At 64.7% G+C, this 50,261-nt stretch carries 53 protein-coding genes, 2 tRNA genes and 1 other RNA gene; 29 read left to right on the forward strand and 27 right to left on the reverse strand.

The annotated features are described in order from the left end of the window. Positions 1 to 186: 186 nt before the first annotated feature. The 8 genes from VNN77_00495 to VNN77_00530 all read left to right on the forward strand — a co-directional run bounded on the left by VNN77_00495 (position 187) and on the right by VNN77_00530 (position 6,749). On the forward strand, positions 187 to 780 hold the full coding sequence (locus tag VNN77_00495) for a hypothetical protein (protein ID HXG49870.1): 594 nt from the start codon (positions 187 to 189) through the stop codon (positions 778 to 780). A 213-nt stretch (positions 781 to 993) separates the two neighbouring features. Continuing rightward, positions 994 to 1,344: a tyrosine-type recombinase/integrase gene (locus VNN77_00500; GenBank protein HXG49871.1), complete on the forward strand. Its 351-nt coding sequence runs from the start codon at positions 994 to 996 to the stop codon at positions 1,342 to 1,344. A 687-nt stretch (positions 1,345 to 2,031) separates the two neighbouring features. Continuing rightward, on the forward strand, positions 2,032 to 2,172 hold the full coding sequence (locus VNN77_00505; protein ID HXG49872.1) for a hypothetical protein: 141 nt from the start codon (positions 2,032 to 2,034) through the stop codon (positions 2,170 to 2,172). Positions 2,173 to 2,299: 127 nt separating this feature from the next. Continuing rightward, positions 2,300 to 2,938, forward strand: a complete 639-nt coding sequence (locus VNN77_00510; protein ID HXG49873.1) for a hypothetical protein — start codon at positions 2,300 to 2,302, stop codon at positions 2,936 to 2,938. Next, positions 2,854 to 3,255, forward strand: coding sequence for a hypothetical protein (locus VNN77_00515; GenBank protein HXG49874.1), 402 nt, complete (start codon positions 2,854 to 2,856; stop codon positions 3,253 to 3,255). The genes VNN77_00510 and VNN77_00515 overlap by 85 nt, the downstream gene beginning before the upstream one ends. A 108-nt stretch (positions 3,256 to 3,363) precedes the next feature. Next, complete coding sequence (locus VNN77_00520; GenBank protein HXG49875.1) at positions 3,364 to 4,536, forward strand: amidohydrolase family protein; 1,173 nt, start codon at positions 3,364 to 3,366, stop codon at positions 4,534 to 4,536. Then, positions 4,533 to 5,657 (forward strand): amidohydrolase family protein, encoded by a 1,125-nt coding sequence (locus VNN77_00525; protein ID HXG49876.1) that lies wholly within the window; start codon positions 4,533 to 4,535, stop codon positions 5,655 to 5,657. Before VNN77_00520 ends, VNN77_00525 begins: the two co-directional genes overlap by 4 nt. Positions 5,658 to 5,693: 36 nt before the next feature. Beyond that, positions 5,694 to 6,749 carry a hypothetical protein gene (locus VNN77_00530; GenBank protein ID HXG49877.1) on the forward strand — a complete coding sequence of 352 codons (1,056 nt, stop codon included), beginning with the start codon at positions 5,694 to 5,696 and terminating at the stop codon, positions 6,747 to 6,749. Between the two features lie 162 nt (positions 6,750 to 6,911). Here VNN77_00530 and VNN77_00535 read toward each other — a convergent pair whose 3' ends face one another. The 3 genes from VNN77_00535 to VNN77_00545 form a co-directional block, all read right to left on the reverse strand. Then, entirely contained in the window at positions 6,912 to 7,541 is a 630-nt protein-coding gene (locus VNN77_00535) for a thiamine pyrophosphate-dependent enzyme (protein ID HXG49878.1), read from the reverse strand. Then, entirely contained in the window at positions 7,535 to 8,032 is a 498-nt protein-coding gene (locus tag VNN77_00540; GenBank protein ID HXG49879.1) for a thiamine pyrophosphate-binding protein, read from the reverse strand. The genes VNN77_00535 and VNN77_00540 overlap by 7 nt, the downstream gene beginning before the upstream one ends. A 115-nt stretch (positions 8,033 to 8,147) precedes the next feature. Next, complete coding sequence (locus VNN77_00545; GenBank protein HXG49880.1) at positions 8,148 to 8,429, reverse strand: hypothetical protein; 282 nt, start codon at positions 8,427 to 8,429, stop codon at positions 8,148 to 8,150. Positions 8,430 to 8,773: 344 nt separating this feature from the next. On the opposite strand from VNN77_00545, the gene VNN77_00550 reads away from it, so the two are divergent. The 6 genes from VNN77_00550 (at position 8,774) to bamE (ending at position 12,109) form a co-directional block, all read left to right on the forward strand. Further along, positions 8,774 to 8,866, forward strand: a tRNA-Ser gene (locus tag VNN77_00550). Positions 8,867 to 8,975: 109 nt separating this feature from the next. Further along, positions 8,976 to 9,074: signal recognition particle sRNA small type (ffs, locus tag VNN77_00555), an RNA gene on the forward strand. Between the two features lie 96 nt (positions 9,075 to 9,170). Further along, a complete protein-coding gene (gene dnaX, locus VNN77_00560; GenBank protein HXG49881.1) occupies positions 9,171 to 10,838 on the forward strand; it encodes a DNA polymerase III subunit gamma/tau in 1,668 nt (555 codons plus the stop codon). 26 nt (positions 10,839 to 10,864) lie between these two features. Continuing rightward, the gene (locus VNN77_00565; GenBank protein ID HXG49882.1) at positions 10,865 to 11,191 is read left to right on the forward strand and encodes a YbaB/EbfC family nucleoid-associated protein; all 327 of its coding nucleotides are present in this window, start codon (positions 10,865 to 10,867) and stop codon (positions 11,189 to 11,191) included. Further along, a complete protein-coding gene (gene recR / locus VNN77_00570) occupies positions 11,188 to 11,808 on the forward strand; it encodes a recombination mediator RecR (GenBank protein HXG49883.1) in 621 nt (206 codons plus the stop codon). The genes VNN77_00565 and recR overlap by 4 nt, the downstream gene beginning before the upstream one ends. Position 11,809: 1 nt before the next feature. Beyond that, positions 11,810 to 12,109 carry an outer membrane protein assembly factor BamE gene (gene bamE / locus VNN77_00575; GenBank protein ID HXG49884.1) on the forward strand — a complete coding sequence of 100 codons (300 nt, stop codon included), beginning with the start codon at positions 11,810 to 11,812 and terminating at the stop codon, positions 12,107 to 12,109. A 24-nt stretch (positions 12,110 to 12,133) separates the two neighbouring features. On the opposite strand, the gene VNN77_00580 is transcribed toward bamE, so the two are convergent. The 15 genes from VNN77_00580 to VNN77_00650 all read right to left on the reverse strand — a co-directional run bounded on the left by VNN77_00580 (position 12,134) and on the right by VNN77_00650 (position 26,323). Then, positions 12,134 to 13,126 carry an inorganic phosphate transporter gene (locus VNN77_00580; GenBank protein ID HXG49885.1) on the reverse strand — a complete coding sequence of 331 codons (993 nt, stop codon included), beginning with the start codon at positions 13,124 to 13,126 and terminating at the stop codon, positions 12,134 to 12,136. A gap of 13 nt (positions 13,127 to 13,139) precedes the next feature. After that, a complete protein-coding gene (locus VNN77_00585; protein ID HXG49886.1) occupies positions 13,140 to 13,754 on the reverse strand; it encodes a DUF47 family protein in 615 nt (204 codons plus the stop codon). A 59-nt stretch (positions 13,755 to 13,813) separates the two neighbouring features. Beyond that, on the reverse strand, positions 13,814 to 16,024 hold the full coding sequence (locus tag VNN77_00590; protein HXG49887.1) for an ATP-binding protein: 2,211 nt from the start codon (positions 16,022 to 16,024) through the stop codon (positions 13,814 to 13,816). Continuing rightward, the gene (locus VNN77_00595; GenBank protein HXG49888.1) at positions 16,002 to 16,721 is read right to left on the reverse strand and encodes a response regulator transcription factor; all 720 of its coding nucleotides are present in this window, start codon (positions 16,719 to 16,721) and stop codon (positions 16,002 to 16,004) included. Before VNN77_00595 ends, VNN77_00590 begins: the two co-directional genes overlap by 23 nt. 8 nt (positions 16,722 to 16,729) lie before the next feature. Further along, positions 16,730 to 17,416, reverse strand: a complete 687-nt coding sequence (gene phoU, locus VNN77_00600; GenBank protein ID HXG49889.1) for a phosphate signaling complex protein PhoU — start codon at positions 17,414 to 17,416, stop codon at positions 16,730 to 16,732. 13 nt (positions 17,417 to 17,429) lie between these two features. Further along, positions 17,430 to 18,275, reverse strand: a complete 846-nt coding sequence (gene pstB / locus VNN77_00605) for a phosphate ABC transporter ATP-binding protein PstB (GenBank protein ID HXG49890.1) — start codon at positions 18,273 to 18,275, stop codon at positions 17,430 to 17,432. 25 nt (positions 18,276 to 18,300) lie between these two features. Then, positions 18,301 to 19,209 (reverse strand): phosphate ABC transporter permease PstA, encoded by a 909-nt coding sequence (gene pstA, locus VNN77_00610; protein HXG49891.1) that lies wholly within the window; start codon positions 19,207 to 19,209, stop codon positions 18,301 to 18,303. Between the two features lie 2 nt (positions 19,210 to 19,211). After that, positions 19,212 to 20,102: a phosphate ABC transporter permease subunit PstC gene (pstC, locus tag VNN77_00615; protein ID HXG49892.1), complete on the reverse strand. Its 891-nt coding sequence runs from the start codon at positions 20,100 to 20,102 to the stop codon at positions 19,212 to 19,214. A gap of 131 nt (positions 20,103 to 20,233) precedes the next feature. Beyond that, positions 20,234 to 21,223, reverse strand: a complete 990-nt coding sequence (locus VNN77_00620) for a PstS family phosphate ABC transporter substrate-binding protein (GenBank protein HXG49893.1) — start codon at positions 21,221 to 21,223, stop codon at positions 20,234 to 20,236. A gap of 424 nt (positions 21,224 to 21,647) precedes the next feature. Continuing rightward, positions 21,648 to 22,082, reverse strand: a complete 435-nt coding sequence (locus VNN77_00625; protein ID HXG49894.1) for a low molecular weight phosphatase family protein — start codon at positions 22,080 to 22,082, stop codon at positions 21,648 to 21,650. Positions 22,083 to 22,268: 186 nt separating this feature from the next. Further along, on the reverse strand, positions 22,269 to 22,802 hold the full coding sequence (locus VNN77_00630; protein HXG49895.1) for a phosphate-starvation-inducible PsiE family protein: 534 nt from the start codon (positions 22,800 to 22,802) through the stop codon (positions 22,269 to 22,271). 11 nt (positions 22,803 to 22,813) lie between these two features. Next, positions 22,814 to 23,350 (reverse strand): universal stress protein, encoded by a 537-nt coding sequence (locus tag VNN77_00635; GenBank protein HXG49896.1) that lies wholly within the window; start codon positions 23,348 to 23,350, stop codon positions 22,814 to 22,816. Positions 23,351 to 23,374: 24 nt separating this feature from the next. After that, the gene (locus tag VNN77_00640; protein HXG49897.1) at positions 23,375 to 23,905 is read right to left on the reverse strand and encodes a universal stress protein; all 531 of its coding nucleotides are present in this window, start codon (positions 23,903 to 23,905) and stop codon (positions 23,375 to 23,377) included. Positions 23,906 to 23,999: 94 nt separating this feature from the next. After that, entirely contained in the window at positions 24,000 to 24,530 is a 531-nt protein-coding gene (locus tag VNN77_00645) for a hypothetical protein (protein ID HXG49898.1), read from the reverse strand. Between the two features lie 230 nt (positions 24,531 to 24,760). Next, positions 24,761 to 26,323 carry an alkaline phosphatase PhoX gene (locus VNN77_00650; GenBank protein HXG49899.1) on the reverse strand — a complete coding sequence of 521 codons (1,563 nt, stop codon included), beginning with the start codon at positions 26,321 to 26,323 and terminating at the stop codon, positions 24,761 to 24,763. A gap of 131 nt (positions 26,324 to 26,454) precedes the next feature. On the opposite strand from VNN77_00650, the gene VNN77_00655 reads away from it, so the two are divergent. Beyond that, entirely contained in the window at positions 26,455 to 27,762 is a 1,308-nt protein-coding gene (locus VNN77_00655) for an MFS transporter (GenBank protein ID HXG49900.1), read from the forward strand. On the opposite strand, the gene senB is transcribed toward VNN77_00655, so the two are convergent. The 4 genes from senB to VNN77_00675 form a co-directional block, all read right to left on the reverse strand. Then, on the reverse strand, positions 27,746 to 28,699 hold the full coding sequence (gene senB / locus VNN77_00660; GenBank protein ID HXG49901.1) for a selenoneine biosynthesis selenosugar synthase SenB: 954 nt from the start codon (positions 28,697 to 28,699) through the stop codon (positions 27,746 to 27,748). The two genes, VNN77_00655 and senB, sit on opposite strands and share 17 nt — an antisense overlap. Before the next feature lie 9 nt (positions 28,700 to 28,708). Beyond that, positions 28,709 to 30,112, reverse strand: a complete 1,404-nt coding sequence (senA, locus tag VNN77_00665) for a selenoneine synthase SenA (protein HXG49902.1) — start codon at positions 30,110 to 30,112, stop codon at positions 28,709 to 28,711. A 29-nt stretch (positions 30,113 to 30,141) separates the two neighbouring features. Then, positions 30,142 to 30,972, reverse strand: a complete 831-nt coding sequence (locus VNN77_00670) for an alpha/beta hydrolase (GenBank protein HXG49903.1) — start codon at positions 30,970 to 30,972, stop codon at positions 30,142 to 30,144. Positions 30,973 to 31,044: 72 nt separating this feature from the next. Beyond that, complete coding sequence (locus VNN77_00675) at positions 31,045 to 32,172, reverse strand: beta-N-acetylglucosaminidase domain-containing protein (protein HXG49904.1); 1,128 nt, start codon at positions 32,170 to 32,172, stop codon at positions 31,045 to 31,047. A gap of 476 nt (positions 32,173 to 32,648) precedes the next feature. Between VNN77_00675 and VNN77_00680 the strand changes: the two genes are divergently transcribed. The 3 genes from VNN77_00680 to VNN77_00690 are packed head-to-tail and all read left to right on the forward strand — an operon-like array spanning position 32,649 to position 35,041. Continuing rightward, a complete protein-coding gene (locus VNN77_00680; GenBank protein HXG49905.1) occupies positions 32,649 to 33,446 on the forward strand; it encodes an SUMF1/EgtB/PvdO family nonheme iron enzyme in 798 nt (265 codons plus the stop codon). Between the two features lie 3 nt (positions 33,447 to 33,449). Further along, the gene (locus tag VNN77_00685; protein HXG49906.1) at positions 33,450 to 34,091 is read left to right on the forward strand and encodes a LysE family transporter; all 642 of its coding nucleotides are present in this window, start codon (positions 33,450 to 33,452) and stop codon (positions 34,089 to 34,091) included. Then, complete coding sequence (locus VNN77_00690) at positions 34,061 to 35,041, forward strand: fatty acid desaturase (protein ID HXG49907.1); 981 nt, start codon at positions 34,061 to 34,063, stop codon at positions 35,039 to 35,041. Before VNN77_00685 ends, VNN77_00690 begins: the two co-directional genes overlap by 31 nt. Here the strand turns inward: VNN77_00690 and VNN77_00695 are convergent. Beyond that, complete coding sequence (locus tag VNN77_00695; GenBank protein ID HXG49908.1) at positions 35,025 to 36,056, reverse strand: L-histidine N(alpha)-methyltransferase; 1,032 nt, start codon at positions 36,054 to 36,056, stop codon at positions 35,025 to 35,027. The two genes, VNN77_00690 and VNN77_00695, sit on opposite strands and share 17 nt — an antisense overlap. 263 nt (positions 36,057 to 36,319) lie before the next feature. Here VNN77_00695 and VNN77_00700 point away from each other — a divergent pair, with 263 nt between their 5' ends. After that, positions 36,320 to 37,084, forward strand: a complete 765-nt coding sequence (locus VNN77_00700; protein HXG49909.1) for an ATP-binding cassette domain-containing protein — start codon at positions 36,320 to 36,322, stop codon at positions 37,082 to 37,084. Continuing rightward, complete coding sequence (locus VNN77_00705; GenBank protein ID HXG49910.1) at positions 37,081 to 38,655, forward strand: glycine betaine ABC transporter substrate-binding protein; 1,575 nt, start codon at positions 37,081 to 37,083, stop codon at positions 38,653 to 38,655. Before VNN77_00700 ends, VNN77_00705 begins: the two co-directional genes overlap by 4 nt. A 13-nt stretch (positions 38,656 to 38,668) precedes the next feature. Here VNN77_00705 and VNN77_00710 read toward each other — a convergent pair whose 3' ends face one another. The 3 genes from VNN77_00710 to VNN77_00720 all read right to left on the reverse strand — a co-directional run bounded on the left by VNN77_00710 (position 38,669) and on the right by VNN77_00720 (position 41,170). Next, a complete protein-coding gene (locus VNN77_00710; protein ID HXG49911.1) occupies positions 38,669 to 40,123 on the reverse strand; it encodes a M20/M25/M40 family metallo-hydrolase in 1,455 nt (484 codons plus the stop codon). 42 nt (positions 40,124 to 40,165) lie between these two features. After that, positions 40,166 to 40,564 carry a hypothetical protein gene (locus VNN77_00715; protein HXG49912.1) on the reverse strand — a complete coding sequence of 133 codons (399 nt, stop codon included), beginning with the start codon at positions 40,562 to 40,564 and terminating at the stop codon, positions 40,166 to 40,168. Positions 40,565 to 40,750: 186 nt separating this feature from the next. After that, entirely contained in the window at positions 40,751 to 41,170 is a 420-nt protein-coding gene (locus tag VNN77_00720; GenBank protein ID HXG49913.1) for a hypothetical protein, read from the reverse strand. Positions 41,171 to 41,566: 396 nt separating this feature from the next. On the opposite strand from VNN77_00720, the gene VNN77_00725 reads away from it, so the two are divergent. Beyond that, the gene (locus VNN77_00725; GenBank protein ID HXG49914.1) at positions 41,567 to 42,880 is read left to right on the forward strand and encodes a hemolysin family protein; all 1,314 of its coding nucleotides are present in this window, start codon (positions 41,567 to 41,569) and stop codon (positions 42,878 to 42,880) included. 351 nt (positions 42,881 to 43,231) lie between these two features. On the opposite strand, the gene VNN77_00730 is transcribed toward VNN77_00725, so the two are convergent. Continuing rightward, positions 43,232 to 43,534, reverse strand: a complete 303-nt coding sequence (locus VNN77_00730; protein HXG49915.1) for a hypothetical protein — start codon at positions 43,532 to 43,534, stop codon at positions 43,232 to 43,234. A 69-nt stretch (positions 43,535 to 43,603) separates the two neighbouring features. Here VNN77_00730 and VNN77_00735 point away from each other — a divergent pair, with 69 nt between their 5' ends. The 8 genes from VNN77_00735 to VNN77_00770 form a co-directional block, all read left to right on the forward strand. Next, the gene (locus VNN77_00735; protein ID HXG49916.1) at positions 43,604 to 43,996 is read left to right on the forward strand and encodes a (deoxy)nucleoside triphosphate pyrophosphohydrolase; all 393 of its coding nucleotides are present in this window, start codon (positions 43,604 to 43,606) and stop codon (positions 43,994 to 43,996) included. A 107-nt stretch (positions 43,997 to 44,103) separates the two neighbouring features. Continuing rightward, positions 44,104 to 44,730 (forward strand): transglycosylase SLT domain-containing protein, encoded by a 627-nt coding sequence (locus tag VNN77_00740; protein ID HXG49917.1) that lies wholly within the window; start codon positions 44,104 to 44,106, stop codon positions 44,728 to 44,730. Between the two features lie 166 nt (positions 44,731 to 44,896). After that, positions 44,897 to 45,475 (forward strand): CDP-diacylglycerol--glycerol-3-phosphate 3-phosphatidyltransferase, encoded by a 579-nt coding sequence (pgsA, locus tag VNN77_00745; GenBank protein ID HXG49918.1) that lies wholly within the window; start codon positions 44,897 to 44,899, stop codon positions 45,473 to 45,475. Between the two features lie 40 nt (positions 45,476 to 45,515). Further along, a tRNA-Gly gene (locus tag VNN77_00750) sits at positions 45,516 to 45,592 on the forward strand. A 616-nt stretch (positions 45,593 to 46,208) separates the two neighbouring features. Next, a complete protein-coding gene (locus VNN77_00755; GenBank protein ID HXG49919.1) occupies positions 46,209 to 47,558 on the forward strand; it encodes a hypothetical protein in 1,350 nt (449 codons plus the stop codon). A gap of 179 nt (positions 47,559 to 47,737) precedes the next feature. Continuing rightward, the gene (gene dctP / locus VNN77_00760) at positions 47,738 to 48,973 is read left to right on the forward strand and encodes a TRAP transporter substrate-binding protein DctP (GenBank protein HXG49920.1); all 1,236 of its coding nucleotides are present in this window, start codon (positions 47,738 to 47,740) and stop codon (positions 48,971 to 48,973) included. Positions 48,974 to 49,034: 61 nt separating this feature from the next. Continuing rightward, complete coding sequence (gene dctP / locus VNN77_00765) at positions 49,035 to 49,925, forward strand: TRAP transporter substrate-binding protein DctP (protein ID HXG49921.1); 891 nt, start codon at positions 49,035 to 49,037, stop codon at positions 49,923 to 49,925. A 94-nt stretch (positions 49,926 to 50,019) separates the two neighbouring features. Continuing rightward, positions 50,020 to 50,261, forward strand: a 242-nt coding sequence (locus VNN77_00770; GenBank protein ID HXG49922.1) for a transposase, incomplete at its 3' end; no start/stop codon positions are given.

Consider the following 50,261-nt stretch of genomic DNA (forward strand, 5'->3'; position numbering starts at 1 on the left):
GCCTCTCCCAAATCGGCAGGTATAACGGCAATACACGGACCAGTGTATGAACGGCGTAGAGCCATGGAAATTTCCTTGACAGGCCCATGAGGTTACAGGAAAATCTCCGCGGCCGACGATCACCGATGAACCGGAATATACAGAACAGTTGACTCAATAGTTAGCGAGCCTGTCAAAGTTGGTCCTATGGCAATATTCGCAGACACAAATGAACTGCTTCAGTTTGCTCGCACTTTTCTTCGCGAGCGAACCGACTCATTGCAGCGGGACGTTACTGTTTGCATACAGGGCGCGACGGCTGCGTTTCCGGCTTTGCTTTACTGCTTTTCGACCGTTGATCTGCTCGGAGCATTGCTCTCGGGTGACGCAAGTTCATCGAAAGGGATAACTGACCGCGCAAAGGCGTATGCACGGCGGTTCATGCACTATTCAGAAGACCAGTGCTCGCTCCTGTGGAGCATCTTTCGCCACAAGATCGTTCATCTTGCTCAGCCCAAAGCGGTCAGAAATTTCAAGGGCAAGAAGACAACATGGGGATATTGGCACGATGACGGACAACATCACTTACGAATCGTCCCAATAAGTCCTCCGATACATGAAGCCGTCACGTCCGGCCTGTCGCTCGATGCGGAACAGCGATTCGAGATCAGCATTCGGCATTTTGTGCTGGATATCGTTGACTCAGTGCATGCACCAGCGGGATACCTCCATGCTCTAGCGCTGAAGAAAGACCTTCGGGACAATTTCGCGAAGGCCGTAACCGGAATTTACGAGCCGTAGGCGGGTGGCTCGCTAACGCCTTAATGCAGCCGACCGGTCGCGAGCGGCCGGCGCCGGGAAAGCGGAGGTCGAATCTTTACCTTTGACCGAGAACGCCTCCGCGAGGTCAAACGGCCTCACGAGGAGGATTTGCGGCAAGGCCTGGGTAGGTGGGGCTGCCCTGGCCCTGGAGCGCAAGTATCCCAACGGGGGAAAGAATGGGGGTGGCAGTGGGTGTTTCCGGCATCAGCGCATTGCACCGACCGGCAGAACGGAGAGAAGCGCCGCCATCACCTCCACGAGTCGGTGCTTCAGAAGGCCGTCAAAGAAGCCAGGCGCAAGGCCGGTATCGCGAAGCCAGCCGGCCCGCATACGTTGAGGCATTCCTTCGCGACCCATCTCTTAGGAGACGGCTACGACATCAGGACCGTCCAAGAGCTGCTTGGCCACAAGGACGTGAGCACCACAATGATCTACACCCGTGTCTTAAACCGGGGTGGCAAGGGCGTCCGCAGCCCGGTGGACAGCCTGGGCGGCCTCTCCCAAATCGGCAGGTATAACGGCAATACACGGACCAGTGTATGAACGGCGTAGAGCCATGGAGATTTCCTTGACAAGCCCCTGAGGTTACAGGAAGATCTCCGCGGCCGACGATCCCCGATGAACCGGAATATACGGAACAGTTGACTCAATAGTTAGAGATCATTGGGGAACGCGTGAGCACACTCACCCAACTATTTGACGAACGCATACTCGGGATCTTTAGCGCAGCGGCTGGCGTCGCGGCCTACGCCTTTGCCGCGCAGCAAGTTCTTCGAAGAACACGAGAGCGTCGTCTTGCTAGGCAAGCTGACCTGCACAAGGCCATATCGAAAGGTCTACTTTCCGGCGCCCTCGAAAGCGTCGAGGACTTTGTAAACATCTACAAAGGGGTACACATGACGCAAAAGGGGTCGAATCTTTACCTTTGACCTGCAACACCTGGGGGAGGTCAGACGGCTTCACGAGGAGAATTTGCGGCGTTGGGGCTACGGTTATGGGGTCGAAACTTTTGTTGATGGCTGACGCTGCGGATGGTCCATGTTCGTTTGCGATGGCTGCACTGGCGGCGAGAACCGAAGCGATGGCTTTTCGCCCTGCAACATCGAGATTTCGCGTGCAAAGAATCCGTGCACGCGAACCAGACATGGATCGGCAATCAAAGGACCGAAAAACACAGGCACATCACCTTTAGCTTTCAACAGAATTGTGTTGTCCTAACCGAAGGATTCAATGAAAGCGAAGCGAGGGAAAGACAACGCGGCCGGGAAAGTGGGCATGTATTTGATGAAAAGGTTCTGCGATCTGGCCCACGCGGGTAAAGGGACCAGTTTTGGCCTGGGGCGCTACCGGATCGTTTCGCCGTCGCAGTGAGCTCGATCCTGGCCTCCGGAGAACCGAGAGGCCTTCGCTATCGCTTGAAATTTCCGCCCGACCCTGCCTAGATTCCGGGGTGTTCAGCGGCGCCGCTGTCGGAGCGCCGAAGCCGGGGAGGGTTCTCGTGGCGCAACCGAAGCTGCGGTTCTATTTCCGGGAGCCTGCCGTCGACACCAATCGGCCGCTCACGGAGGGGACCGTACGGGTCGAGGGGTTCGACTTCGAGATCGTCGGCAGCGAAGAGGAAGCGGACGCATGGGACTGCGGCTTCGCGGCCCGTATCGTGGCTCATGCGAAAGGGGCGCCGCATCTTTCGATTCCCGCTTTTCCCAACCGCAAGTTCCGCCTCTCCTACATTTTCGTCAACTCCGGGAGCGGCATCGGATCGCCGCGCGACCTTGCCGGCAGGCGTGTCGGCATCATGCAGTGGGACAACACCGCGGGCGTATGGGCCCGGGGCGCGCTCCAGCATTACTACGGCGTGGACCTGGCGTCGGTCCGCTGGATGGCGCTGCGCGTGAAGGAGGGAGTCGCGGCGCCCGGGATGCGGATCGAGAAGCTGTCCGCTCCCACGGACGCCGATCCCGACGAGATCCTGAACGATTGTTGGTCGGCGGGACGCTCGATGCGGTCATCGGCCCCAACGTTTTGCCCTCGATTTCGCGCCGGGATCCCCGGGTGCGGCGGCTGTTCCAGGACTACAAACGGGAAGAGCAGGAATACTTCAGGAGGACGGGAATCTTTCCCATCAGCCACGTGGTGACGCTCAGGCGCGATTTCGTCGATGCCCACCCGGATGCGCCGGTTGCGCTGCTGGAGGCCTTCCGCCGGGCGCGGGACGCGGCTTTCGACCGCCTGGAGGGGTCGGATCCTCAGGTCCTCGTCATCTCGTGGGCGGCCGCCGCGGTGGAGGAGCAGCGGGCCCTCATGGGAGAGCACTACTGGCCTTACAACGTGGAGGACAACCGGCACGTTCTGGACGCGATCACGCAATACGCGCACGAGCAGGGATTGTCGCCGGCCAGGATCGATTACGAGGATCTGTTCGATCGAGATGCGGCGACGCTCCCGGGACGGTAGCATGGCGCCCGGCATTCTCGGCGTCTGCGGCGAGCCGTTGAGAGCCGGGCGGCATCCATCGACCGGGAAAGCTGCGAACGCCGTCCGGCGGAACGGCGAGGAGGAGGGATGGAGCTCAGATACGGGCTGATCAGCGCGGACTCTCACGCGGCGTTCGACCGGGACACCTACACGAGCCGGATGTCGGCGCGCAAATGGGGCGACCGCATCCCGCGGGTCGTCGAGGTCCGGGAGAATGGCGCCGTCGCCGACCGATGGTCGGTTTACGGCAAGGTCTCCGACGGAGACGTGTGCAACTGTCCCGCGCTCATGGGCGAGCCGTTCCCGACCTTTCCGAAGCGGTGGGAGGAAGTGCCGCGGACGGCTTTCGACCCGCGCGAACGGCTGAAGGCGCTGGATCGGGACGGGGTCGACGCGGAGGTGCTTTTTCCCAATCCTCCCGGCGGCACGTTCTTCGAGTTCGGCGACCGCGACTTCGAGCTCGACGTCGTGCGAGCGTACAACGACGCGCTCGGGGACTGGGCGCAGGCGAGCGACCGCTATCTGCCGCTCGCCATCATTCCTTATCTGAGCGAGCCCGGCACGATCGCGCGCGAGGTCGAGCGGGCCGCCGCGCTGGGTCATCGCGGCATCAACTGCCTCGGGGAAATGCCGAGGCCCCTGCCTCACCTCACGGATCGTCACTGGGATCCGGTCTGGGACGTGTGCGAGCAGCTCGGTCTGCCGGTGCACGTCCACGGCTCGGCGGGTCTCCGCGCGGGTGCGTCGGTGCGCAAATGGAGCGGATACACGCCGCGGCAGGCCCACTCGGCGATGACCGCCACCTCGGCGGTCACTCCGGCGCAGGTCATCCCGCATCTCATCTTCTCCGGCCTCACGGAGCGTTTTCCGCGCCTGAAGTTCGTGTTCGCGGAGGCGGGCATCGGCGGCCTCAACTACGTGATCGCGGCTTGCGATCACGAATGGGAGACGCGCCGGCTGTGGACCGAAGGGCTGCGCGCTCGACCGAGCGAGACCGTGCGCCGGCAGATGTACGTGAACTTCTGGTTCGAGGCGGAAGGCATCAAGCTGCGCCACGACATCGGCATCGATAACATCATGTGGGAGTCGGATTTTCCGCACGTGGCTTCTTATTATCCGCGCTCGTGGGACGAGATCGAACGAGTGCTCGGGAACGTTCCCCCGGAGGACCGAAGAAAGCTGCTCTACGAGAACGCGCTGCGCCTTTACCGGGTCCGGGCGGAGATCCGGGAAGGGAGCGCTCGGAGCGAGGCGCCATGAACCTGCGGTACGGATGCATCAGCGCCGACGATCACGTGCAGGAGCCGCCCGATCTGTGGACACGGCGCCTGCCGAAGAGCCGCTGGGGAGAGAGGATTCCCCGACTCGAGCGCACCTCCGACGGCGCGGAGCGCTGGGTTCTCGACGGAAAGGTGCTGCTCGGCGGGGCGGCCGCCAGGGCGGGGGCGTTCACGCCGGACCGGCGCGACCCGCGCCGCTGGGAGGAAGTGCCCCCTGAGGCTTACGACCCGGCGGCGCGGCTGAGAGCCATGGACGAGGCGGGCGTGGATTGCTCGGTCCTCTATCCCTCGGTCGCGGGTCTGGCGGGCGAGGCATTCGGCCGGCTCGAGGATCCGGAGCTGGAGATCGCCTGCGTCCGGGCCTACAACGACTGGCTGATCGAGAGCTGGGGCGCGGCGAGCGAACGCTTCGTCCCGCAGTGCATCGTCCCCATCTGGCCGGTCGAGGAGACCGTCCAGGAGATTCGGCGCGCGGTCGCCATGGGCCATCGGGGCGTGGTTTTTCCCTCGCTGCCGATGCACCTCCGCAGGGTGCCGCACGTGAGCGGTCCGGAGTACGACCCGCTGTGGTCGGCGTGCGAAGAGCTCGACGTTCCGGTCTGCCTGCACGCGGGAGCGTCGGCGGAGCTGCAATACGGGCCGGCGCCGGGGCTCCGGCCGGTGCTCGCCGAAGCGCTCGACGCGGTGACGCGACCGGTGTCCAGCGTGTTCGTGCTATCCCTCTACTCGTTCTCGCGCATCCTGCTTCGCCACCCGCAGCTCCGGCTCGTGTTCGCTGAAAGCGCGTTGAGCTGGGCCATGCTCTACATGGAATGGGCGGATCACCAGTTCGAGCACGACGGACTTGCGCGCGAGGGCTACGATCTCAAACCTTCGGAGATGTTTCACCGGCAGTGCTTCCTGACGTCGTGGTTCGACCCGATCGCACCGTTCGTTTCTTACGTGGGAGCCGATCACATTCTGTGGTGCGGCAACCTTCCGTCGGCGACCTCCACCTGGCCGCGGACCCGCGAGACGCGGGAGCGCTGCCTGCGCGAGGTGTCGGCGGACGACCGGGAAAAGATATCGTGGCGAAACGCAGCGCGGCTCTACCGCCTGTGAGAGACCGCGGCCGGTCGCGCCGCGGGAGGAGGAGCCATGAGACTCCCGAAAGCGGGCCTCGCCTTTCCACTCTCCGCCTTCCTGTTCTTCCTGTGCGCTCCGTCCGGCCGGGCTCAGGCGCCGTTCTACCAGGGCAAGACCATCACCATCATCCGGGGCGGCGCACCCGGAGGCGTCGGGGAGATGCGCACCAGAGCCGTGGCGAACTTCTTGAAGAAGCACGTTCCCGGGAACCCCACGATCCTGATCGAGTTCATGCCCGGGGCGGGAGGCCGCAAGGCCGCCAATCACATCTATCGCGGCGCCCGGCCTGACGGCCTGACGATCGGAAGCATGCCGGGCGGGATGGTGTCGTCGGCGATCCTGGGCGAGCCGGGCGTCCAGTACGATCTCGACAAATTCATCTACCTCGGCTCGCCGAACAGCGCCTCCCATTACGTCTTTTTTACGGGCAAAAAGGTCGGGCTCGGCAGCCTTGCCAGGCTCAGGGAATTTTCGGGCCTCAGGATCGGCGCCCAGACGGTGGGTCATCCCGTCTACTACACCGGTCGGCTTTTCGCCTATCTCCTCGACCTGAAAGAGCCGAAGTTCATCACCGGCTACTCGTCCCCCGAGCTCGACGCCGCCATGTTGCGCGGGGAGCTGGACGCGCAGACCGGAGTGGCCAGCAGCGTGGTGAGGCAGAATCCCGAGTTCCTGGAGAAAGGGCTCGTGGACTTCCATGCCATTCTGGAGATTCCAAAAGGGGACAAGCACCCGCGTTTTTCCGGGCTCCCCGAGCTGGAAAGCTTCGCGCGATCGGAAAAAGACCGAAAACTGCTGGCGCTGCACCGCACTTTCCGGCTGGCGGGGTCCCCGTTCGCCTTGCCGCCGGGCACGCCGCCGGAGCGGGCGGAAATCCTGCGGGAAGCGATGCGGAAGATCTTTACCGATCCGGAGTTTCTCGCGGAATACCGGAAACTGACGGGGGAGGAGGCTTCGCCGCTGCTGCCCGACGCGCACCAGAAGGCGATTCGGGAGCTTCCCCGGGACACGGAGGTCGTCGATTTCTACAAGATGCTCGGGGGCACTCAGCCGCTCCCGCCCCGCTGATCGGTTCGAGAGCGGAGCTGGACACGGCGGCGGCGAGCAACGAGCTGGCTGCGAACAGCGAATTGCAGAAGCTCCGTTTGCGGTCGCTCCATCGGAGCGCCCGGCAGCGCTAGCGATTTAAAGTTCCGGACGGTTCGAACGGGAGCGGAGGGATTCTCGCCGTCAGCCGAAGTTTCCCAGACCTCCCCCGAGGATCTGCACTCCCGCGGTCCTCTCAATATAGCTGGCGAACTGATATTTGTTCTGGCGCGGATCGGGAATCCGCCGGGTCTTCGGCGGCCGGTCGGTGTCGAGCGGCTCGATGCGGGCGTCGATGAAGTGCGGGCCGGGGCGAAACAGCGCGAGCTGCAGTTTTTCCCGGAACTGCGGTGCCTCGTCGACGGTCCAGCAGCTGGCGATGCCGCATTCGCGGGCGACCCCCGCAAGGCTCATCTTGCCCGCGGTTGCAGTGGGCATGCCGGGCTCGGTCTTGTGGCTTCCGAGGTAGTTGCGGTTGTTCATGACGATCACGATCAGGTTCCCGGGGCTCTCGTTGGCGATCGTCCCCAGAACGCCGAGGTTCAGCGTGAGATTGCCGTCGGCGTCGAGGGCGATCACTTTGCGGTTCGGCAACGCCAGAGCGAGGCCCAGAGCGGCGGGCGTGCACATCCCCATGGTGACGTGGAACAGGTTGGCCTCGCGCTCGGCGATCTGTCCCCAGAAACCGCTGTTGTTGCCGATGCTCGCGACGACGATCACGTCGTCGGCGATCATCGACGCCAGCTCCCGCAGCAGCGCGAAGCGAGTTACCATAACGCCTCCTCCGTCAGCAGCACGGCTGCGCAGCGCAGCCAGGCGCGCGCGCTTTCGTGGCAGTCCTTCAAAGCCCGTTTGACATCGGCCGATCGAGTGACGATCCGGTAAGGAATGTCCATGGCCCGCAGGGCCGGCTCGGTGGTTTTCTGATAGAGGCCCATCCACCTCGGGTCGCCCAGGTCGCCGCGATACGGAATGACGATCAACAGCGGCACCTCGTGCAGCAGGTTGATCCGCGCCAGGTGGTAAGTCGCTACGAGGAGCCCCGAGGTGGCCACGACCAGCGCCGGTTTCAGGCCGCCGAACCAGGCTCCCATGGCGATGCCCGCGGCTTCGGCCTCGTTCGCCGCGCCGACGTAGCGAAGCTCGCGGTCGGCGGCGATCATCCGGTAGACGTCGATGAACTGGGCATCGGGAACTCCGGCGGCAAAGTTGACGCCGGCTTCCTTGAGCCCGGTTACGACCAGGTTGGCCTTTTCCGGTTTCATCGGTTCCCTCCCGGGAGAAGCTGGCCGGATTCTAGGCCGAAGCGGGCCTCCCTGCCAAGGGCGCGCCAAGGCGGGTTCCGCTCGAGAGGCGGTGCGTGGGCGAAAGGGTAGGGGTTCAGCGGGGTCGCCTGGTTTCCAGCGACCAGGCGCCGCGATCGTCGAACACGGCTTCCTTGTAGAGGGTCTCGTAAAAAACTTCGATCATCTTCCCGTCGCCTCGAGCGCGGGCGACCTTGAGGGAGCTCCAGATCTCGCTCCACGGAATCAGCTTCATCCCCGGGAAGTTCGCCTTCGCACGGGTCGCTTCCACGGCGGTCAACGGCCGGACGGAGTCGTCTTCGCGGCCAGCGGAGCGATCTTTCGCGGCGCGGGTTTTCGCTTGGGTGGGTCGTTTCATCGTCATCTCCCGGCGCAGGCGAAATTCTTCGCCGGTCTCTTGGAGCAACACGGGTGCCACCGGCAAAAAGCGTGTCTTTGCGCCGTCTTTGCGAGGCTTCGGCAAACGAACCTCCGGCCGTTCTGTCCGCATCGTTTACAGCTGCGCCCGGCCGCCGGCCGGTCCGGGCGACAAAAGCGCGCCGCAAGCGGGGATTTAGCGTCGATCGAGCCCGGAAACGCGAGCGTAAAGATAGTTGACGGCCGTCGCCGAGTTGTAGAAAAGCCGGCGACCCTGTGGTAGCTTTGTAGCCGCGCGCGCGGCAATCGGCGTGCGATCAGGTCGGCAGCGGGCGGCGGCTGTCCGGAGAGGTGACCGAGCGGTCGAAGGTGCACGACTGGAAATCGTGTGTACTCCTAATAAGGGTACCGGGGGTTCGAATCCCCCCCTCTCCGCCACCTTACGCTCGTCGAACGGGCGTCAGGTCATTCTTGATTCCTGCCGGTGATCGGCGTAGTGTTTGGGTTGCCGACGACGCGCGCCGCGTTGTGGATACCGATTGCTGATAGTTAGGTCCTGTGCAAGGTGGCGCCGTGAACCCCGCCAGGTCCGGAAGGAAGCAACGGTAACGGATGTTCCCCTGTGCCATAGGGAAACCTGGCTGTCAGCAATGAGTATCCACGGCGAGGGCCGATGGGGCGCGCGTCACTCCACACCGCAATAATCCCCGGGGGCGAGGCCGTTCAGCGGCGAGCTTAGTCAGTGTCCTACGTCGTTCTGGCGCGAAAATGGCGCCCTCAGTCGTTCGAGGATATCGTCGGGCAGGAGCCCATCATCCGGACGTTGCAGAACGCGATACGGATGAACCGGCTGGCCCACGCCTACCTGTTCGCGGGCGTTCGCGGTGTCGGCAAAACCACCGCGGCTCGGGTTCTGGCCAAGGCGTTGAACTGCGAGCGCGGCCCGACGCCGTCCCCGTGTAACGACTGCACCCCGTGCCGCGAGATCGCCGGCGGCTCGGCGATCGACGTGCTGGAGATCGACGGCGCTTCGAACCGCGGCATCGACGAAGTCCGGCAGATCATCGAGAACGCCCGATACCAACCTGCCCGGTGCCGGTTCAAGATCTACATCATCGACGAAGTCCATCAGGTTACGAAAGAAGCGTTCAACGCCCTGTTGAAGACGCTCGAGGAGCCGCCGCCGTCGGTCAAGTTCATTCTCGCAACGACCGAGCCGCATCGGCTGCCGGAGACGATTCTGTCCCGCTGCCAGCGCTACAACTTCCGCCGCATCTCGTTGAGGGAGATCGTGGGCCGTCTGCGCGAGATCGCCGCCAGCGAGCGGCTCGAGATCACCGACGGTGCGCTGGCCTTGCTGGCTCGCGAGGCGGACGGGAGCATGAGGGACGCGCAGTCGCTGCTGGAGCAGGTCCTGGCGTTCGCGGAGACGGGAGGACGGGAGGAAAAACGTCCGCCCGTGGACGAACGAACGCTCCAGGAGGTCCTCGGCCTGGCGGAGCGGTCGGCGCTCTACGAGATCTCCGAGGCCGTCCTCCGGGGCGACGCGAAACGCTGTCTCGAGATGGTGGCGAAAGCCGTCGCCCTCGGCCGGGATCTCAACCGCCTGTCGAAGGAGCTGGTCGAGCACTTTCGTAACCTGCTGGTGGTCCGACTGGCTGGCGGGGCGGCTTCGGCGGCCGGCGACGGCGCACCCGACGACGGGCAATTGATCGATCTCCCGGACCACGAGATCGCGGCGCTCGCTTCTCAGGCCCAAAGCCTTTCCGCGGACGCCCTTCTCGACTATTTCGAGGTGATCGCGGCGGCGGACGAGGAGCTGAGCCGCTCCGCCAACGCCCGATTTGCGCTCGAGGCGGCGCTGGTGCGGATGGCGACGCTCCCGCAGACGCTGCCGGTCTCGGAGCTCATCGAACGGCTGGAGCAGCTGGAGACGCGGCTTGCGGCGGCTTCCCCGGGAGGATCTCCGCCTGGGGCGGAAGCCCCGGCGAAGCCGCTTCCGGGGGCAACCTCTTCATCGACATCGATCCCCAAGGCGACGCCGGCCTTGCAAAACGAGCGGCTGTGGCAGGAGTTCGTGGCGTTTGTCGGCAGGGAAAAGAAGCTCCTGGCCTCGCATCTGGCTTTCGGCAACGCGCTGGAGATCGCGCCGGGAACGGTCACGATCGGGGTCGCCGAACGGCATCACCTCAGCTATCTCCAGGACCGGGAAAATCTCTCTCTGCTCGAAAAATTCGCCAGCAGGTTCTTCGCCGCGGATACCGTGATCCGCCTCACGCACACGGCGACCGAAGGCGGTTCCCGCCCGCCGTCTGCGGCGTTGCCCGTGGAAGACGGAACAAGCCCGTTTGTCAAGGAGGCCCTGCGGATCTTCCACGGCGAGGTCAAGACGGTCCGGCGGGAGAACTGAGCGCTGCCCGAGAGCGAGGAGGAGATATGGCGCAAGGCATGCCCGGAATGGGCAACCTGCTCAAGCAGGCGCAGGAGATGCAGGCGCGGATCGCAAAAGTCCAGGAAGAGCTGGCCCACAAGACGGTGGAGGGCTCGGCGGGTGGCGGGATGGTGCGGGTAACGGTGAACGGCCAGCTCACGGTCTCGGCGGTCAAGATCGATCCCGCGGCGCTCAATCCCGAGGACCGGGAAATGCTCGAGGATCTCGTTCTGGCGGCGATCAACGACGGGATGCGCAAGGCGCGGGAAATGGCCTCGGCCGAAATGAGCAAGATCACCGGAGGATTCAAGATTCCAGGACTGTCGCTATGAGCAGCTACCCCGCTCCGCTCGAACGGTTGATTCAGGAGCTTTCCAAGCTTCCCGGCATCGGGGAGAAGTCGGCGGCGCGCCTCGCTTTTCACATGCTCCGGGGACGCAAGGAAGATGTTTTCAGCCTGGCCGACAGCATCGCCCGCCTGCGCAAGGAGATGGGGCTGTGCCGGTGCTGCTTCGGCTTCAGCGAGGCCGACCCTGCAACCGGAGAGGCAGCGCTCTGCGCGATCTGCCGCAGCGATCGGCGCGAGCGGGACAAGATCTGCGTGGTCGAGGATCCGGCCGACCTGATCGCGGTCGAGCGGTCGCAGGAGTTCCGCGGCCTCTACCACGTGCTGCACGGCACCATCTCGCCTCTCGACGGAGTGGGGCCGGAAGCCCTCCGGATCAAGGAGCTGCTGGAGCGGTTGAAGAGCGAGCCGGTCCGGGAGGTGATCGTGGCCACCAATCCCACGATGGACGGAGAGGCGACGGCCCTCTACCTGTCGAAGGTAATCAAGCCGTTGGGAATCGCGGTCACACGGATCGCGCGGGGGTTGCCGATGGGCGGCGACCTCGAATATACGGATGCCGTGACCCTGAGCAAGGCCCTGGAGGGGCGGCGGGAGATTTGAGGTGAGGACGAAATCCTTCTGGAGATCGGCGGCGGTTTGCCTGCTGCTTTCGGGTTGTCTCTACGTCGGGCGCGATTTCCCGACCACGCCGGTCAAGAGCATCGAGAACAACGTCACGACCCAGCGCGAGATCTTCGCCCACTTCGGCGAGCCACTGCGGAAGGGGCTGGAAAACGGCTACGAAACCTGGACCTACTCCTATCAGTATTACGAGTTGGGCCAGCTCCGGGATTCCAAGGAGCTGCACATCGTCTTCAACAAGGATCAGACCGTCCGGAGCTATTCCTTCACCTCGCGCTGATTCCCGGCGCCCGTGCCGCCGCGTCTACTGCAACCACAGGAACGCCTTCGCTGACAGCCAGCCGATCGCGCCGCAGACGGGGAACGTCAGGATCCAGGCGGCTGCTATCTCCAGGGTTACCCCCCAGCGGACCGCCGAGAAGCGACGGGTCGCTCCTACCCCGATGATGCTGGTGTTGATCGTGTGAGTCGTGCTCAGCGGGATGCCGAGGCGCGTCGCCACCTCGATCGTGAGCGCCGCTCCGGTCTCGGCGGCAAATCCGTGCACCGGCTCCAGCCTGGTCAGCCTGAGCCCCATCGTGCGGACGATACGCCAGCCGCCGACCGCGGTTCCGATCGCCATGGTGGCGGCGCAGACGAGAATCACCCAGGTAGGCGTCGTAAATTCCGGAACGATTCCACCGAGAAGCAAGGCCAAGCTGAAGACGCCGATGAACTTCTGGCCGTCGTTGGAGCCGTGGCTGAAGGCCATGAATGCGGCCGAAAGGATTTGCAGCCGGCCGAAAACCAGGCGCACCGATCCCGGGCGGCTGCCGGCGAAGAAGCGGTAGAGCGCCCCCATGATCAGGAGCCCGCCCAGGAAGCCGAGAAAGGTCGAGAAGACGAGCCCGATCAGCACCTTGCTCCAGCCGCTCCACAGCAGGGCGGAAGGGCCTGCGGTGGCCAGCCCGGCGCCGGTCAGACCGGCGATCAGGGCATGGCTTTCGCTCGTCGGCAGACCGTAGTACCAGGCGAGGGTGCTCCAACAGATAATGCCCACCATGGCGGCCCCGACGGTCGTGAGATTGATGACTTCCGGCTTGACGATGTCCTTTCCGATGGTCGCGGCCACCGCCGTCCCCGAGATCGCGCCCAGGGCGTTGAAGAACGTCGCCATCGCCAGGGCCTGGTAGGGCGAGAGCACGCGGGTCGAGACCACGGTAGCGATCGCGTTGGGAGCGTCGGTCCACCCGTTCACGAATTCGGCGGCCAGGATCAGCAGGATCACCGGCAGGATGGCGAAAAGCGATTCGGTCATGCAGCGAGGCGGGTCAGGCGTTCTTCAGCCCGATGCTTTCCAGGATGTTGGCGACGTCCTCGCAGCGGTCCGTGGCGGATTCCAGGATGTCGAAGATGTCCTGCCACTTGATGACCTCGAGCGGCGGCCGATCGTGGTCGAAGAGGGCTTCGATCGCCTTGCGGTAGATCTCGTCGGCGGCGTTTTCGAGGCGGTTGATCTCGATGCAGTAGTCGTCGATGTCCTCGAGCCTGGGCATGTGAGAGATGGCTTTGACGAGCTGCTCGGTGCTGCTGACCACGATTTCCGAGAGCTCCAGGGCCTCGGGGGCGATCTTCTGGATCTTGTACAGAACCACCCGGGAAGCGGCCGCCTCGATGGCGTCCGTCACGTTGTCCAGCGCGGTGGCCAGAGCATGGATGTCCTCGCTGTCGATGGGAGTGATGAACGTCTGGTTGAGCGTGCGGATCGTCCGGTGGGTGAGGCGGTCGCCCTCGTGCTCGATCTCCTTGATCTTTTTCCACGACTCCTGGAAATTCTGCCCTTCGTCGAACATCTGCTTGAGCGCCCGCGCTCCGGTAAGGGTGTTTTGCGCCGCTTCCTTGAAAAGATCGAAGAACTTGTCCTGATTGGGAATGAACTTGAACATCGCTGCCGCCGGGCTCGCTTGGCGAGTAACGTAACAGCCGTGCAATCGGCTTGTCAAGGTTAGCGGGACGGAACGCAGCCGAAGAGCTCCTCGACGCGGGCGCGGATCTCGTCGCGCACCTTCCGGAAAGCGGCGAGAACGGTTTCCTCGTCGCCCTGGACGGCCACCGGATCTGGAAGCGGCCAGTGCATCCGGGGAGCGGTGCCCGCGGGCACCGGGCACTCCTCGTCGCTCTCGCCGCAAAGGGTCACCACGAGATCGATCTCGCTAACCGGCACGGCTTCCAGCGACTTGGAGCTCTGGCCGCTGATGTCGACCCCGGCCTCGTTCATGACCCGCACGGTGAGCGGATGGATGCCCTTGGGACGGGTCCCGGCGCTGTAGATCCTGGTCCCGTCCGCGGCGCAACGCCGGGCGAAGCCCTCCGCCATCTGGCTGCGACAGGAATTCCCGGTGCAGAGGAACAACACGTTGCCGCGGTTGCGCTGGGTCGCGGCCGGCAGGTCGACCCGGACGGTGGTTCCCTTGCGCACCGCGCTTTCGATCCGCAGGCGGCCGTCGAGCGCCTGGACGATGTGCTTGACGATCGCCAGGCCGAGACCTGTGCCGCCCAGCTCGCGAGAGCGGGCCTTGTCCACCCGGTAGAATCTCTCGGTGATTCGCGGCAGGTCCTGTTCCGGGATGCCGCAACCGGTATCGGCGACGGCGATCTCGATTCGATCCTCGCCGCGGGCGCGGGCGGCGGAGACGACGATCTCGCCGCCCGCGTCGGTGTACTTGATCGCGTTGTCGATCAGGTTGATGAGCACCTGCTCCAGGCGATCGAGGTCGCCGAGCACCGGCGGCAGATCGGGCTCGAGACGGTGCTCGAGGCCGACGTTCTTCTTCGACGCCCGATCGGCGAAGACCTCCAGCGCGCGCTGGATGAGCTGGGCGACATCGATCGGCCGCCGCGCGATCCGCATCTTTCCGGATTCGAGATCGGCGAGTATCAACAGCTCCTCGGTAAGCCGGCTCAGGCGTTCGGAATGGCGGTCGACGATGCCGAGAAACGTCCGGGCGACCTCGGGATCGGCGGGAGGCGATCGCAGGAGCGTCTCGACGTAGCCGCGGATCGCGGTCAGCGGGGTGCGCAGCTCATGCGAGACGTTGGCGACGAAATCCGAACGCACGGCCTCGAGCCGCTTGAGCTCGGTGATGTCGTGAAAGACGAGGATCGAGCCCAGCACCGCCCCCCGGCCGTTGAGCAGGCCGGTGGCGTTCACCCGCACCCAGCAGCCGTCCTTCAGCTCCAGCTCGCGCGAGTAGAGGCCGCGCTCGAAATCGAACCCGAGGGCGCCGCGGACGATCGCGAGGAGCTCGGGACGGCGCGAGAGCTCGAGAACCGAGGTGCCGGCGAGGTCGCGCCCGGTCTCGGCGTGCAGCATGCGCGCGGCCGGCTCGTTGATGAGCAGGATATTTCCATTGCGGTCCAGAACCAGGACTCCCTCCACCATGCAGCGGAGAATGGAGGCGATCTTTTCCTTCTCGGCCACGAGCTGCTCGAAGTGGTCGCGGATGCTGGCGCTCATTTCGCTGAGGTGCTGCTCGAGGACGTCGATCTCGTCGTTGCGCCCGCGGGAGAAGAAGTTCTGCGGAAACGATCCCCTGGCCAGCTCGAGCGAGAAATCGACCAGACGCTTGATCCGTCGGCCGAGGAGCCGGGAAAAGCCGAGGGCGAGAAGCAGGCCCAGACCGGAGACCGCGAGCAGGCCGAGCAGCAGGGTGCGCCGGACCGAGGCGATCACGCTTTCGACGTCGCTCAGGGGCATGGCGATGCGGATGATGCGCGCCTGCGCTCCGGAGCCGTCGCGCACGGCCTGGTAGAGCATCTGGTAGCGGACCGTGGTGCTGTAGCGCGTCGCGGCACCGGCTCCCGAGCGCAGCGCTTCGATCACCTCGGGCCGGAAGGCATGGTTCTCCATCGTTTGCGACGGCTCGTCCGAGTCGCCGAGCACGCGGCCGTCCGGGGCGATGACAGTGACGCGCGCCCGGAGCTCCCGCCCCAGCCGGCGGGCCTCCGCATCGAGCGAGCCCGGGTCCGGCCGCGGCGGCAGGACGCGCGCCAGCACGCGTCCCTCCTGCTCCATTCGCAGGCTCAAATGGGAAACGTAGAATCGGCGCAGCAGCGGCGCCGAGTACAGGTAGAATCCCGCGAACAGCAGCAGCGTGACGACGAAATACGAGAAGAAGAACTTGAAAGCGAGGCTATTGTTCCAGCGCCTTCTCATCGAACTTGTAACCGACGCCTCGCAAGGTGACGATCCATTTCGGCCGGCGGTCGTCCTTTTCGATCGCTTTTCGAAGGCGTCGGATGTGAACGTCGACGGTGCGCGGCGTCACGTATGTTTCCGCTCCCCAGACCCTATCGAGGAGCTGGTCCCGGCTCAAGACTCGGTTCGGGTTCTGGACGAAAAAACGAAGCAGCTCGAACTCCTTCAACGTGAGCCGGACCGGCTTCCCGCCGACGAACACCTCGTAGGTGGCGAAGTCGATTCGCAGCGCGCCGTTTTCGTAGGCCTGCTCCGGGGTTCCGGCCGGCGCGGGCTCGGCCCGGCGCAGGATGGCGCGGACGCGCGCGACCATCTCGCGCGGGCTGAAGGGTTTGGGCAGGTAATCGTCGGCGCCCATCTCCAACCCGACGACCCGGTCCGCCTCGCCCCCCTTTGCGGTGAGCATCAGAATCGGGAGCCTCGCGGTTTTGGGCCGGTCGCGCAGGATCCTGCAGAGCTCCAGGCCCGATAGCCCCGGCAGCATCAGATCGAGAATGACGAGCCGGGGCTTCTCCCGCTGCAGGATGCGCAGCGCCTGCTCTCCGTCTTCGGCCTCCAGGACCTCGAACCGCTCCTGGGCGAGATTGTACCGGACCAGCTTTCGAATGTCGGGTTCGTCTTCGACGACCAGGATCTTTTTCCCCGAACCGGTCATGGCGGGATTCAGACCGACGGCGGCAGCTCCTTCAGGTGCCGGATGCTCTTGCCCTTGACCATGAAGATCACCATTTCGGCGATGTTCGTGGCGTGGTCGGCGATCCGCTCCAGGTAGCGGGAGATCGAGCTGACCTTCATCGCCCGGTTGATGGTGAGCGGATCCGCGATCATGAAGCTGATGACCTCGCGAAAGATCTGGCTGTTGAGCTGGTCGACCTCTTCGTCCTCCTTGCAGACCTTGAGCGCGAGGTCCGTGTCTTCGCGCACGAACGCGTCGAGGCTTTCGCGGATCATGCGCTCGCTGATCTGCGCCATCCGCGGGATGTCGATGTACGGCTTGAGCTGCGGCTCCTGGTTGAGCTCGAGCGCGCGCTCGCAGATGTTGACCGCCATGTCGCCGATCCGTTCGAGATCGGTGGTGATCTTGAGGCCCGTGGTGATGAAGCGGAGGTCCCTGGCGGCGGGCTGATGGAGCGCGAGCAGCCGGATGCAAAGCTCGTCGATCTCGACGTCGAGGCGGTTGACCTCGTGGTCCCTCTCGATGATCGCCTCGGCCAGGGCCGAGTCGCGCTCCACCAGGGATTTCACCGCTTTGTGGATCTGCTCCTCGACCAGCCCGCCCATGGTGAGAATGTTCTCGCGAAGCTTCTTGAGGTCCTCCTCGTACTTCTTGTCCGTGTGCTCGGCACGCATGGGCTCCTCCCTGTCAGCCGAACCGACCCGTGATGTAGTCCTCGGTCTGCCGCTTCTCCGGGTTGGTGAAGAGCTTTGCCGTGTCGCCGAATTCTACCAACTCCCCGAGGTAGAAGAAAGCCGTATAGTCGGAGACTCGGGCGGCCTGCTGCATGTTGTGGGTCACGATCACGATCGTGAAAGTCTCCTTCAGCTCGTGGATCAGCTCCTCGATTTTCGCGGTCGATATCGGGTCCAGGGCGGAGCAGGGCTCGTCCATGAGGAGAACTTCGGGCTCCACGGCGAGAGCGCGGGCGATGCAGAGGCGCTGCTGCTGGCCGCCGGAGAGCTCGGAAGCGCTCTTGTGCAGATTGTCCTTGACCTCGTCCCACAGGGCGGCTCGCCTCAGATTTTTCTCCACGACCCCGTCGAGGGTGCTCCGGTCGTTGATCCCCGCGATGCGCAACCCGTAGACGACGTTCTCGTAGATACTCTTCGGAAAAGGATTCCATTTTTGAAAGATCATTCCGACACGCCGCCGCAAGCGGATCACGTCGGTCGAAGGAGCGTAGATGTCGATTCCGCCGAGCCGGACCGTTCCCGTGATCCGGACGTCGGCGATGAGGTCGTTCATGCGGTTCAGGCAGCGCAGAAGGGTGGTCTTCCCGCAGCCCGAGGGACCGATGAAGGCGGTCGCTTTTTTTTCGACGATCTCCACGCTGACGGATTTGAGCGCCTGCGTCGTTCCGTAGAACACGTCGAGATCGCTCACCTGGATGAGCGGGTTCGGCCTCTTCGCCGGCGCTGCTGCCGACCTTTCGCTCGGAGCTGCGGCTCCGGACACGGGGACCTTCGGCTTCGCCAAGCCGGACAAATTCATTACGGCATCCTCGCAGCCCGGGCCGTCACCACTTGATCCGCTTGCGGAAGCGATGGCGCAGATAGATCGCGAAGGCGTTCATGGCCAGGGTCATCGCCATCAAGACAAGGCCGGCCGCGGCGGCGTTCACGTGGAACTCGTGCTGCGGGCGCGACATCCAGTTGAACATCTGGATCGGCATGACGGTGAAAGGCGACATGAGCCAGTCGAACGAGACGAACGGAAATTCCGCTTTGAGCGGCGGTTCCGGCAGGAAAGCGATGAACGTCAGGGCCCCGATCGTGATCAACGGGGCCGTCTCGCCGATCGCACGGGACAGAGCGATGATCACGCCGGTGAGAATGCCGCCCGTCGAGTAAGGAAGAACGTGGTCCCGAATCGTTTGCCACCGGGTTGCTCCCAGGGCGTACGCGGCTTCGCGGATAGTCGCGGGGACCGCCCGGACCGCTTCGCGCGTGGCCACGATGACGATGGGCAGGATCAACAGCGCGAGCGTGAGGCCGGCCGTCAAGATGCTGTGGCCGAGGTTGAGCTGATAGACGAACAGACCGAGCGCCATCAGCCCGTACACGATGGAAGGAACCCCGGCGAGGTTGGCGATGTTGATCTCGATCAGCGCGCTGAGCCAGTTCTTGGGCGCGTATTCTTCGAGATAAACGCCCGCGGCGACACCGACGGGAACCGCGGTAACGGCCGTCACCAGCATGACCAGAGTGGTCCCGACCCAGGCGGAAAGGATCCCGGCTTCGGAAGGAAAGCGCGACGGGAAGGAGGTGAAGAACTTCAGCGACAGGCGGCCTGCGCCGTCGACCGCGAGATCCACGACCAGCGCGGCCAGGGTGATCATGCCGACGAACGTCGCGAGCAGCCCGACGATCGCGAAGAGAGCGTCGAGGGCTTTTCTCCGGGCGATGTTTTTCTCGATGTTTCTCATTCCTAATATTTTTCCCTGAAGCGTTTCCGCAGCAGGTAGCCTGCGATGTTGAAGGCCAGCGTCATCACCATCAGGGTGAGCCCGGCGGCGAAGATGCTCTGGTAGGCGACGGTGCCGTGAGGCAGGTCGCCCAGGCTCACCTGAACGATATAGGCGGTGATCGTTGCCGCGCCTTGCGTCGGGTTCAGCGTCAGGCTGGGCTGGGTGCCCGCCGCGACGGCAACGATCATGGTCTCTCCGACCGCGCGGGAAAAGCCGAGAACGTAAGCCGAGGCGATTCCCGAGAAGGCCGAGGGAACGACCACCCGCACGGCGGTCTGCAGGCGGGTCGCTCCCATCGCATACGAGCCTTCCCGGATGTGGGCCGGTACGGCTTTCATGGCGTCTTCGCTGAGCGAGCTGACGTAGGGAACGATCATGATGCCGATCACGATGCCGGCACTCAGCATGTTGAAGCCCGGCAAGTCGGGTAGCACCCGCTGCAGCAGGGGAGTGACGAAAAGCAGGGCGAAGTAGCCGAAGACCACCGTCGGTACCGCGCTGAGGAGCTCCAGGACCGGCTTGAGGATTTCCCGCGCCTTTACGTGAGCGTACTCGCTCAGGTAGATGGCGATGACGGTTCCAAGGGGCAGGGCCACCAGCAGGGCGATTGCGGAAGTCACGGCGGTGCCGGCGACCAGAGGCAGGATACCGTAGTGAGGATCGGCGAACAACACGGTCCACTGGGTGTCGGTGAGGAAATCGACCAGCGAGACATGCCGGAAGAACCGTTCGGACTCGTAGAGGAGGACGCCGACGATGCCGACGGTGATGGCGACCGACGACAAGGCGGCGAGGAACAGGAAAAGCTCGATGATCCGCTCGCGGATTCGCCGCCCCTTCAGTCGCGACATGGCCGCTGCACCGACCGGTCTCCGGGCCGCGACGCGCGCGACTTCAGGAGTGTCGCCCATTGCGTTTCCTTCCCGATGGCGGTGCGGGGAGAGGAAGCCCCTCTCTCCCCGCGGTTTTCGGGTCCGAAAATCTAAAGCTTCGGCTCACGTTTGAGCAGGTCGTCGATCGTGACGCCGACATCGGCGTGCCCGGCGAAAGCCGTACCGGTCTTTCGCTTCTGGAGCCGGGCAAGGCCCATCGAATAGACCCGGTCGGGCAGGGGCACGTATTTGACCTGCTTGACGAGATTCGGGGCGTTCTTCATGTAGAACTCCACGAAGTCGCGAACCTCCTTCCTGTCGGCGGCCTTCTTGCTGACGTAGATGTAGATCGGCCGTGACAGCGGCTGGTAAGTGCCGTCGAGCACGGTCTTTTCGGAAGGAGCGACCGGCCCCCTGCCGTTGTCGATCGAGACTGCCTTGAGCTTGTCCTTGTTTTCCGCGTAGTAGGCGTATCCGAAGAATCCCAGGGCGTTGCGGTCGTTCGCAATACCCTGGACCAGGACGTTATCGTCCTCGCTCGCGGTGAAATCGCCGCGGCTCGATTTGGCCTTGCCGACGATGGCTTCGGTGAAATAATCGAAGGTCCCGGAGTCGGCGCCGGCCCCGAACAGCTTGAGCGGGGCATTGGGCCAGCCGGCCCGCACCTGACTCCAGCTCGTGATCTTTCCCTGGGCCGCCGGTTCCCAGATCTTCCTGAGCTCGGGGACCGTCATCGAAGTAACCCAATTATTCTTCGGGTTCACCATTACGGTCAAAGCATCGAAAGCGACCGGAAGCTCGATATACTCGATCCCGGCCCTCTTGCAGGCGTCCATCTCCGGTTTGAGGATCGGCCTGGAGGCGTTACTGATGTCGGTTTCGCCGCGACAGAATTTTTTGAAGCCGCCGCCGGTGCCGGCGATGCCCACCGTTACCCTTACGGTCCCCCTCCTCGCCTTCTGGAATTCCTCGGCGGCCGCCTCCGTGACCGGGAAGACCGTGCTCGAGCCGTCGATCTGGATGAGCTGCGCCCTGGCCGATGAAGCCGAAAGCCCGAGCAGAACCGCAAAAAGCAATAGAAAGGAGCGCGTCCTCACCATCATGTTTTCCTCCTTATTACATATCCTTTGTTAAGGGAGTGTTACGGTTCACTTAAGCCGTCATGAATTCCGGCATGGGCTGCGGCAGCGTAATCTCATTTTTTCCCGATTTCCTGATCGTCGCCTGCGTTATAAGGTAGGAACGCTCGATGACGTCCGAGTGAAGAGTCGGCTAAGAAAAAATGAAATTCCGCGGCCACGGCTCGATACTGCCCTCCGGGGCGCTCGGAAGATTCCCCCGCGCGCCAAACCGAACATGATCGCAGGCTTTTGTTGGGAATTGATGTCGGCCGAACCCTTGACGAGTTCGTAAGAGAGCGGTTATCCGGCCGCTTTGGTCGAAGCGCCAGCTTCACGTTCCCATATCCGCGCTCTTCACGCCTCGGCCCATTTTCGATGGATGTCCGCCTAGCCAGCGAACTGTTTAGTGGCGGCGTGGGCAGCGCCAGTAGTCGAGAAAGAGCGCGGCGACCTTCCTGTCGATTTCATCTCTCAGCAGGCGGTAGACGGCCTGCATCGCGGACTCGCCGCCGCTTGCTCTTTCAGGGTTGGGAATCGGCCAGTGGCAAAGTCGCGCGCGAGAGGAAAGCCCTGGCAGCGTGGCCGGCTTTTCACCGAGGCTGATGGCGAGGTCGATTTCGGCGAGAGGCACGGCCTCGGCTCCTCGGGGACCGCGATCAGGGATCTCGAGACCTACCTCGCGCATGACTTTCGCGGCGTGCGCAGGTACGGGTCGCGGCGCCGGGCTCGTGCTGTAGACTCGGACCTGCGGCGGCGCAAGCCGTCGGGCGATTGCCTCGGCCATGCGGCTGGCGGTGTCGGCGGGCGAAATAAAGAGGATATTTCGTCGGCGGTTCATAACGCGCTCCCACGGGTCCACGGGCACTCGATTTCTGGATGAAGGGGGAAGAGAGCTCGACTCCGAAAGACGCCTCGATGGGCTCCGTGAGCGCAGACTGAAGCCCGCGGATGACGGCGCGATAAAACGAGCGTGAAGATCTGGTTAAATTAACGTCTCGCGAAAGGGCAGGGTCCCGCGACATGTTCACTGGACGGAAAGCGCGTGCTCGGGGATCTTGGTTTCGGAATCGTCTTCCGGCGAGCGCGTTCGACCGTCGCGGGGCTCTCTCAACTGCTCCACCAGCCGCCGTTCCATCGGCGAATAAACGATGGCGAGGGTACGCAGCAAGCCTAGAACCAGGGCAAGGGCGGCCAGGGCGATGAGTTGCCACGGCGAACTCTGGTGCTGGTAAAGGCCGACCATGATCTCCCGCAGCAGGAAGACGAGCGTCGCGTCGACGATGAATGTGAGCTTGAGACGATGCTCGCGGAAATATTCTACCAGGCTCTTGAAAAGCTCGAGGATGATGAAAAAACTCAGCAGGTTCGTGACCGTCAAACCGAAAGCCGCCTTGAGGTCGTTTTCGAGCATGACGGTCCAGGACTCCCAGAGCAGCCGGACGAGTCCGGTGGCTAGGACCGCCAGAACGAACAGGATCAAGGCCTTGAACAGGAGATCCACCGCTTCGCTGAAGAAGCGGACCGCCTCGAATCTCTTCCAGAAGGTTCTCACCGGCACGGTACGCTCGTTCACGCTCGGGAACCCTGCAAGACTGCGGCGAGCGCAGGCGTGGGAGAGCCCGCTCCGGGCTCGATGACCTGCGCCGGCCGGACCGTGAGGACCGGGCAGGGGGCGGCGCGGCTCACCGCCTCGGAGACGCTCCGGGAAAAAAGACGCTGCAGCGGGGGGCGGTCGCGCCTTCCCATGACGATCAGATCCGCCTCCTCGCGGCAGGCTGTCGCGAGGATCTCTGCCGGCACTTTTCCCAACCCCGCCACGGCCCTCCAGGAGAGATCGCCGAACTGCCGGGCGAAGTGGAGTTCCACGAACCGGCGGATTCCCGCCTCGGCCTCCCGAAGCAGGCGACAGACCGCGAGGGCGCGGAGGCGTTGTTCGATGACGGCGGTTCCGGCGTCGCAGGGAACCAGCAGCTCGTGGAAGGGAAAGCGGGTCACGTGAAAGAGCAGCAGTTCGGCGCCGGTCGTCGCCGCCAGTAAGGCGGCGCAGGCGATGCCCGCTCGAGAATGTGCGGAAAAATCGGTCGGGCAGAGAATTTTACGCTTCATTACATCCTCCCGTGGTCATGGGTGTCAGGCTCCAGTGCGCTCGAAGGCGAAGGCCGGAAGCGTGGTCGGGATGGCCCTCCCACGAGGATGCGGCCCGATTTTGGGCGATACCGCCAGAACCGGGCAGGGCGCCTCCCGCGCGACCCGATCCGTGACGCTTCTCAGCAGAAAACGAGTGAATGCCCCGTGGGGTCGCGGTGCCATCACGATCAGGTCGACCGCTTCCCTGCGGGCTGTCTCCACGATCTTCTCGGGGGCCTTCCCGAGAACCACGCGCGTCGCGACGGCGGCCACGCGGCCCATTTCGTCCCGGTGCTTCTCGAGGAAGCGGTTGAGGTCGAGAGCGGCTTCAGCGGCGACCCTGTCGGCGGTCCACGCCGGTCGGCAAGATGGCAAAAGCTCATCGTCCATCATCTCCCAGCTTCGAAGCTCGTCGGCGACATAAAGGATCAGCAGCGCGGAACCCGTTTCCGCCGCGAGCGATAGAGCGTAGGTGAGTCCTTCGCGTGATCTTTCCGTGAGATCGGTCGGAGCCAGTATCCTTTTCGTTTGCATGAGAACATTCCTCCTCTCGAAGGAAAAGCTAACGTCGTCCAGTTAGGATCGGGTGAAGCTCCGGCGAATTTCTCGTTGAAGACCCCGCAATCCGTTACGGGGCCGAAAAGTCCGGCAGCGGCGTGCTCTCCGCGATCGGTATCAGCAGATCGAATTTTCGCACGGTGCGGGTAGGATCGATGCCGAAGACCATCTTCACCGCCGGTTCCGTGCTGGACCTGAAGATCCCGAGCACCGCCTCTGAGTGCTCGGTCACCAGCCATTCCTCGCAGCGGTAACCCATCTCTTCGAAACGTTTCTCGATCAGCTTCTCGACGATTTGCAGTCCTCGGCCCGAGACCCGAAGCTGGATCCAGTGGTCGGGACGGATTCCGGTTATATCCTCGAGGTCGGTCAGGCTCGAGCGTCGGTACGCGGCGACTCGCACCGGAACGTCGCACCGGTTCGTGAGAAAGACGTCGCAAAGAAACGCTTTCACGAATTGGCGCACGCATGGATCCCTCCACGGAACGGCCGGAAGGTCGGCCGGTATCGTAACGAAAACCGGCGGCCCGAGCCCGGCGTGGCCCCGGGAGAAATTTGCAATGACGTTCTCGATCAGCTCCGCTAGGTCTATCCGGTCCATGAGATCCTCCAATGTCTGTGTCTTCGCCGCTTGCTGTTCTCGAAGCCCCGAGCCCGATGCGACGCGGGCTTCCGGCGCGACCCGGTCGAGCACGGAAGGGCTCAGCGCTGGGGTTCATCGTATGCTGCGCGGATGAAGCGAGAATAAAGCCGGGATGAAATCGGGATGAAGCTCTCCGAAACCGAGAAGGGGCCGGAGATCTCTCCGGCCCCTTCTCGACGGCGAGATCGTTATCTGGACGCCTCCGCCACGGCCGGGGCGGAGGATCCTCCCAGGCGAATCTCCAGGATTCGGGAGATCGGAGCCGGGCCGAAGTCGTCCTGCCGGTCGCTTCCCTGCCAGTTCAGGAGAAGCGTTTTTTCGTCGAGAAAAAGGAAGCCTGTGGGTTCACCGGTGTCGGCGCCGAGCCCGAGATTGGCGTCAGCCATGTCGAGCAGGCGCTCAAAGTGGTCCGCGACCCCATCGCCGTTCTTGTCCGCCGTAGCGATCCACAGGCTATCGTTCGGGTTGCCGCCGTCTTGGGAAATGTAGACGCGTCCTTCGTTGTCCAGGCCGAGGTTGTCCGGGTTGCCGAATACGGGAGCGAGAATGCGGAGCTGCGCGTTCACCGTGTCGGCATCGACGAAGACCGACCAGTCGCCGGTGTCGGGGTTGAGGCGGATGACGTGACCGGCGCGGTTGCGGGCGCCGTTGAAGGAAATCGGGTTGCCCCCGGCGTCGACCGTGTTGCCCGCAGCGTCGACCAGGCAGCGGCCCGCGTCGACGACGCACGATTTCTCTGTCACGGCTATGTAGAGGTTGCCCGTGTTGTCGTCGAACTCGAAATCCTCCGGGCGTTCCCAGAGGCTGATCGGGCTCAGGTTCGTGTCCGCCCAGCAGCGGATCACGTCCGGGTTGTCGGCGGCCACCACGTCGGCGGGGATCGGTAGCCACCGCCTGGCGAGAAAGTCGAAAGCCGCGAGAGTGCCGCCGTTCGCCTGAAGGTCGCCGAATTTTTCGGGCTTGCGCCCGGGAATGAATCGATAGACGGCGCCGCCCCGGCGCGGAGTTCCGTCGGCGCAGGTGAAGCTCTCGACGCGGGGAACGGCGCTCCAAGCTCCGCCGCCGCGCTGCTCGTCGCCCAGAAAGATGGCGTAGTTCGCCGGCAGCCGCTGGATGGCGATGCCTTCGTGCGAGAAGGAGCCCATGGCCTTGATCCTGGAAAGCGCGCCGGGCCGCAGAGGATCGACCTCAAGGATATGGCCGGCGCGCGCAGGGGTGTTGAAGGTCGCGCTTGGTGCCTGGCTCCACTCCTCGCCGCTCAGCACCGTGCCCCACGGAGTCGCCTTGACGGGATCGGTTCCGGAGGTGTGTTTGTTCTCGTCGTAACGCTCATCGACCGCGGTGTTCTTCGGGGCAATCAAGAAGGAGAACTCGCCGGTCTTCAGATTCCACGCCGAGATCGCCCCCAGCCCGAGGCCACGGTTGACGCCGTCGTAATCGTCGGGGGACGCCAGAGGAAAACCCGGGATGTCGCCTTGCTGGCCTTGCGTGCCGGAGGGGAAGATCTCGTGCGCCATCACGACGATCCTCTCGCCCTTCACCTTGACCAGATCCATCATGTCGAGGGTGACGTAAAGACGGCTTGCCGGGTCGGGATCGGAGGGGTTGACCACCTTCAACACTCGGGTCGCGGAAACGGTGGGCACCCGCGGGCTTGCGCCCGCGGCCAGCGCCCCTCCAGGCTGCATCCAGAGGGCGACGCCGAACAACGTCAAGCCCCCGATCATCGTCTCGAAGCGCATCCGTTGCATAACCCATCCTCCTTCGGAAGAAATTTTGCCGCAGGGTAGGAGCCGCCGTTTAATCGACGGTGAAGGGATAATGAAGAGGCGGTGAATTTTCGCGCCCGGACCCGGCTTTATCTGTCCCTGGAGATTTGCTAGTGCTGGTGGAACTCTCGAGCGCGGGGATGAAGATCAACTTCTGGTCGCTGATCGGCCTTTCCCGGGAGTCTCCCGAATCGAAGAAAAGGCTCGCGGTCGTCGCCCTGCTCTACTTCATCCAGGGAGCTCCGGCGGCGATCCTGTGGGAGGCGCTGCCGGTCTATTTTCGCATGAACGGCGTCTCGCTGCGGACCATCGGCGGCCTTCGGTTGCTGGAGCTTCCGTACTCGCTCAAGGTCTTCTGGGCGCCGCTCGTCCACCGCTACGGCGACCGGCGCATCTGGATTCTCTGTTGCCTGTGCGGGATCGCCGGGGTGCTGTTCGCGCTGCCGTGGGTCGACGCGGCGTCGGCCGGAGGCGTCGTCTTGCTGTTGATCCTGGCGCTGACCACTCTGTCGGCGACGCAGGACATCGCCATCGATTCCTACTCGGTGGCGCTGGTACCGCGCGAGGAGGAAGGAAGCGCCAACGGCGTGCGCGCTTCCGCGTATCGTGTCGCTCTGGTGCTGGTCGGCGGCGGGCTCGTCTTCCTCGCCGCGCGATGGGACTGGAGCTCGCTTTTCCTCCTCGCGGGCGCGGTCTTCGTGATCCTGGGGTTGCTGTCCGCCTCGGTCCCGCGGCTCGACGTCGCGCGCGAGGCGCGCGAGCGCTGGCTGCGCGGTTTCGTCGACTGGGCGGGCAGCTGGCGGGTCGTGCCCCTGATGCTGTTCGTGTTGACCTACAAGCTCGGAGAATTCGCCATCGGCCCGATGGTCAAGCCGTTCTGGGTGGATTACGGCAGAAACATCTGGCCTTCCCACGAAGAGCTGATGTTCCAGATCGGTCTGGTGCCGACGACGCTGGGCATCGCGCTCAGCGTCCTGGGCGCGCTGGCCGGAGGCGCTTTCATCGCGCGCTTCGGCGTTTTCCGCGGCATCTGGCTGCTGGGCCTGCTACAGGCGTTCTCGAATCTGGGCTATTCACTGGTGGACTGGCTCGACCTCGGCCGCTTCGGCCTTTACGGCGCTTCGGTCTTCGAGTCGTTCAGCGGCGGGCTCGGCACGGCGGCGTTTCTCACCTTCCTGATGAACGTGTGCCAAAAGGAGCATGCCACGGTCCAGTACGCGTTTCTATCATCGGTTTTCGCGCTGACCGGGCGGTTGGTCGGGGCGGCGAGCGGGCTGGGGGCCGAACGCTACGGTTACGGCAACTATTTTGCGCTCACGTTCCTCATGTCCGCGCCCGCCTATTTGCTGTTGCCCTGGGTGAAACCCTGGATTCATGATGCCGCGGAGGGGCGGACGGACACGGTCAGGTCAGCTCGTTGAGGAGCGATTTCCAGGCGCGCAGCTCGCGCGCCGGGCGCACCAGCCTGGCGGCCCGCGCACAGGCTCGCCTGAGCCTCAGGTAGAATTTACGCTCGCTTTCGAGCCGGCGCAGAACACCGGCGAGCGCCGAGGTGTCTCCCGGGGGAAAAAACCCCGGATAATCGCTTCCCAGTGTGCCGATCAGTCCGGGAATCCGGGCCGCGACCACGGGGACCGAGGCGGCCAGGGCTTCGGACAACACGTTCGAGCTTCCCTCCATCAGCGAGCTGATCACGGTGACATGGCTCTGCGCGAGCAGCCGGCGGGTCTTCCAGTGCGGCAGCTCGCCGAGCCACCGGTAGCGGGGATTGTTCGCCGATTCGCTCCGGGCGCGCCGTTGCAGGCTGCCATCGAGCGCCCGGCCCACGTGAGCGATCACGACGCGCGAGTCGGGCGGCAGCCGGCGGGCGGCGAGCGCCGCGCGCAGCGGGTCTTTCTCTTTTCGCAGATGGCCCACGACACAAACCTTGAAGCGCTCGCTCGTCCACGGCGGCACGCGGCTGCGCATCGGGCGCGCCGACTGATAAATGATCCGGGTTTTCCCGTGAAGGTAGGGCGGCAGCTCCGCCAGCGCCATACGCTGCAGCGCAACGATGCGGGTGGCGATCTCCAGAGAGCGCTGGGCGCGGCGGTCGACGCGGATGTCGCGATAGAGGTCGGTGCCGGTGAGGGCGACGATCAGCGGGCGGTCGGGATGGCACTCGTGGAACCGCGCGATCGACTCGTAGCTGCGGCGCGCGTGAAGGGCGACCAGCAGGTCGCACGGCCGGCCGTCGAACGACCGCCCCAGGGTGACTCTGTGGCCGAGCTTGCGGAAGATCGCGTTCCATCGGACCGCAGTGATCTTGTTGCCGTTGTTGAAGGCCAGGGGTGCCGGCGTGACCAGGTGAATTTTCACGGGTTTGCGTCAGCGGGCGCAGGTGCGAAACCCGGCCCAGACGTCGCAGCGGTCGGGTGTGTAGAAGTTTCTCCAGGTGTTGCGAATCAGCAGGGAGCTGGTAGCCCAGCAGCCGCCGCGAAGCACCTTGTGCGTGCCGAACCACGGCTGGGAGTACTCGCGGTACGGATCGGGTGAAAAGCCGGGGTAGGGACCGAAGTCGTCAGCGGTCCATTCCCAGACGTTGCCGATCATCTGGCGGCAGCCGAACGCGCTGTCGCCTTCGGGATATGCGCCGACCTCGACGGGGCCCATGTGACGCCAGTCGAGATTGGCGCGGCTCGAATCCGGCGCCAGGTCTCCCCACGGAAAACGGCGCCGGCGCGCGGCGCGATCGCCCGTTCCTTCCGCCGACGCGGCAAGTTCCCACTCCGCTTCGGTCGGGAGGCGCCGATTCGCCCAGTTGCAATAGGCCTCGGCCTCGTACCAGCTGACGTGCATGACGGGCAGGTGCTCGTTCAAGGGAACGTAGCGGTCGAACACGCGCTGCTCCCAGCGGCCGCCGGGCCCTCGGCGCCAATAGACGGGATGATCTATGGGAGCAGAACGGCTTTGAATTTCTGCCGTTGCCCCGCTCCCTTGCCAGAATTTTGCGAAGGATTCCCCGAGGTTGGGCACGCCTCCGCTCCGGCGCCAGCGCCAGCCCTCGGCGCTCCAGTACTCGCTGCGGTCGTAGCCTCCCGCTTCGACGAATTCTGCGAATTCACCGTTCGTGACCGGAGCCCGCGCGATGCGAAACGGGGCGACGTGGACCCAGTGGGCCCATTTCTCGTTGTCGAAGACGAAAGGAAAATCGGGCGTAGCCCCGATCTGGAACCTGCCCCCGGCAATGTCGACGTCCCCGGGACAGGGACCCCCGCCAAGCGGAGCGAACAGGGAAGCCGGCGCAAGCTCGGGCGCGGGATAGGCGAGGGCCTGGCGAGTCGCGGCGATTGCCTCCGCATGCATGCCTTCGTGGAACGTAGCGAGGAGGTAGAAGTAGAACTCGTCCGGAGAAAGCGGGCGGCTCATGTCGAGCGAGTCGATCGCGCGCGACTGCACCGCGTCCATGTAGCGCAGTGTCTCGTCGAGCGACGGGAGCGGCAGCTCCCAGCGGCTGTCGTGCGGGATGTCCGTCGAATTGTAGAGCCGGTCGCCGTTCTCGATGAGCGGCCGGCGGCGCAGCAGATGTCGCAGCACCCAGAACTCCTGGAACCATGCCACGTGGCCGATCTCCCACAACGGCGGGTTCACCGTGAGCAGCCGGGGCCCGATCAGGCGACCGGGGTCGAGGTCGGCGACGAGCGAGAGCGTGCGCGCGCGAAACTCCCGCATGGTCTCGGACAGGCGCGCCGGATCGGCTAGGGAGGCGATTCCGCGATCTTGCGCTGGCATCGGAAGTTTCGTTGGTCCGCCCCAGGCGTTCAATCGAGAAGGAAGCCGGCGGCGAGCCGGTGGAACTCGTCGGCGGCGTCCCACTGAACAAGGTGCCTGCAGCGATCGACGATATGGAGATCGAGCTGCGGGTAGCGCTCTTTCAGCAGGGTCGCCCGTTCGAACGCGTTGCCACGGTCGTTCTTGCCGATCATGATCAGCAGGGGGCAGGGAAGATCGACCAGCCGCTGCCACATCGGCGTCGTGTCGCGCGCTCCACCGCCGCGGGCGGCTTCACCGCGCCTGACGAACGCCTCGAAGTTCTTGCCGACGCTCATCCGGTGCCGGGTCTCTAGGACCTCCGGCGTGATCAACGCATGGTTGTAGAGATTGTGCTCCAGAAGAGCGCGCGATTGCTCGATGGTCGGCTCGGCGGCCGTCCCTTCCTCTCCTTCGCGCGGCGCGCCTCCCGGGTTCTGTCCGGCGGGCAGCGGCGGGAGCAGGCTGCCGGTGGCGAGCACCATCACCCTGGAGACCCGCTCCGGGTGCTCGAAGGCCAGGCTCACCGCCATGCCTCCCGCCTGGGAGTGGCCGACCAGGGCGGCTCGGTCGATTCCCAGGGCGTCGAGAAAGCCGAGTATGAAGCGGCGGCGGTAGGCAACGGAGTAATCGGCCGGATTGTCGGTCAGGCCGAACCCCGGCTGGTCGTACGCTATGGCCCGCACTCCCGCGGCGGCCAGAGGTCCGAGGTTGCGTTCGAAAACGTCGGCCGAGGAGCCCAGGGATGCCCCGTGGAGGAGCAGCGCCACCGGTCCTCTTCCGGCCTCGATGTAGCGCGTCTTCAGTCCATCGACCTGAACGTACTTGTTTTCATAGCCCATCGGACGAGCTCCTTGAACGCCCGCGTTTTTTCCGTCTCTACCGCAAATCCCCCGCGTTGACAATCCACGCGCTCAGCCGAGCGCACGGGAAATCGCTTCCCGCCACGGGCGCAGCTCGCGAAACCACTTTTCCGAGCGGTGGCGCGCCGCGTAATCCAGCGCATCGCGCAGCCGGGCCCGCTCGCGCGGCCCGGGGCGGAAGCCTTGCTTCCTCTCCCTGGCTGCGCGGCTGCGGTCGCAGAATCTTCGGATCGCGAGCCAGTGAGGGAGCGCTTCCTCCCCGAACTTCTCGATGACCGCCCGCCGCCAGCTCGACTCCGGCTCGTAGGCGGACGGCCGGCGCGCGTAGTCGAAGCAGGTGGCGAGCGGAATGAAGCTCAGCGTTTCCTGCAGCAGGGGATTGTTCAGGTAGCCGCGGGCGGCGCGCGGCAAACGGGGGTCGCGGCCGCGAAGCGGCCCCAGATGCAGCTCTTCGCTCATGGACAGGTCGTTCACGGGGTAGTTGTCCCACAGGATGAGCGGATGGGCGATCGTTTGCGCGACGCGCCGCGCATGGGCGTACGTGATGGTTCGCGGCACGACCCGGGGACCGGTCCAGAGACATGCCACTTGCGGCGGCAGGTAATCCGCGAGGATCGGCAGGAAATCGGGCTCGAATGCCCCGAAGGTCCGCGCCAGGATCGGGTCGGGGGTGTAATAGGACGGGCAGAGCCACCAGCGCACACCGCGCCACGATGCGGGTTGTCGTTCGAGGACGGCTTGCATCCAGGTCGCCTCGGCTCGCGCCAGGCTGCCGGAAAAAGCCGTCCGGTCGCGGGCGTGAGCGAGGCGCGACGGGATGTCGTCGAAAAGCACGGCGAAGATCCGCACGCCGGCGTCGTAAAAGCGCTCGGCCTTGGCGATGAGCTTTTGCACCGGCGCAGCATCAGAGAAGCAGAGGCCCTGGCCGGGATGGAAACCGTAGACGAAATCGATGCCAAAGCGCTGCGCGGCGCGGATGAGATGCAGCAGCTCCCGCCAGCGCGACGCGGGGTACGGCAGGCTCCAGCGGGCGCGGTGATAGGGATCGTCCTTGGGTGCGTAGAGATAGGTGTTCATGCCGCGGGCGGCGCCGAAACGAAAAATCTCCTCGCGATGCCTCAGGCTCCAGGGAGGCCCGAAAAATCCTTCCACGATCCCGCGGTGGGCGAAGGTGCGCATCGGTAAGAGCGGTTCAAGCGGTTCAAGCCCTCTGCTGGAGGTGGCCGGTTCGCGGCGAAAACCCTGGGCCCCGGGACGCAAGAAAGCGAACCCCCGGGCGCCTGCTCCCGGTCCCCCGTACGAACCTCGAGCATCACGCGTGAACCGAAAAGCTTTCATAATATGTGGCATATGCCCGCAAAACGGACAAGCGGAGCTTGCCATCGGCGGCGGCATTGCGTACCATGCGGCGAAACGCCGTGATTCGGCGCCTTTATCATGGAATTCAAGTATGTAGACATCGCATCATGGTGGCTCGTGGCAGAGACCTTCGACCGGGGTCAACACGCCGGTGCCCCGTAAGCCGCCGCCGTATCCTGCCCGGGGCCGCTTTTCCAGCCGCTCGGGCCAAAGCCGGAGCTTTACGCTGCGGTGCCCGCGCTCTTCAGGTCTCGGCCCGCTTTCGATGCATGTCTACCGGTCGATCAACCCCAGGTATGATCGTCTGGCTCGTGTTGGTGCTGGTCTTCGGTGGGAGCGCAGGGGCGGCGGATCGTGCAGGTTCGAGTGAACTGGTGCGCATTCCCTCGGGGAGTTTCTGGATGGGAAGCGACGAAGGGTCCCGGGACGAGCGGCCGCGCCATCGGGTCACCCTGGAAGAATTCTGGATCGACCGAATACCCGTGACCAACGCCCGATTCAGCGAGTTCATGAACTCGGCGGCCTTTGCGGCCGGTGGGCGGAGCTGGTACGACGTGGGCGACAACGACGCCAGAATTCACCGCCGCGGTGAGAAGTGGCAGGCCGATCCCGGATTCGCCGACCATCCGGCGGTGGAGGTCTCGTGGTACGGAGCGGACGCTTTTTGCCGCTGGGCGGGCGGTCGTCTGCCGACGGAGGCGGAGTGGGAAAAAGCGGCGCGCGGTACGGACGGGAGAAAATATCCCTGGGGCATGGAGGCTCCCGACAAGAGCCGCGCTCAGTTCGGCGCGGGCTGGAACGAGACGCGTCCGGCCGGCAGCTTTCCCAAAGGGGCGAGCCCGTACGGGGTCCTGGATATGGCGGGGAACGTCTGGCAGTGGGTGAGCAGCATCTACGCGCCCTATCCCTACGATGCGGCCGACGGCCGCGAGGATCCACGGCGGGAGGCGGTGCGCGGGACGCGAGGCGGCGGGCATGACTCGCCCGCCGGCGAGCTCACCGCCACGCAGCGCGGAGCCTCCCTGTCGCGCAACCCGCGCTCGGGGCACCACAACATCGGATTTCGCTGCGCGCGGTCCACTCCCCCGAGGTGAAGCGTGCTGCCCGCGAATCTGTTCCTCCAAGGCATCCTGATCGGCTTCGTCGTTGCCGTTCCCGTCGGCCCGCTCGGCCTGCTGTGCGTCAACCGGGCGCTGTCGATGGGGATTCTGTTCGGCCTCTATTCCGGTCTGGGAGTGGCGACCGCGGACGCTCTGGCCGCCGGAATCGCCGCCCTCGGGCTCAGGTTGATCTCGGATTTCTTCGTCAACCACCAGCTGTTGCTGCGGGTCATCGGCGGCGCCTTTCTCTGCTATCTCGGCGTGAAGATCTTCTGCACCCATCCACAGCTCGTGCCGGCCGGACGTCCGGTGAAAGGGCTCTCGCGCGCGTACGCCGCGACCTTCTTTCTCACCTTCTCCAATCCGGTGACCGTGCTTTCTTTCTTTGCAATCTACGCAGGCTGGGGCGTGGGCAGCCTCAACGGCCACTATGTCAGCGCGGCGGTTCTGACCGCGGGCGTTTTCGTCGGCTCGGCCCTGTGGTGGATCCTCCTCGCTACCGGCCTGCTCCTGTTCCGCGACCGCTTCAGCCACTACATCGTCGGCTGGATCCACAAGATTTCGGGAGCGGTGATCACGGTCTTCGGGATCGTCGTCTTTCTCGGCCTATGGAGCAGCAGAGTGAGGATCGGCCGCTAGCCGCGGAGACGGCGGCCGCATGGCGGACCTCGTCCATCCCGGCGGCGCTCAACCTGGAGCTCGCGGCGGCGCACGCCGCGGTCAACCTGTATCAGTTTTTCGTCGTGCCCCTGTGGCTGCTGCCGCTCGACGGCCGCTGGGGATGGACGCTCGTGCCGCTCGCCCTGCTCGCGAATCCGTTCTGGAGCCTGATCCACGAAGCGATTCACGATCTGCTCCATCCGGACCGCAGGATCAACGCGGTTCTCGGCCGGTCGATGTCGGTTCTGTTCGGCTCTCCGTTCGGGGTTCTGCGGGCGAGTCATCTGTTGCATCACCGATTGAACCGTTCACCGGCGGAGGGAACGGAGTATTACGATCGCACGCGCCGCTCGTTCGTGCGCGCCTGCCCGGGATACTATTTCCAGATTCTGGGCGGCCTCTACGCCGTCGAAGCGGCGAGCGCGCTCTTCTTCCTTCTGCCCCGGTCCGCGCTCGCGGGCCTGCGGGAGCGTTTCGTCCCCGAAGGGACCGTGAGCGCGATCCTTTTCGGGATCTGGCTGAAAAAAGACGTGCTTCGGGAGATCCGGCAGGACGGGGTCTGCGCGCTTGCATGGCTCGCGGCGTCGGCGGCCGTTTACGGAGCAAACTGGGGCTGGCTCGTCTTCGTCGTCGCGGCCCGGGCGTTCTTGATCTCGTTTCTCGACAACGTCTATCACTACGGAACGCCGGTGAACGATCTCCTTTTCGCCCGCAATCTCCGCCTTCCCGGCCCTATGGAGAGGATGCTGCTCCACTTCAACCTGCACGGCGTGCACCACCGCAACCCGTCGGTCCCGTGGATCGGCCTGCCAGAATCGTTCCGGCGCCAGGGAAGGGTTTTCCACGGTGGTTATTTTTCGGCCGCGGCCCGCCAGATCGCGGGTCCGGTCGCGCTGCAGACGCTGCCGTGGGCTAATCGGCCTTCCTGAACAACAGCAGAGAGAACCAGGCCAGCGGGTCGGTGTAGTGGGCCACCGGCGCGAGGCCGAAAAAGCCAAGCTGCTGCTGCAACTGCTCCGGGTCGAACTTGCGGCTGATCTCGACGAGGATCGGTTCGCCCGATTCCCACCAGAAAGAAGCGCCGGCCCCCGGAAAATCGATGCGCTGGCGTTCGGCGGCGACGGCCTCCATTTCGATCTGGCGCCATCGCGCGTTGTAGCGGGAGACGTAGCGCATCCGCCCGAGGTCGAAGTTGCTTCCCGTGAGCCGGTTGATGTGGAGGAAGACGTTCAGAATGAACTCCGCGGTGAGCCCCCGGGAGTCGGCGTAGGCGGCCTCGAGAACAGCCGGCTCCTTGACACGGTCGGCGCCGAGCAGCAGGAAATCGCCCGGCCCCATGGCGGCGGAGAGGCGGTCGAAAAAGCGCGCGAACGCCGGCGGGGTGAAATTACCCACCGTGCTGCCGAGGAAGACGAAAAGGGTCGGCAGCTCCTTCGCGATGCTGCGGAAGCCTTCTTCGTAGCGCGCGTGCAGGCCGTGGAAGTCGATGCCGGGAAGGTGACGCCGGACGAACTCGCGGGAAGCCTTGAGCCCCGGGACGCTCACGTCCACCGGAGCAAACAGGCCGCGGCCGCGTTGCCGCAGCTGCGCTTCGAGCAGATGGACGGTTTTGCGGGACGAACCGGCTCCCAGCTCGACGATGCACTCGACGGGCGCGGCGGCGATGATCTCGGGCGCCCTGGCCTCGAGGATCGAGTTCTCGGTACGGGTGAGATAGTACTCGGGGAGATCGCAGATGCGCTCGAAGAGATCCGACCCGCGGTCGTCGTAAAGATAGTGAGCCTCGAGCCAGCGCGGCTGATCCGAGAGCGTCTTCAGGATGGCGGTCGTCGGATCGTCCGGCGGACGTTCGGCGGCGCGCGACCAGATGCCGGGCTCGACGAGCTGCCAGCGACCGTGCTCCTGTGGACGGAAAAGGGGATTCAGGCGGTTCAAATCGTTCAAAGGTGACCGCCTTCGGCGGTCGTTCAAACCGTTCCAGCAGTTCAAGCCGTCCGCTGCGCGGCGGAAAACCCGAGACCGAAGGCGCCGGGTCCCGGGACGCAAGAGGCCGGACAGCGCAACCGCGAGTTGCCTACTATAGGGGAAAGACGGCTGGAATGTCCAGCTCGGGACGTGTTAAGAATCGAATCATCGAAGCGGGCGGGGAGGAATCGGGGGGCCGGCCGCGGCGGAGCGCCGCTTGAGCAAGGGCCTCTTCAACGGACGTGCCGGACGACGCCTTCATAGAGTTCCGCAGGGTGGGCTACCGCCTGCCCGACGGGCGTGAGTTGCTTTCGGATTTGAGCTTCGGGATCGCGCGGGGCGAGACGCTCGTGCTGCTGGGGAGGAGCGGTTCGGGCAAGACCACAACGATGAAGCTGATCAACCGACTGCTTGATCCTACCGAAGGCGAGGTGCGGGTCGCGGGCACGCCTACGCGCGAGTGGGACCCGATCAAGCTGCGCCGGCGCGTCGGTTACGTCATCCAGGAGGTCGGCCTTTTTCCGCATCTCACGGTGGAGGAAAACGTCGCGGTCGTGCCGCGGCTCGAGCGCTGGCCGGAGGACAGGATCCGGTCGCGCGTCCGCGACCTGCTTCAACTGGTCGGCCTCGATCCGGAACGCTTTGCCGGCCGGTTCCCGCGCGAGCTTTCCGGCGGGCAACGCCAGCGAGTCGGCGTCGCCCGGGCGCTTGCCGCCGATCCGCCGGTGGTCCTGCTCGACGAGCCCTTCGGCGCGCTCGATCCGATCACCAGAACCGATATGCAGCGCGAGTTCCGCTCGCTGCAGCAGCGACTGCAGAAGACCGTGGTGTTCGTTACCCACGACGTGCGCGAGGCATTCGCGCTGGCGAGCCGCATCGGCTTGATCAAGGACGGAAAGATGATTTTTCTTGGGCCGCCGGAAGCGCTGCTCCGCTGCGACGATCCCGAAGCGCGGGCGTTCACCCGCTGTCTGGCCGACGGCGGGGCGGTGGAAAGCGGAGCGTGAGCCTGCTCGAGTTCCTGTCGCGCCACCGCCAGGAGTTCCTGGGGCTGGTCGCCGAGCATCTCTTCCTGGTCGCGCTGTCGACGGGAATCGCGGTGGCGATCGGGCTGCCGCTGGGGATCCTCCTCACGCGCCGGCCCGGGCTCGCCAGGCCGGTGCTGGGATTCGCCAACGTCATGCAGACGGTTCCCAGCCTGGCGCTCTTCGGTTTTCTCATCCCGGTCAACCTTCATCTCTTCGGCGTGCGAATCCTCGGCGGGATCGGGGCGCGCACGGCGATCGCGGCGCTGGTGCTCTATTCGCTGCTGCCGATCATCCGGAATACCTTCACGGGCATCAACGGCGTCGACCCGGCGATTCGCGAAGCCGGCAGAGGGATGGGAATGACCGATCGGCAGCTTCTCTTCCAGGTGGAGATCCCGCTTGCCCTCGGTGTGATCATCGCCGGCATCCGCGTCGCCACGGTGATCGCGGTGGGGACGGCGACCATCGCGGCCGCCATCGATGCCGGCGGGCTCGGTCGCTACATTTTTCGGGGCCTCCGGATGAACGACAACGTGCTGGTGCTGGCGGGGGCGGTGCCCGCGGCGTTGATCGCGCTCGCCGCCGATTTCCTGCTCGGCCGGGTGGAACGGGCTTTTCAGGGAGGCCGTCTGCTGCGCGGCGGAGCGGGAAAAAATCTTCTGGTCCTGTTGGGGGCCGGAGCCGTCGGTGCGGTGCTCCTGTGGAGCTTTCTTCCCGCCCGTTCCGCCGGCCGCATCGCCGTGGGATCCAAGGACTTTACCGAGCAACTCATCCTGGGAGAGCTGCTCTCGCAGGCGGTCGAGGCGCGGACCGGAACCGAGGTCGAGCGGCGCTTCGATCTCGGTGGAACGCTCGCCCACGAAGCGCTCGTCGCCGGGGAGATCAATCTCTACGTCGAGTACACCGGGACGGCGCTGCTCGCAATCCTGAACGAACGGCGCCCCGCCGGGCGCGCCGAGGTGTACCGGCGCGTCAAGGCGGAATACGCCCGGAGATTTCAAGCCGAGTGGACCGAGCCCCTGGGGTTCAACAATACATTCGCGATTCTGGTGCGCGGCGAGGACGCGCGGCGCTTCGGCTTGAAGACGATCAGCGACGCGGCCGCGCTCGCGCCGCGGTGGCGCGCCGGTTTCGGGCAGGACTTCATGTCGCGGCCCGACGGCTACGCCGGCTTCGTCCGGACCTACGGCCTGCGGTTTCAGGCAGTGAGGGAGATGGACCTTTCTCTCACCTATCGGGCGCTCGCCGAGAAACAGGTCGATCTGATCGCGGGAAACTCGACCGACGGGCTGATCAGCCGGTACGGGCTCGTCGAGCTGGTAGACGACCGAGGTTATTTTCCCCCTTACGACGCCGTGCCCGTCGTCCGGCAGGAGGCGCTGCGGCGGCATCCGGAGCTGCGGCGCGTGCTCAAAGAGCTGGGAGGAATCCTCACGGTCGAGGAGATGCGCCGCCTCAACTACGCCGTGGACGGGGAGCGGCGACGCCCCGAAGAGGTCGTGCGCGAGTTCCTGGCGCGCTCGGGCTTCGTGCGCCGGCCGGCCGGCTGAGCAAAAGCTCGGCTCAGGCTGCGCTGTGAAGGATCAAGCGGACGAAAAACGCAACGCACCGCTCGTAGTCCCGCGCCGCCACGCGCTCGTCGATGCCGTGGAACCGCGCAACGTCCTGGCGCGTCAGGGTGATCGGGAGAAAACGGTAGACGTTGGCCGCCAGCGGCGCGTAGTGGCGCGAGTCGGTCATTGCGACGGCGAGCGCCGGGGCGACGACGGTTCCGGGCGCGGTTTCGCCCACCGCGCGCTGCAGCCAGAGGAAGGCCCGGGCCCCGGGATCCGAGACGGCCGAAGGCTCGGCGGCGCCGGGGAGGAGGCTGATCGTGACCGACGGATCGGCGGCGGCCGCCACGTGGCGCTCGACGGCGGCGATCGTGTCGCCGGGAAGGATGCGGAAGTTGACGACAGCCCGCGCCTCGGCCGGAAGGACGTTGTCGCGACTGCCTGCCGTAAAAACGGTCGGTGCCTGCGTGGTGCGCACGAGCGCCGCGGTCGGCGCCGATCCCGCCAGCTGCCGCTCGATCAGGGGCGCGGAGAGCCACAGGTTCGCCAGGAGCGCGCGCAACGGCCAGTGCAGCTCCGGGCCGAGATACTCGACGAGCCGGCGCACGGGCTCCGACAGGCGCGCGGGGAACGGCGCCTGATCGAGCCTGTGGATCGTCTCGCTCAGGACGCCGATCGCGGTGCGCTTCGGCGGAGCGGCGGTATGGCCGCCTTCCGCGGTGGCGCGAAGCTCGAAGCTCGCGTAGCCCTTTTCGGCGATGCCGACGAGCGCGACCGGCCCGGTCACGCCGGGGACGATTCCCTCGGTGATGAACCCGCCCTCGTCGAGCACATACTCCAGCCGGACCGCGCGGGCGCGCAGCGCCGAGGCGATCCGGGCCGCGCCGTTGGCGCCGCCGCTTTCCTCGTCGTGGCCGAAGGCGAGGAAGATCGTCCGGCGCGGACGAAAGCCGCGCGCGAGCAGATGCTCGACCGCCTCCATGATCGCCAGCACGGCCGCCTTGTCGTCGAGCGCTCCACGACCCCAGACGTATCCGCCGTCGATGCGGCCGGAAAAGGGAGGATGGCGCCAGCCCCGGGACGATTCGGCCGGGACGACGTCGTAGTGGCCCGCGAGCAGGACGGCATGAAGCCGCGGGTCGCTGCCGGCCCAGGTGTAGAGAAGGCTGTGGCCTCCGAAGATCTCTCGCGCGAGCGTGGCGTGGAGTCGAGGAAACTCCGCGCGCAGAAAGTCGCGGAAGCGTGCGAGCGCGACGGCCGCGCGCTCATCCGGCGCCGGAGAGGACACGGTCGGATGCCGCAGAGCACGAGCGAGGCGTTCGAGCGGCGCCGGGCTTTCGAAAGAGAAGTTGGCGACGGCCACGGGCGGGAGCTGTTTCGATTGGAAACGGGCGGTCCGGTACGCGACGACGCCGAGCGCCAGCAAAAGCAACACGAGTGCCGACCGGAGCAGCAGCTTGCTCATTTTGCGGGTGCCTCCCGGCGAGCTCTGTCCGCCCGTCGGCTCCTAGCGGCCGGAGAGGATCAGCCGGGCCTTTCCCTTGCGGAGGTCGGTGCTGCGGTAGTGGAAGTCGACGTGACGGATCGCCCTCCGCTCGCCCGGGAGATCGATCACGCGGACTTTCTCGCTTCCTTCGAAGCGGTGGCGCAGCGCCGGCCGGAACGTCTCCTTGTTGCGAAACGTCACGATCACGTCATAGATCTCCACGGGCGCGCCCTCGACGCGGAACCGGAGCTGCTTGAAGCGCCCCTCGTGCCTTCCGACTTCGATTCGATCCCGGTCGCTGCGAAAGTTGATCTCGACGCGGCCCAGGGTTTCCCAGCGGCCGGGCGCGACGGCGCCGGCTGCGGGCGAGGTAACGAGCAGCCACGAAAACGCAACGGCCGTGAACTGACGCTGTCTCATCGTTGTCTCCTCCGGGGTGCATGGAAAGATCGGTCAAACAGAAACGCTTTGCTCCGTTCAACCCGTCGCTCCGCGGCAGAAATGGACCTGGGGCGGAAGGCGCCGGACGGCGATGAGCGACCCGAAACGGAAGACCCGGCGCGGGCGAAAACCGGAAACGGGGAGCTGAAAACGTGTTGTTGATCGTCACTGGAAGACGAATTTTCCGATTACGAACCCGACCGCGGCGCAGAGAATGTTGTAGAGCGTGCCGTTCAGAAACCGCCCGAGCAGGCGGGCGCTCAGGTCGACGCTGTCACGGAACGCGTCGATCTGGCCCGCGTCCGGTGGCCTGATCAGAACGGCCCAGGTCGCCCAGCGCGCCGCCACCTTGAAGCCCAGCCAGCCGACCGCGAGAAGGTGCTGTCCGAGCCAGAAGGCGATGAAGAAGAGAACGCGCTCCAGGAGGCCGAGGTAGGCGCCCCCGCCTTTCTGCTCGAGCGCGGCCAGGCTCTTGTAGCGCTCGGGCAGCTCGACCCTGACGGTCGCGTTGAGAAATTCCGCGGACAGCAGACCGAGCAGGATCGTCAACACCAGGCCGCCGGCGGCGGCGAAGGATTCGCTCACGGGACCAACCTCCCCGGGTTTGATTCGCGGAACATATACCGCCGGTCGCGAGAGCGTCAAGCTGATAGGTCGCTTCGCTCCCGTTCAAACGGTTCAAGCCGTTCAACCGCTTCGCTCCGTTCAAGCCGTTGTGGCGCTGCGCGGCGGTCGCCGGTCTTCACTTCGAACCCCGAACTTCGAACCTCGAACCCCGTAGAAAAAACCCCCTGTTTCGCTTGCTTCTGGCGGCGGGTTCGTGCCGGTCGTCGGTCTTCGGTCCCCGGTCTTTATTTCGAACCTCGAACCTCGAACCATTACTATTAACCCGTCATTTCCGCAGCCGGCGAAATACGCTAAGCTGGCCGCGGCATCGCCAGCGGCACGATCGCGCCGCGACTGCCGGAGGCCGGATACGCAATGAAAGAACTCCAATTCGAGCTGATGGCGATTGTCGTGCTCATTCTCGCAAACAGCGTCTTCGCCATGTCGGAGATCGCCCTGGTCGCGGCGCGAAAATCGCGGCTCAAGGATTGGGCCGACAAGGGTTGGCCGGGCGCCAAAGCGGCGCTCGAGCTGGCGAGCCAGCCGAGCCAGTTCTTCTCCACGGTCCAGGCAGGGATCACGCTCAGCGGCATCCTCGCCGGAGCTTTCGGCGGGAGGGCGATCACCCACGAGCTGGGCCTGGTCATGAAGGTGATTCCGGGTCTCGGCCCGTACAGCGACACGGTCGCGCTGGTGATCGTGGTCGCAGCCATCACCTATCTGTCCGTCGTTCTCGGAGAGCTGGTTCCCAAGCGCATCGCGCTCAACCACGCCGAGGCGATCGCCGCCGCCACGGCGAGGCCGATGCGGCTGGTTTCGGCGGTCTCCGCGCCGGTGGTGAGGCTGCTGGGGTTATCCACCGAGCTGTTGTTCCGGGCGGCGGGGATCCGCCCGGGCGGCCAGCCGCCGGTCACCGAGGAGGAGGTCAAGACCCTGATTCGCCGGGGAGCCGCGGCGGGGGTGTTCGAGGCGACCGAGCGGGACATGATCGAGGCGGTGATCCGCCTCGGCGACAAGAGCGCCCCCGCCCTGATGACGCCGCGCACCCGGATCGTCTGGCTCGATGTCGGTGATTCGATCGAGCAACTCCGCAAGAAGATTTTCGAGAGCGGCCATTCGCGCTTTCCGGTCTGCAACGGCAGCCTGGAAGAGGTCATCGGCATCACCCACACGAAGAATCTGCTCGCCAATGCGCTGGGAGGGCGGCCCGTGGACCTGAAGGGCTCACTGCAGCCTCCTGTATTCGTGCCGCGGAGCATGACCGGGCTGCAGGTGCTCGAGCACATCAAGCGGTCCGGCAGCCATCTGGTCCTGGTGGTGGACGAGTACGGCGGGATCGAGGGGCTGCTTACGCACCACGACATCCTCGAGGCGATCGCGGGGGAAATGCCGTTCGGGGAAAAGGGTGCGGCGCCAAAGGCGGTCAGACGGCACGACGGCTCGTGGCTTCTCGACGGCATGCTCGCGGTCGACGAGTTCAAGGAGATCTTTCGCCTGGAGAGCCTGCCCGGAGAAAAGAAAGACGCTTACCAGACGCTGGGAGGGTTTCTCTTCACGCAGATGGGGCGGGTGCCGGCCGTGGCGGACCGGTTCGAGTGGAACAATTTTCGTTTCGAGATCGTCGACATGGACGGAAAGCGGATCGATAAGGTCCTGGTCTCTTTCGTGGACCCGGTCGCGGATGCATGACGCGGCGCGCCGAGACCGGCGCGCCGCGTCCGCGCCGATCATCCGAGGGCGCTGTGGATGATCGCGGCGACGGCGTAGACGACGACGAACCCGACGATCAGCCACACGACGGTCTTCAGCCAGATTGGAAAATCTTCCATGACTTTCTCCCGCATGAACGATACTCTGCCGCAAGCCGGACGAGCGGCCCGGCGGGCTCCTTGCAAAATCGGCCTCGCGCCACTTCCCCTGAAGGAGCGGAGGCGGAAATCCGTAGCACGAACCGGGCGTGGAGAAGCCTCGCGGTTCGAAACGAGGTTGCGGACTCCTGCCGAAAAACCTCTCCGGCCGGAAATAGGAATGGGGTGAAGCTTAGATCAGAAAGACCCGGTTGAGCTTGTGCAGCTTGAGGTTCCTGAGAAGAGCGACGGGCGCCGGGGCGAGAAGCACGGCGGTGCCGCGGATCGCAACCGTCGTGAGCGGCGCCCGGGGCCGATCGGCCGATTCGACGAGGTTGTTGGCGAGCGCACCGCCCTTCGAGAGGCCGGTCGCAATCCGGGCGGCGCTTCTGTGGACGCTGGGCCCCGCCGGGAAGGCGAGATCTTCGATCAGATCGATCCCGGAAAGGACGATCCAGCCGGCGATCAGCAGGATCGCCAGCACGCTTCGTAGCATGGTGGCAATATCACGCCGAATCGTCATGGTGTCAACGGGTGCGCGCCGCGGCGCGCAGAAGGCGGACGCGTGAAGGTGGTCCGGGTGGTCGCGGGGATCATCGAGCGCGACGGCAGGTTGCTCGTCTGCCAGCGGCGCGCCGACGCGGCGTTCCCGCTGAAGTGGGAATTCCCGGGAGGCAAGGTCGAGGCGGGAGAGGACCGCGAGGAGGCGCTGCGCCGCGAGCTCCGCGAAGAGCTCGCGATCGAGGCCGGCCGGTTGAGCGAGTTTCAGCGGTACGAGCACCGATACGCGAACGGCACCCGTGTCGACCTCAGCTTCTACGCCGTCCACGACTATACGGGCGAGGTCCAGAACCGCGCGTTCGAGCGGATCGCCTGGGTCGAGCGCGCGGGGCTTTCGGCTCTCGATTTTCTCGAGGGTGACCGGGCGGTAATCGAAAAGCTCCTCGGCGCGCGGTAGCACCGTTTTCGGCCTCCGTTTCCCCGGCCGGTTGCGGTCGGCGCGTGGCCAGCCCGGATATCGTTTGACAGAAAACCGGTCGTCGGGTTATCCTGCGCGCAATTTTTGTGAGCGTCATAACAGCTCCCACCGGAAGGATCGCTTTCGCGGCGTTTTTGCTGCTTTTGTCTGCCCTTGGCACGGCGGCCGCGGACGTGTACGTTTACGTCGACAGAAACGGCGTTCTCAACTTCACCAACGTCCCCACGCATCCGGGCTATCGGCGGGTCATCCGCGAGCAGGGCTCGCGGCCGCTCGGTGCGGGAACGTTCGGTCCGGAAGCCTACGAGGAGCTGATCCGTTCGGCGTCCCACCGGTATCGGGTTGACCCCGAGCTGGTGCGCGCGGTGATCAAGGCCGAGTCGGATTTCAACACCGTGGCGCGCTCGCACAAAGGGGCGATGGGGCTGATGCAGCTCATGCCCGAGACGGCACGCCTGCACAATGTGAACGACGTCTACGATCCGGGCGACAACATCGAGGGCGGGGTGCGGCATCTGCGCCTGCTGCTCGACCGCTTTCAGGGAAATCTGGAGCTGAGCCTGGCGGCTTACAACGCCGGTATCAAGGCGGTGGAAAAGTACGCCGGCATTCCGCCCTTCGCGGAAACCCGCGAATACGTCCGCCGCGTGCTGCGCCTCTACGAGGCCTACCGGAGCCGCGCCGTGCGGCTTTCCTCGACCTCGCAACCCTGACCGAACCGGCTTGCGCTGTTTTGAGAATCGGATAAGTTAACGCTGGTAAGCTCGAGAACCGGGGGGCTCCGGAGCCGGAACGTCGCTGAACGCGTGCGCCGGCCGCTGGCCGGTCCTTCCGGTCCCGTTCCGGGTCGCCCTGGAACGGAGGAGAAGACGCAGCGCAGTGGTCTGGACCGTTCCCAACCTGCTCAGCCTTTTTCGCATCCTGATCATCCCGGCGCTGGTTTATCTTCTTACCTACCCGGACCCGATGTCGGGGTTGCTGGCGGCTGCCCTCTTCCTGGTCGCCTCGGTCACGGATTTCTTCGACGGTTATCTGGCGCGGCGCAATCACAGCGTGTCCGACCTGGGGAAGATTCTCGACCCGCTCGCGGACAAGCTGATGGTCGCCTCCGCTCTGATCATGCTAGCGGCCCTGGATCGAATAGGGGAGCCGAGCGTTCCGGCATGGCTGGTGGTGGTCGTTATCGCGCGCGAGATCGCTGTGACGATCATCCGCGCGATCGCATTGAGCGAAGGGATCGTGATGGAGGCGGACAACTTGGGCAAATACAAATTCATTCTCCAGGCATTCGCCGTCGTGGGGCTGCTGATCCATTACCCGCACTGGGGCGTGGACTTCTACGTGGCGGGGATTTATTTCCTCGGCCTGTCGGCAGTGATCGCCGTGTGGTCGGGAGTGAACTATCACCTGCAGTACCTCCGGCTGCGGCAGATGCGCGTCGCCGCGCCGGAATCCTAAATTGACAAAAGCACGCCGTTCAGGTAGGTCTTTAGACAGCGCGGGTGTAGCTCAGCTGGCTAGAGCGTATGCTTGCCAAGCATAAGGTCGGGGGTTCGAAACCCCTCACCCGCTCCATAAAAAAGGCCCTGAATTTTCAGGGCCTTTTTTATTTTTGACGGACTCGGGAGAGCTTTCTCGATCCGCTTGCCTGCCTTCAAGCAGTGATCTTTCGAGCTGCCTAGGGAGATCCGTCAGGTTCCTCGCTACCATGTCGCGCGGCGCCGGGCAGCGAGGGGGCGACGGCGTTCTGAATCTCGTTTCGCTTGCGCCGCAGCGAGCGAAAGACTCCGTGAGGCCGACGCCGGAGGACCCCGACTCTCACGGCCCATGCCTGGCGCACACGCGGTGAGAAAAAAGTAAAAGTAAACGGGTGGGGCGACCCGATGTGTCGGAATGTGTGTTGACGTAACCGCAGATTATCGGGTATCATCGCCGCCAATTTGGTGATTGGCGGGCAAGTCTCTGGTTCTGTAAGGGCCGTTTTTGGCTCTCGAAGGCGACCTGGCATGGGCGGTCGCAGGCAGTTTTGAGTTCTCGGTGGCTGACTCCCAGAAGGAAGTTCCTGTCATTCGTTTCCTCTCTTCCAGGTGGCGGTTCTCTCGGCGTTGTTGTTGAGCGCGACTTCCGTTTTCACTTCAACTCGTATTTGTGGACGTTAGAAGGGAGTAGTCCAGAAGTGAGCAGCTCTGGCATGGACAAATCTGGATGGTTCGCGGCGGCCGTGGCCGCCGGTGCGGTTGCTTTCTTTGCATTTGCGCTGGTTCCGGCTCCGGCTTGGGCACGCTGCCCGATTGGAGTCCCTAGTCACTACGGCAGTTGTTGCTATTTCGATATGAACATTGGCCGCACAATATGTTATGGGGAGAGGCCCCCCTCCGGGGGTAGCGGTTCCTCCGGTGGCGGCAACTCCGGTGGAGGCGGCGGCGACCGCTGGCAGCAGGGTCTTCAGGGATTGCAGGGCATCCTCGGCACTCTCCGGGAATGGAACCAGCAGAATGAACAGCGGGAGCGCGCTGAAAACAATCGCCTGGGCCGCGAAGCGGAGCGCGAGGGGGTGGATTATTACAACAGCGGACAGTACGAGCAGGCGCTCTACGCCTTCCAGCGTGGGTACCAGTATTTCGCGCGGAACGGCGAAGCCCGGAATATGGCCGTCATGGAGAATCACATTAACGCTGCCCGCCAGGCTCTTGAGCGCAAGCGGCACTTGGAGGAGACCAAGCGCTGGGAGGAGCAGCACAAGGCCAAACAGGCTGAGCGAGAGCAGGTGGTGAAGGATCTCTTCTCCCCGTCCTCTGGGGAAGGCGGGAGGGAAAATCCCTTCGGGTGCGGCCTCGGCCCCGTGCCGCCCGACGTGCGCGGGTGCTACGACCTGGCGGGCGGCGGCGGGACAACCCAGCAGCAGGCGGGCGCGCGCGGGAGCGACGAAGCCCAGAAAGCGGACCAGTCCAGAAAGGCAGAAGAAGCCAGGAAGGCGGCGCGCCGGGCGCTGCTGAGAGCGCAACTGGCCCGCGATCCCGCCACACTGAAGAGTCGACTTGCGGTCTTTGCCAACGCCGTGGCCGCCATGCCCCCCGGCCCGGATCGCGATCAAATGCGGGAACGCCTGTTGGAGGAGCGAGAGCGCCTCGCGAGGTTGATGGCGCGAGGAGAACGAAACCTCAGCGGCGAGTCCACCTGGCAGCGGGGCGCCAGCCCGTTCAGCGCGCCGAAGGTGGAAGCGAAGAGGGAGCCGCAGAGCGCCGGGGGCCAAACTCCTGCCGTCGCGGCTCCTTCGTCGGCTCCGTCCCCTCGCGTGAATGCTTTCGAAGAGGCCGCTCCGGTTCAGCAGCAGCCCGACCTCCGGCCCAGGTTTCCTTCCGAGGAGCCGCCGAACAGACAGGAGCTCACCCGCCCGGAGTGCCGACAGTCGGACGAGGCTCGCTGGGCCGAGCGGGCCATCGCGGGGGGCTTCGGCACGGCTGAGCAACTGATACTGGGCATGCAGGACCTTGATCGTCGCCGGAAGCTCGGGTGCTTCGCAGCGGAGAGCAGGAATTAAGGACCGCAGGCTTCCCGCGCTGCCGGAGGTCACGTCCCCGAGCGCCGGAACCCGTTTTGAGCAGGAAGCTCTGTTCTCCATGAGCCGGACAGTAAAGGATTGTTGTGCTTGCGTGACGGCGGGCGGCTTGCCTTTTTGACACCGCCGGCAACGCCTGCCTGACGGGCTTCCTCACCGACGTGATCCTCTTCTCGGTCCAGTCCACGGCCTGGAGCGTCCTCCCGCCGGAACGGCGGATGGGGCTGGCAGTGTGGTTCTCCGGGGCGGCGGACATCTGCAGCCGGGCCAGCTGCGACGACGAGACGCGGGCGCTCAAGGAGCTTGAGTCAAAGGGCGTCCGCATCTTTCCCTTCGACGCGGCGAAAGTGAGGGCCAAGGCCCCGGCGCCCAAGGGCGGTCCCGGCTGGACGGCCGGGAGGGTGGGACGAGCTTCGGGCCTTGAAATGATAAGAGAAGTTTTTTCCATGCGGCGATTGGCATGGGCCTTCTTGTTCCTCGCGACAATGGTTTTGGCCTCCCCAGCTTTTGCCGAGCCTGTCATGGAGCTCCTATACCCTCCCAAACTTGAAGAGTACGCCCAGTGCGCGCGGCTTCTGGCGTCGGCCGGGGATGCGCCCGTCCGACTGCAGCAGAAGGTTTTGAAGCTTCATGCAATTCTGCCCGCCGTCGAGGCCGTCCGACTCGCGAAGGAGCAGCCGTCCATCGTGCTCGCTCCGGTGGGTTATCTTTCTTCGAACGGAACGCCCGGTCTGGCCGCGATCATCAGACCCTTCGTGTTCCGCGACCTAGCCCACTTCCAGGCTTTTTCGAGGAGCCCCCTCTTCGAGGAGGAAGCGGGCAGGGCCGAGGACCTCCGCCCCCTGGCCGTCGCCTACGCGGGAACGGCGTACCTCGCTGCAAGAAAACCGGTCCGGGAGCCGGGAGACCTCGACGGCCTGAGGGTGAACTCAATCATGGACCTCAAGCTTTGGAGAGCAAGGGGCGAGCGGCTTAGGGCGTTTCCGTATGTGTATAACGACAACTTACTGTCCGCCCTGAAGCACGGGGTCATCAACGCGGCGGTCTTCACGCCCATCGAGGCGCTCCGGTTTGGCCTTTCGGAGGTCGCGTCCCATTACAACCTGATCGACGTCCAGCGCTATTTCATGGCCCTGGCCGTCAGCGTCTCCGCCTGGCGGGAAATGGGGCATCCCCAGCGTCAGGCACTTTCGGCGTGGGCGAAGCGGATGGCGGATCGCTGTAGCGCCCGGAACTTCGACGCCGAGACGCGGGCCATCGAGGCCCTGAAGAAGCAGGGCGTGACCATCGTCGAGCCGAACCACCAAGCCTTCGAGGCTGAGCGGCCGGACGCGGCGGAAGACGCGCCTTCCGAAGAAGCCAGGGTCTTCCTCCGCAAAATCCAGGCGATCCGGTAATCCGTATGGAGGGAAAATGAAGCGCAATGGTTCGGCGGGGATCGCGGCTCTCCTGTGCGGGATGCTCCTCGGGGCGTGGCCGGCTCCCTCCCGGGCCCAGGCCCAGGCCACCCTGCGGCTCAGCTTCCCCGAGGTGGCGGAGGCAGTCCAGTGCGCCCGGATTCTGGCCGCCGCCAAAGACGGCCCTTACCGGATTGAACCTGAAGGAGAAGGTGTCCCGGAGTTGACGCTCAAGCTCAATTTTCCGGAGTTGACGCTCATTTTTTTGGGTTTTTTCAACTATCGGAGCAGTGAGGACGTTCTGCAGGCGATCCAGCTGCCTTTCGTGTTCCGCGACCTCGGCCACTTTCAGGCTTTCGCGCGCAGCGCCCTCTTGGAGGCGGAGGCGGAAAAAGCTGAGGGAATTCGCCCGCTCGCCCTCATATACGCTGGAACTTCATACATGATGGGAAAACGGCCGTTGACCAGTGCGGACGATTTGAAAAGGGCGTCCAAGGCCTTTTTCCATCCCGCGTTCGATGGACGGCCGGAAAACACTGAAAGGTACTCCCGCTTCGTGTCCCGCGTGAAGTCGGAGATTGAAGACGCCGCGTCGGTCACGCCGATCCAGGCCGTGCGGGCGGGCCTCGCAGAGGTCGTGCCCTATCTCACGCGGGTGGACATCCAGCGGTATTTCATGGCGCTGGCAGTGAATGCCGACATGTGGAGTGGTATGAGTCCAGACCGGCGTCAAGCCCTGTCCGCCTGGGCGAAGCGGATGGCGGATCGCTGCAGCGCCCGGAACTTCGACGCCGAGACGCGGGCCATCGAGGTCCTGAAGAAGCAGGGGGTCCGGATTGTGGAGCCCGATGAATCCTTCCGGAGTTTCTGGCCCCATTGGCCTGATCCCTCGAATGGAATCTCTTCCGAGGAAGCCAAGGCCTTCATCCGGAAGATTCAGGCGATTCCATAAGAAGCGGGACGGATCAAGTCCAGTCAAGTCAGTCAAGCTGGGGTCAGGTCTAGCATTGTACTATCACGTCTTTGTGTTATAGGATGGGGCCTCTATGGCTCGGCCCTTGCGGATTGAATATCCCGGCGCTCTGTATCACGTCACCTCTCGTGGCGACCGCCAGGAGCCGATCTTCGAGGACGATGGGGATCGCAAGGCCTTTTTGGATCTGTTGGGCGAAGTGATCTTTCGGTATCGCTGGCGCTGCTATGCGTACTGCTTGATGGGCAATCACTATCATCTGATGATCGAAACTCCGGAGGGGAATCTCAGCAGGGGGATGCGGCAATTAAACGG

The organism is Candidatus Zixiibacteriota bacterium, from assembly GCA_035574315.1.
Classification (GTDB): domain Bacteria; phylum Desulfobacterota; class Binatia; order UBA9968; family UBA9968; genus DATLYW01.

What these genes read in the sequence shown, in the direction of transcription:
- VNN77_00495 (HXG49870.1), top strand. Translation starts at nt 187, where the DNA reads ATGGCAATATTCGCAGACACAAATGAACTGCTTCAGTTTGCTCGCACT.
- VNN77_00505 (HXG49872.1), top strand. Translation starts at nt 2,032, where the DNA reads ATGAAAGCGAAGCGAGGGAAAGACAACGCGGCCGGGAAAGTGGGCATG.
- VNN77_00520 (HXG49875.1), top strand. Translation starts at nt 3,364, where the DNA reads ATGGAGCTCAGATACGGGCTGATCAGCGCGGACTCTCACGCGGCGTTC.
- VNN77_00525 (HXG49876.1), top strand. Translation starts at nt 4,533, where the DNA reads ATGAACCTGCGGTACGGATGCATCAGCGCCGACGATCACGTGCAGGAG.
- VNN77_00530 (HXG49877.1), top strand. Translation starts at nt 5,694, where the DNA reads ATGAGACTCCCGAAAGCGGGCCTCGCCTTTCCACTCTCCGCCTTCCTG.
- VNN77_00535 (HXG49878.1), bottom strand. Translation starts at nt 7,541, where the DNA reads ATGGTAACTCGCTTCGCGCTGCTGCGGGAGCTGGCGTCGATGATCGCC.
- VNN77_00540 (HXG49879.1), bottom strand. Translation starts at nt 8,032, where the DNA reads ATGAAACCGGAAAAGGCCAACCTGGTCGTAACCGGGCTCAAGGAAGCC.
- VNN77_00545 (HXG49880.1), bottom strand. Translation starts at nt 8,429, where the DNA reads ATGAAACGACCCACCCAAGCGAAAACCCGCGCCGCGAAAGATCGCTCC.
- VNN77_00565 (HXG49882.1), top strand. Translation starts at nt 10,865, where the DNA reads ATGGCGCAAGGCATGCCCGGAATGGGCAACCTGCTCAAGCAGGCGCAG.
- recR (HXG49883.1), top strand. Translation starts at nt 11,188, where the DNA reads ATGAGCAGCTACCCCGCTCCGCTCGAACGGTTGATTCAGGAGCTTTCC.
- VNN77_00580 (HXG49885.1), bottom strand. Translation starts at nt 13,126, where the DNA reads ATGACCGAATCGCTTTTCGCCATCCTGCCGGTGATCCTGCTGATCCTG.
- VNN77_00585 (HXG49886.1), bottom strand. Translation starts at nt 13,754, where the DNA reads ATGTTCAAGTTCATTCCCAATCAGGACAAGTTCTTCGATCTTTTCAAG.
- VNN77_00590 (HXG49887.1), bottom strand. Translation starts at nt 16,024, where the DNA reads ATGAGAAGGCGCTGGAACAATAGCCTCGCTTTCAAGTTCTTCTTCTCG.
- VNN77_00595 (HXG49888.1), bottom strand. Translation starts at nt 16,721, where the DNA reads ATGACCGGTTCGGGGAAAAAGATCCTGGTCGTCGAAGACGAACCCGAC.
- phoU (HXG49889.1), bottom strand. Translation starts at nt 17,416, where the DNA reads ATGCGTGCCGAGCACACGGACAAGAAGTACGAGGAGGACCTCAAGAAG.
- pstB (HXG49890.1), bottom strand. Translation starts at nt 18,275, where the DNA reads ATGAATTTGTCCGGCTTGGCGAAGCCGAAGGTCCCCGTGTCCGGAGCC.
- pstA (HXG49891.1), bottom strand. Translation starts at nt 19,209, where the DNA reads ATGAGAAACATCGAGAAAAACATCGCCCGGAGAAAAGCCCTCGACGCT.
- pstC (HXG49892.1), bottom strand. Translation starts at nt 20,102, where the DNA reads ATGTCGCGACTGAAGGGGCGGCGAATCCGCGAGCGGATCATCGAGCTT.
- VNN77_00620 (HXG49893.1), bottom strand. Translation starts at nt 21,223, where the DNA reads ATGGTGAGGACGCGCTCCTTTCTATTGCTTTTTGCGGTTCTGCTCGGG.
- VNN77_00625 (HXG49894.1), bottom strand. Translation starts at nt 22,082, where the DNA reads ATGAACCGCCGACGAAATATCCTCTTTATTTCGCCCGCCGACACCGCC.
- VNN77_00635 (HXG49896.1), bottom strand. Translation starts at nt 23,350, where the DNA reads ATGAAGCGTAAAATTCTCTGCCCGACCGATTTTTCCGCACATTCTCGA.
- VNN77_00640 (HXG49897.1), bottom strand. Translation starts at nt 23,905, where the DNA reads ATGCAAACGAAAAGGATACTGGCTCCGACCGATCTCACGGAAAGATCA.
- VNN77_00645 (HXG49898.1), bottom strand. Translation starts at nt 24,530, where the DNA reads ATGGACCGGATAGACCTAGCGGAGCTGATCGAGAACGTCATTGCAAAT.
- VNN77_00650 (HXG49899.1), bottom strand. Translation starts at nt 26,323, where the DNA reads ATGCAACGGATGCGCTTCGAGACGATGATCGGGGGCTTGACGTTGTTC.
- senA (HXG49902.1), bottom strand. Translation starts at nt 30,112, where the DNA reads ATGCCAGCGCAAGATCGCGGAATCGCCTCCCTAGCCGATCCGGCGCGC.
- VNN77_00670 (HXG49903.1), bottom strand. Translation starts at nt 30,972, where the DNA reads ATGGGCTATGAAAACAAGTACGTTCAGGTCGATGGACTGAAGACGCGC.
- VNN77_00675 (HXG49904.1), bottom strand. Translation starts at nt 32,172, where the DNA reads ATGCGCACCTTCGCCCACCGCGGGATCGTGGAAGGATTTTTCGGGCCT.
- VNN77_00680 (HXG49905.1), top strand. Translation starts at nt 32,649, where the DNA reads ATGATCGTCTGGCTCGTGTTGGTGCTGGTCTTCGGTGGGAGCGCAGGG.
- VNN77_00690 (HXG49907.1), top strand. Translation starts at nt 34,061, where the DNA reads ATGGAGCAGCAGAGTGAGGATCGGCCGCTAGCCGCGGAGACGGCGGCC.
- VNN77_00710 (HXG49911.1), bottom strand. Translation starts at nt 40,123, where the DNA reads ATGAGCAAGCTGCTGCTCCGGTCGGCACTCGTGTTGCTTTTGCTGGCG.
- VNN77_00715 (HXG49912.1), bottom strand. Translation starts at nt 40,564, where the DNA reads ATGAGACAGCGTCAGTTCACGGCCGTTGCGTTTTCGTGGCTGCTCGTT.
- VNN77_00725 (HXG49914.1), top strand. Translation starts at nt 41,567, where the DNA reads ATGAAAGAACTCCAATTCGAGCTGATGGCGATTGTCGTGCTCATTCTC.
- VNN77_00730 (HXG49915.1), bottom strand. Translation starts at nt 43,534, where the DNA reads ATGCTACGAAGCGTGCTGGCGATCCTGCTGATCGCCGGCTGGATCGTC.
- VNN77_00755 (HXG49919.1), top strand. Translation starts at nt 46,209, where the DNA reads ATGGACAAATCTGGATGGTTCGCGGCGGCCGTGGCCGCCGGTGCGGTT.
- dctP (HXG49921.1), top strand. Translation starts at nt 49,035, where the DNA reads ATGCTCCTCGGGGCGTGGCCGGCTCCCTCCCGGGCCCAGGCCCAGGCC.